The 46,944-nt window shown below is 71.0% G+C and carries 45 protein-coding genes; 15 read left to right on the forward strand and 30 right to left on the reverse strand.

The features are described from left to right. From ACWEIJ_RS21115 to eccD, 11 genes are all read right to left on the reverse strand, one after another. Positions 1-1,721: WXG100-like domain-containing protein (locus ACWEIJ_RS21115; protein ID WP_449838883.1), on the reverse strand; the 1,721-nt coding region annotated here is incomplete at its 3' end. Between the two features lie 36 nt (positions 1,722-1,757). After that, a complete protein-coding gene (locus ACWEIJ_RS21120; RefSeq protein ID WP_449838884.1) occupies positions 1,758-2,060 on the reverse strand; it encodes a hypothetical protein in 303 nt (100 codons plus the stop codon). Beyond that, positions 2,053-2,523, reverse strand: coding sequence for a hypothetical protein (locus tag ACWEIJ_RS21125; RefSeq protein WP_449838885.1), 471 nt, complete (start codon positions 2,521-2,523; stop codon positions 2,053-2,055). The genes ACWEIJ_RS21120 and ACWEIJ_RS21125 overlap by 8 nt, the downstream gene beginning before the upstream one ends. Next, positions 2,520-2,705, reverse strand: coding sequence for a hypothetical protein (locus ACWEIJ_RS21130; protein WP_449838886.1), 186 nt, complete (start codon positions 2,703-2,705; stop codon positions 2,520-2,522). The genes ACWEIJ_RS21125 and ACWEIJ_RS21130 overlap by 4 nt, the downstream gene beginning before the upstream one ends. Next, positions 2,702-4,213 carry a hypothetical protein gene (locus ACWEIJ_RS21135; protein WP_449838887.1) on the reverse strand — a complete coding sequence of 504 codons (1,512 nt, stop codon included), beginning with the start codon at positions 4,211-4,213 and terminating at the stop codon, positions 2,702-2,704. The genes ACWEIJ_RS21130 and ACWEIJ_RS21135 overlap by 4 nt, the downstream gene beginning before the upstream one ends. A gap of 3 nt (positions 4,214-4,216) precedes the next feature. Next, positions 4,217-7,384, reverse strand: coding sequence for a hypothetical protein (locus ACWEIJ_RS21140; protein ID WP_449838888.1), 3,168 nt, complete (start codon positions 7,382-7,384; stop codon positions 4,217-4,219). Between the two features lie 99 nt (positions 7,385-7,483). Further along, positions 7,484-7,783 carry a hypothetical protein gene (locus tag ACWEIJ_RS21145; RefSeq protein WP_355442810.1) on the reverse strand — a complete coding sequence of 100 codons (300 nt, stop codon included), beginning with the start codon at positions 7,781-7,783 and terminating at the stop codon, positions 7,484-7,486. Between the two features lie 70 nt (positions 7,784-7,853). Next, on the reverse strand, positions 7,854-8,147 hold the full coding sequence (locus ACWEIJ_RS21150; RefSeq protein WP_449838889.1) for a WXG100 family type VII secretion target: 294 nt from the start codon (positions 8,145-8,147) through the stop codon (positions 7,854-7,856). A 56-nt stretch (positions 8,148-8,203) separates the two neighbouring features. Beyond that, complete coding sequence (locus tag ACWEIJ_RS21155) at positions 8,204-8,482, reverse strand: WXG100 family type VII secretion target (protein WP_449838890.1); 279 nt, start codon at positions 8,480-8,482, stop codon at positions 8,204-8,206. Between the two features lie 133 nt (positions 8,483-8,615). Next, complete coding sequence (gene eccB, locus ACWEIJ_RS21160; RefSeq protein WP_449838891.1) at positions 8,616-10,049, reverse strand: type VII secretion protein EccB; 1,434 nt, start codon at positions 10,047-10,049, stop codon at positions 8,616-8,618. Then, on the reverse strand, positions 10,049-11,446 hold the full coding sequence (gene eccD, locus ACWEIJ_RS21165) for a type VII secretion integral membrane protein EccD (protein ID WP_449838892.1): 1,398 nt from the start codon (positions 11,444-11,446) through the stop codon (positions 10,049-10,051). The genes eccB and eccD overlap by 1 nt, the downstream gene beginning before the upstream one ends. Before the next feature lie 146 nt (positions 11,447-11,592). Between eccD and eccCa the strand changes: the two genes are divergently transcribed. After that, the gene (eccCa, locus tag ACWEIJ_RS21170) at positions 11,593-15,561 is read left to right on the forward strand and encodes a type VII secretion protein EccCa (protein WP_449838893.1); all 3,969 of its coding nucleotides are present in this window, start codon (positions 11,593-11,595) and stop codon (positions 15,559-15,561) included. Between the two features lie 46 nt (positions 15,562-15,607). Here the strand turns inward: eccCa and ACWEIJ_RS21175 are convergent, their stop codons facing one another. From ACWEIJ_RS21175 to ACWEIJ_RS21235, 13 genes are all read right to left on the reverse strand, one after another. After that, positions 15,608-16,960: an amino acid permease gene (locus ACWEIJ_RS21175; RefSeq protein ID WP_449838894.1), complete on the reverse strand. Its 1,353-nt coding sequence runs from the start codon at positions 16,958-16,960 to the stop codon at positions 15,608-15,610. A gap of 126 nt (positions 16,961-17,086) precedes the next feature. Beyond that, complete coding sequence (gene mycP / locus ACWEIJ_RS21180) at positions 17,087-18,274, reverse strand: type VII secretion-associated serine protease mycosin (protein WP_449838895.1); 1,188 nt, start codon at positions 18,272-18,274, stop codon at positions 17,087-17,089. After that, a complete protein-coding gene (locus ACWEIJ_RS21185; RefSeq protein WP_449838896.1) occupies positions 18,271-20,790 on the reverse strand; it encodes a hypothetical protein in 2,520 nt (839 codons plus the stop codon). The genes mycP and ACWEIJ_RS21185 overlap by 4 nt, the downstream gene beginning before the upstream one ends. A gap of 463 nt (positions 20,791-21,253) precedes the next feature. Continuing rightward, positions 21,254-22,168, reverse strand: coding sequence for a dihydrodipicolinate synthase family protein (locus tag ACWEIJ_RS21190; RefSeq protein ID WP_449838897.1), 915 nt, complete (start codon positions 22,166-22,168; stop codon positions 21,254-21,256). A 4-nt stretch (positions 22,169-22,172) separates the two neighbouring features. After that, positions 22,173-22,778, reverse strand: coding sequence for a LuxR C-terminal-related transcriptional regulator (locus ACWEIJ_RS21195; protein WP_449838898.1), 606 nt, complete (start codon positions 22,776-22,778; stop codon positions 22,173-22,175). Positions 22,779-22,924: 146 nt separating this feature from the next. Continuing rightward, positions 22,925-23,893, reverse strand: coding sequence for a 2-hydroxyacid dehydrogenase (locus ACWEIJ_RS21200; protein WP_449838899.1), 969 nt, complete (start codon positions 23,891-23,893; stop codon positions 22,925-22,927). Beyond that, positions 23,890-24,912 carry an L-idonate 5-dehydrogenase gene (locus ACWEIJ_RS21205; protein ID WP_449838900.1) on the reverse strand — a complete coding sequence of 341 codons (1,023 nt, stop codon included), beginning with the start codon at positions 24,910-24,912 and terminating at the stop codon, positions 23,890-23,892. Before ACWEIJ_RS21205 ends, ACWEIJ_RS21200 begins: the two co-directional genes overlap by 4 nt. A gap of 13 nt (positions 24,913-24,925) precedes the next feature. After that, positions 24,926-25,672, reverse strand: coding sequence for an SDR family oxidoreductase (locus tag ACWEIJ_RS21210; RefSeq protein ID WP_449838901.1), 747 nt, complete (start codon positions 25,670-25,672; stop codon positions 24,926-24,928). Beyond that, a complete protein-coding gene (locus ACWEIJ_RS21215) occupies positions 25,669-26,535 on the reverse strand; it encodes an NAD(P)-dependent oxidoreductase (protein WP_449838902.1) in 867 nt (288 codons plus the stop codon). The genes ACWEIJ_RS21210 and ACWEIJ_RS21215 overlap by 4 nt, the downstream gene beginning before the upstream one ends. Then, positions 26,532-27,677, reverse strand: coding sequence for a substrate-binding domain-containing protein (locus ACWEIJ_RS21220; protein WP_449838903.1), 1,146 nt, complete (start codon positions 27,675-27,677; stop codon positions 26,532-26,534). The genes ACWEIJ_RS21215 and ACWEIJ_RS21220 overlap by 4 nt, the downstream gene beginning before the upstream one ends. Beyond that, positions 27,674-28,726, reverse strand: coding sequence for an ABC transporter permease (locus ACWEIJ_RS21225; protein ID WP_449838904.1), 1,053 nt, complete (start codon positions 28,724-28,726; stop codon positions 27,674-27,676). Before ACWEIJ_RS21225 ends, ACWEIJ_RS21220 begins: the two co-directional genes overlap by 4 nt. Continuing rightward, positions 28,726-30,177: a sugar ABC transporter ATP-binding protein gene (locus ACWEIJ_RS21230; protein ID WP_449838905.1), complete on the reverse strand. Its 1,452-nt coding sequence runs from the start codon at positions 30,175-30,177 to the stop codon at positions 28,726-28,728. Before ACWEIJ_RS21230 ends, ACWEIJ_RS21225 begins: the two co-directional genes overlap by 1 nt. Further along, positions 30,177-31,094: an SMP-30/gluconolactonase/LRE family protein gene (locus tag ACWEIJ_RS21235; protein WP_449838906.1), complete on the reverse strand. Its 918-nt coding sequence runs from the start codon at positions 31,092-31,094 to the stop codon at positions 30,177-30,179. Before ACWEIJ_RS21235 ends, ACWEIJ_RS21230 begins: the two co-directional genes overlap by 1 nt. Before the next feature lie 226 nt (positions 31,095-31,320). Here ACWEIJ_RS21235 and ACWEIJ_RS21240 point away from each other — a divergent pair, with 226 nt between their 5' ends. Together ACWEIJ_RS21240 and ACWEIJ_RS21245 are read left to right on the forward strand one after the other, a co-directional pair. After that, complete coding sequence (locus ACWEIJ_RS21240) at positions 31,321-32,235, forward strand: hypothetical protein (protein ID WP_449838907.1); 915 nt, start codon at positions 31,321-31,323, stop codon at positions 32,233-32,235. Between the two features lie 160 nt (positions 32,236-32,395). Further along, the gene (locus ACWEIJ_RS21245) at positions 32,396-32,680 is read left to right on the forward strand and encodes a hypothetical protein (protein ID WP_449838908.1); all 285 of its coding nucleotides are present in this window, start codon (positions 32,396-32,398) and stop codon (positions 32,678-32,680) included. Between the two features lie 55 nt (positions 32,681-32,735). On the opposite strand, the gene ACWEIJ_RS21250 is transcribed toward ACWEIJ_RS21245, so the two are convergent. Continuing rightward, the gene (locus ACWEIJ_RS21250) at positions 32,736-33,173 is read right to left on the reverse strand and encodes a MarR family winged helix-turn-helix transcriptional regulator (RefSeq protein WP_449838909.1); all 438 of its coding nucleotides are present in this window, start codon (positions 33,171-33,173) and stop codon (positions 32,736-32,738) included. Positions 33,174-33,235: 62 nt separating this feature from the next. Here ACWEIJ_RS21250 and ACWEIJ_RS21255 point away from each other — a divergent pair, with 62 nt between their 5' ends. Beyond that, positions 33,236-33,604: a VOC family protein gene (locus tag ACWEIJ_RS21255; protein WP_449838910.1), complete on the forward strand. Its 369-nt coding sequence runs from the start codon at positions 33,236-33,238 to the stop codon at positions 33,602-33,604. 129 nt (positions 33,605-33,733) lie between these two features. Next, on the forward strand, positions 33,734-34,048 hold the full coding sequence (locus tag ACWEIJ_RS21260; protein ID WP_449838911.1) for a hypothetical protein: 315 nt from the start codon (positions 33,734-33,736) through the stop codon (positions 34,046-34,048). 311 nt (positions 34,049-34,359) lie between these two features. On the opposite strand, the gene ACWEIJ_RS21265 is transcribed toward ACWEIJ_RS21260, so the two are convergent. The 4 genes from ACWEIJ_RS21265 to ACWEIJ_RS21280 are packed head-to-tail and all read right to left on the reverse strand — an operon-like array spanning position 34,360 to position 37,956. Next, a complete protein-coding gene (locus tag ACWEIJ_RS21265) occupies positions 34,360-34,701 on the reverse strand; it encodes a hypothetical protein (RefSeq protein WP_449838912.1) in 342 nt (113 codons plus the stop codon). A 22-nt stretch (positions 34,702-34,723) separates the two neighbouring features. After that, positions 34,724-35,077, reverse strand: a complete 354-nt coding sequence (locus tag ACWEIJ_RS21270; RefSeq protein ID WP_449838913.1) for a hypothetical protein — start codon at positions 35,075-35,077, stop codon at positions 34,724-34,726. A gap of 26 nt (positions 35,078-35,103) precedes the next feature. Then, on the reverse strand, positions 35,104-36,945 hold the full coding sequence (gene asnB, locus ACWEIJ_RS21275; RefSeq protein WP_449838914.1) for an asparagine synthase (glutamine-hydrolyzing): 1,842 nt from the start codon (positions 36,943-36,945) through the stop codon (positions 35,104-35,106). 9 nt (positions 36,946-36,954) lie between these two features. Continuing rightward, positions 36,955-37,956 (reverse strand): methyltransferase, encoded by a 1,002-nt coding sequence (locus tag ACWEIJ_RS21280; protein WP_449838915.1) that lies wholly within the window; start codon positions 37,954-37,956, stop codon positions 36,955-36,957. 272 nt (positions 37,957-38,228) lie between these two features. Between ACWEIJ_RS21280 and ACWEIJ_RS21285 the strand changes: the two genes are divergently transcribed. The 5 genes from ACWEIJ_RS21285 to ACWEIJ_RS21305 are packed head-to-tail and all read left to right on the forward strand — an operon-like array spanning position 38,229 to position 42,142. Continuing rightward, on the forward strand, positions 38,229-38,753 hold the full coding sequence (locus ACWEIJ_RS21285) for a hypothetical protein (protein ID WP_449838916.1): 525 nt from the start codon (positions 38,229-38,231) through the stop codon (positions 38,751-38,753). Continuing rightward, positions 38,750-39,373: an isochorismatase family protein gene (locus ACWEIJ_RS21290; RefSeq protein WP_449838917.1), complete on the forward strand. Its 624-nt coding sequence runs from the start codon at positions 38,750-38,752 to the stop codon at positions 39,371-39,373. The genes ACWEIJ_RS21285 and ACWEIJ_RS21290 overlap by 4 nt, the downstream gene beginning before the upstream one ends. Continuing rightward, positions 39,370-41,232, forward strand: coding sequence for an anthranilate synthase family protein (locus tag ACWEIJ_RS21295; RefSeq protein WP_449838918.1), 1,863 nt, complete (start codon positions 39,370-39,372; stop codon positions 41,230-41,232). The genes ACWEIJ_RS21290 and ACWEIJ_RS21295 overlap by 4 nt, the downstream gene beginning before the upstream one ends. After that, positions 41,229-41,531 (forward strand): hypothetical protein, encoded by a 303-nt coding sequence (locus ACWEIJ_RS21300; protein ID WP_449838919.1) that lies wholly within the window; start codon positions 41,229-41,231, stop codon positions 41,529-41,531. The genes ACWEIJ_RS21295 and ACWEIJ_RS21300 overlap by 4 nt, the downstream gene beginning before the upstream one ends. Beyond that, positions 41,522-42,142, forward strand: coding sequence for a pyridoxal 5'-phosphate synthase (locus ACWEIJ_RS21305; protein ID WP_449838920.1), 621 nt, complete (start codon positions 41,522-41,524; stop codon positions 42,140-42,142). Before ACWEIJ_RS21300 ends, ACWEIJ_RS21305 begins: the two co-directional genes overlap by 10 nt. A 46-nt stretch (positions 42,143-42,188) precedes the next feature. Here the strand turns inward: ACWEIJ_RS21305 and ACWEIJ_RS21310 are convergent, their stop codons facing one another. Then, positions 42,189-43,025, reverse strand: a complete 837-nt coding sequence (locus ACWEIJ_RS21310; protein ID WP_449838921.1) for a PhzF family phenazine biosynthesis protein — start codon at positions 43,023-43,025, stop codon at positions 42,189-42,191. 113 nt (positions 43,026-43,138) lie between these two features. Here ACWEIJ_RS21310 and ACWEIJ_RS21315 point away from each other — a divergent pair, with 113 nt between their 5' ends. From ACWEIJ_RS21315 to ACWEIJ_RS21335, 5 genes are all read left to right on the forward strand, one after another. After that, the gene (locus tag ACWEIJ_RS21315) at positions 43,139-43,606 is read left to right on the forward strand and encodes a PhzA/PhzB family protein (protein ID WP_449838922.1); all 468 of its coding nucleotides are present in this window, start codon (positions 43,139-43,141) and stop codon (positions 43,604-43,606) included. Positions 43,607-43,707: 101 nt separating this feature from the next. Next, positions 43,708-44,322, forward strand: a complete 615-nt coding sequence (locus ACWEIJ_RS21320) for a pyridoxal 5'-phosphate synthase (protein WP_449838923.1) — start codon at positions 43,708-43,710, stop codon at positions 44,320-44,322. Between the two features lie 313 nt (positions 44,323-44,635). Then, positions 44,636-44,791 (forward strand): hypothetical protein, encoded by a 156-nt coding sequence (locus ACWEIJ_RS21325; protein WP_449838924.1) that lies wholly within the window; start codon positions 44,636-44,638, stop codon positions 44,789-44,791. 49 nt (positions 44,792-44,840) lie between these two features. Continuing rightward, on the forward strand, positions 44,841-45,419 hold the full coding sequence (locus ACWEIJ_RS21330; protein WP_449838925.1) for a carbonic anhydrase: 579 nt from the start codon (positions 44,841-44,843) through the stop codon (positions 45,417-45,419). A gap of 11 nt (positions 45,420-45,430) precedes the next feature. Next, the gene (locus tag ACWEIJ_RS21335; RefSeq protein WP_449838926.1) at positions 45,431-46,918 is read left to right on the forward strand and encodes a SulP family inorganic anion transporter; all 1,488 of its coding nucleotides are present in this window, start codon (positions 45,431-45,433) and stop codon (positions 46,916-46,918) included. Positions 46,919-46,944: the final 26 nt, after the last annotated feature.

Raw genomic sequence — 46,944 nt, forward strand, 5'->3', positions numbered from 1 at the left:
GGCCCGGTGCTCGTCGCCGGACCGGTGCTCGTCGTCGGCCCGGTGCTCGTCGCCGGACCGGTACCCGTGGTCGGCCCGGTACCCGTGGTCGGACCGGTACCCGTCGCCGGACCGGTACCCGTCGCCGGACCGGTACCCGTCGCCGGACCGGTACCCGTCGCCGGACCGGTACCCGTCGCCGGACCGGTACCCGTGGTCGGCGTCGTACCCGTCGTCGGCCCGGTACCCGTGGTCGGCGTGGTGCCCGTGGTCGGCCCGGTGCTCGTCGCCGGCCCGGTGCTCGTCGCCGGACCGGTGCTCGTCGCCGGACCGGTGCTCGTCGCCGGACCGGTGCTCGTCGCCGGACCGGTGCTCGTCGCCGGACCGGTACCCGTCGTCGGACCGGTACCCGTCGTCGGACCGGTACCCGTCGTCGGACCGGTACCCGTCGTCGGACCGGTACCCGTGGTCGGCGTCGTGCCCGTCGCCGGGGTCGTGCTCGTCGTCACCGGGCGGCCGCTTGCGTCGACGGGAACGGTGGCGTCTGGGCGGGCCGTGGACATGGCGGGGCCGCGAGCCGTGCCGGGAGTGCTGCTGGAGGGATCAGGCGCGCCGGTGACGCCACCGCTGGTTCCGGTGGTGGGACCGCCCGTGGTGACCGGGCTGCTCTGCGTCGGGACCGAGGTCGAGGTGGAGGGGGACGTGCTGGTGCTCGGCGTGTCGAAGGTGGTGCCGACTCGGGTGCCGTTGTCGAGGGCCGGCGACGAGGACGTGGTGCCGGTGTCGAGGCTGGGCAGGTCGAAGTTGGGGACGGTGACCGGCTTGACGACTGCGGGGTCGACGCTGGGGACCTTGGCGTGCTTGCTGCCGCCGCCTGGCTCCAGGGAGCCGAAGATGCCGTCCGTCGCGCTGCCGGAGCTGTGGGTGGCCTTGTTGGTGAGCGGGTTGCTCAGTGCCGCGAGCGGGATCTGGACGATGCTGTTGGCCAGCGGGGTCAGGCTCCGGATGCTGCGGGGCAGCATCCGGCCGAGGTCGCGGCCGAGTTTGCCGAAGATGCCGACGGCGCCTTCGCCCAGGCCGCCGAGGGCGCCGCCGATCACGCCGCCGATCACGCTGCCCTTCAGCGAGTTCAGGTCCCAGCCGTCGCGTTTGCCCGCGATGATCTGGCCGGCCTGGATGCCCCCGTCGAGGCCCACCATCAGCGCGGCGCCGAACGCCGCTCCCGTCAGCGTCCTGATGACGAGGGTCTTGGCGATGTTCATCAGGCCGTACTGCATCAGCCTGGTGATGAGCATGCGCAGCGCGAAGCCGATGCCCACGCGGGCTGCCGCGATCACCCCCGGGACGAAGATCGAACCGAACAGTGAAGCAATGAGAGAAGCAATCGTCGCGGCCAGGACTCCCAGCATCGAGACGATCATGATCTTGGTCTTCTGGATGTCCGCGGCCGCGTTCTTCAGCATCTTCGCGTAGGCCCGGGCCTGGTCCTCCAGCTGGCCGGCGCCCTCGCGGAACGTTCCGGAGAGCATCTTCTGGATCTCGTCGCTCGTGGCGCCCTCCATCACGGTGGAGAAGTCGCCCGAGATGGTCAGCAACTGCGCGCTGAGCGAGTCGAGCTCGCCCGCCAACACCTCCCACTGCCACGAGAGCTCCTCGAGATCACCCTCGCTGCCCTCCGGCCAGGGCATGCCAACCGTGAACTTCAGCAAGCTCTGAAGCGCGGGAGGCAGTTCGGTGGTCACGGGAGCTCTTCCTCAGATGGCTCGCGACGGAGTTCGTCAGGTACGGGCGGCGTTGTTCTCGTCGGTCTGGACGAGCTTGTCGACCGCCTTCGAGACGGCGTCCCCCGTGAGGCCGAGGTTGTTGGCGAGCGTGGTGACGTACTCGAGCGTCTTGCCGGCGTTGTCCACATAGGACTTGGCGAACGCCTCGCCGAACTCGTCGTTGCCCCAGCAGCCGTCGTAGCGGGCGGCCGCGGCCTTCATGGTCGAGGCCGCCTGGCCGAAGCTCAGGCCGAGCTCCTGGAGCCGCGCGATCACCGCGCGGGTGCCCTCGATGTCGATGGAGGTGCGGTTAGCCATTGCGCTTCTCTTCCTTCTCGCCCGCAGCCGGGCGGCCCAGGATGCCGTCGCTGTACTCCTCGCCCAGGAACGGCGAGACGACCTTTTCGAAGACCTCCTCGACGCTCAGGTTTCCGCTCGCGAGGTCGGTGAAGGTGACGCCCGGCAGGACCTCGTCCCCCATGGAGTCCGCCAGCTTCTGCATGCACAGGGCCTTGCCGGCCTTGATCGTCTGCACCAGGAGGTGGCTGAACTCGGCCGGCGCCATCGTGCGGTACTTGGTGCCCACGAAGTTGAAGCCGGTGATCTCGCCGCGGCCGTCGAAGTCGATCGTGAACGAGCGGTCCTTGGAGCGGACCGTCGTCGTGTTCTCCTCCATCTGACGGGTCAGCTCGGAGATCTTGCGCTGCTCGCGCTCCACCGACGCCATCGCGGCCTCGTTGGCCTCTTCCAGGGTCCGGTACTGGGAGAACCAGTCGGTCATCGCGTCTCGTCCTCTCCGTCGCCGGCCTGGGCGGCGTGTGCCGCGGCCTCCCGCTCGATCTCCTCCAGGAGCGACGCGAGCTCACGTCGCAGCTCGACCCAGCCTTCGACGGCGGCCTCGTTGCGCTGCTGGAGGTCCAGGTACTCGCCGAGCCATTCGGTCATCGGTGTCCAGTTCGTCATCGCGTCTCGCCCTTCCCGTTCTCCGAGTGACCGATGACGCCGGTCGGCGCACAGCCACCGCCGCCTGTTCCGTGACCCGGCCGCGCGGCCGCGCCCTGGGTGTTGCCGGCGGACCACGTGCCGGGATCGGCCCGCAGCCACGTGCTGTCCACACGCGACACGAGCGCACCGGCCGTCGAGCCCGCGCCGACGGCCGCAGGTGGCGGAACCGCGCCCGTCGAGGCCGTCGCTGCGGTGGAGTTCGTTCCCGCGTGCCCGTCGCCCAGCGGGGCGGCGGACCCGCCGACTGACGTAGACATCGCGGGGAACTCACCGGGGAGCGGCGGCCTGGACGTCAAATTAGGGTGCGCGGGAGGTGCGGCGGCGGGCGCTGGGGCCGCTGCGGCCGATATGACGGGGGAAACCCCCGCGGACTGGAGCGCCGCCGGGGCAGCGGACGCTGCCGCGGGCACCGCGACAGACCCCTGGGGGGCGGCCGGGACGGTCGCGGGCGTGGCCGTGGCCGTGGTGGTGGTGGTGGCGACGACGACGGTCACCGGCTGCCCGGAAACCGTCATCGGATGTGCGGCAGCGGCCGCCGGCGCGGGTTCCGCGGAGACCGTCGCCGGAGCTGCGGCCGCCGCAGTGACGAGCGGCGACGCCTGGAGGTTCGCGGGCAGCGCGCTTTCGCGACGCTGGACGGGCTTCTTGGTGCTGTCCGCCGCGGCGGGCGCGACGAGCGGTGTGGCGGCCTCCGCCGGCAGTGCCATCCCGGCGAACCCGCCGAACTTCGCGACCTGATCAGCCTTGACCGGCGCGGGCTGCGACGTGGCGAAGTGGGACAGCCTGCCGAACGGCTCCGCGGCGGCTGATCGCGGTACACCACCGTCCACAGGGGACACGGGTGCCGCCACGGCCACAGCCGAACTCCGGCTGACACCGGCGCTCTTGCCACGAACAGTGCTCACCGGCGTCATCACGTGCGGAGCGGCCACTCCTTCCGCCGGCGTGGCCGGAACCTGGATCGGCGCCCCGGTCGCACCACGCTCGGGCAGGTCCGAGAGAGGCTGTCCGAACTGGACGTACGAACTGGACAGATCGGTGAGGATCTGCCGGGCGTGTTCGTCCCGTGCGAGCAACGCGCTCTCGTCCGGGGCGGTGCCGTTGTGATTCTCGAGTCCGCGCAGACGTTGCTGGCTGTTCGCGACGGCGTCGCCCAGGTGCCGCAGCGCCGCCGGGTAGCTCGGCTCGCGCAGGCTGGCGGTCAGCGCGTCGACGTGCCGGAGCATCCGGTCCACCCACTCGAACTGCCGCGGGTCGCCGTTGTGCCACACCGACTCGAGCTCCGCCCGGTACCTGCGCAGCAGGTCGCCGAACAGTTCCAGCCGTTCCGCCGCCTGCTCGAACGCGGCGGCCTTGCGGTAGAAGGTGTGCGGGTCCGCTGCCGCCACCCGTGCGCGCACCTGGTCGAAGTTCAGGTTCCTGATCTCGCTCGCGATTGCGAGAGCGGGGTTCCGCGTCGCCGCCATTGCTCAGCTCCGTCCAAGGGTCGATGGACCTGCGGTGTTCTCGTCGTCTTCTTCCCAGTCCTTGCCGTCGCTGGTGAGCCAGACCGTGCGTTCCCGGTCCTTCTTCTCCTGCCCGGCACCCATCCCGGCGCCCGCGCCGCCCATCGGCGGCGGCATTCCCGCGCCCATGTCGAGGCCTGCGGGACCACGCGAGATGGTCGTGGGCACACCGACGACACCGCTGCGGGTGGGAACCTGGTAGCCCTTCTGCTGCGCGGCGGCGGTGATCTCCGCTGCCGTTCCCGCGACCTTGCCGTCGGCACCGAACCGCGGCGTACCGCCACCGACACCGGTGCCGAACCCGCCACCGGCAGCATCTCCTGACAGGAAGCTCGCCAGCGGCGACTTGCCGTCCGTCGAGAACCCGCTGCCCAGACCGGAGTCGCTGCCGATCTGACGAATCCGCTCGATCGCGTCGCTGGCGCTCTGGTTGGCCGCCTGCCTCGCCCGTTCCGCAGCGCCGGTGTCGAACTCACCGGTGCCCGCGCCGGTGCTGCCACCGGTACCGCCGCCCGTACCACCACCGGTGCCGCCGCCCGTACCGGCGCCGTGACCGGCGCCACCGAAGCTCACACCAGAGCCGACACCGCCACTACCAGCGCCATTGGCCAGACCATCGATCGTCGAGATCGCATCACGCGCGGCCCCCGCAGCCGCAGCCGCCTGCCTCGCCCGCTCCGCGGCCGCGGGATCAGTGCCACCACCAGCACCGCCGCCGCCGCCAGTGCCAGTGCCAGTGCCAGTGCCACCACCGGAGCCGCCACCAGTACCACCACCGGCACCGCCGCCAGCACCACCACCGGAGCCACCGCCACCGGCGCCAGAGGCCAGACTGTCGATCGTCGACGCCGCCTCATTCGCCGCGGCCGCAGCCGCCTGCCTCGCCCGCTCCGCAGCCGCACTACCACTGCCACCACCGGAGCCACCGCCGCCCGTGCCACCACCGGAGCCACCGCCAGTACCACCACCGGCACCGCCGCCAGCACCACCACCGGAGCCACCGCCACCGGCACCAGAGGCCAGACTGTCGATCGTCGACGCCGCCTCGTTCGCCGCAGCCGCAGCCGCCTGCCTCGCCCGCTCCGCAGCCGCACTACCACTGCCACCACCGGAGCCACCGCCGCCCGTGCCACCACCGGAGCCACCGCCAGTACCACCACCGCCGCCAGGCCCGTCCGACATCAGGCTCGTCCCCGCACCGCCACCGCCACCGCCACCGGCACCAGAGGCCAGACTGTCGATCGTCGACGCCGCCTCGTTCGCCGCAGCCGCGGCCGCCTGCCTCGCCCGCTCCGCAGCCGCACTACCACTGCCACTGCCACTGGGCCCGTTCGATGAAGTAGTCGGCCCCGTCTTGCCACCACCAGTGCCACCAGCGCCACCGCCGCCGCTTCCGCCGGCCGAGGGGTTCTGCAACTGGTTGATGGCGTCGTTGGCCATCCGGCTGGCATCCGCCAGAGCCTGCTGACGCGACGGGTCGGAGCCTCCTCCGCCACCGGACGGGTTGGAGAGCGCGTTGATCGCCTCGTTCGCCGCCCTCCGGGCATCGTCCAACGCGCGCTGTCGCGCAGGATCTGTCGACGACGGCGTCTTGCCGCCGCCCGTACCGCTGCCACCGGCTCCGGTGCCGCCTCCTCCGCCACCGGCGCCACTGCCTCCGAGGGAGTCGTTGATCGCCCGCCGCGCTTCCTCCAGCGCCTCGCGGCGCGCCTGCGCCTCCGGCGAGTTGCCCGTCGTCTGGTTCGTCAGCGCCTGGATGGCGTCGTTCGCGGCCTTCCTGGCGTCGTCCATTGCCTTCTGCCTGGCCGGATCGGTCCCCCGCTCGCGGGAGTTCGAACCGGAACCCGTGCCACCACCGCCGCCCGTGGCGCCGGCTGTGCCCATGCCACCACCGGCGCCCGCGCCGGAACCACTTCCGGCGCCGGCACCGGCCCCACCGTTCTGCAGCTGGGTGATCGCGTCGTTGGCGATCTGGTTCGCCCGCGTCAACGCCTCCTGGCGCGTCGGGTCACCGGTGCCGGACTGGCGTTCGAGATCGTTGATCGCGTCGGTGGCGGCCCGCCTCGCGTCCTCCATCGCCTGCCGCTGCACCGGATCCGTGACGGGCGATCCCGTGCCGGTGGTGCCGCTGCCTCCGTCTCCGAGCGCGCTGTCCAGCTCCCGCTGGGCCTGCCGCAACGCCTCGCGGCGCGCCTGCGCCTCCGGCGAGTCGCCCTTCGTCTCGTCGATCAGTTTCTGGATGGCGTCGTGAGCGGCCTTCTTGGCTTCCTCCATGGCCTTCTTCGTGGCCGGATCAGTCTCCCGCTCGCCGGAGTTCGCACCGGAACCCGAGCCACCGCCGCCCGCGGTGGCATCTGGGCCCTGACCACCGCTCTTCCCCGGTCCCTCCGTGGGAGGGCCGAAGAACGGCGGCATGCCGTTCGAGATGTCGACGACGCCGTCGCCATCGACGTCGACGGTGCTGCTGCCACCACCGGTACCCGTCCCGCCGGATCCGGCGCCGGGCGAGACGATGTTGCTCTGGAAGTCCGTGAGACTGTTACCGGTGCTCTGGTAGCTCGACGACAGGTCGAGCAGCGCCCTGCGCAGCTCCGGCAACAGGTTGTTCTGCTCGTCCCGCTGGATCACCGCCTGGAGATACGCACCGGCGTCGAACTCCTGCTCCAGCGTCGCCATCGCGTCGGCCAGCTTGACGACCTGCTTGCCGTACTCCTTGACCCGGTTGGCGAACTCGGCCTCGATCTCGGCCACGTGCGCCTGGAAGAAGACGAGGGCTTTCGAAGCGCCTCGCAGCGCGTTCGAGTAGAGCTCGATGGCTTCCTGGACGAGCTGGCTCCGCTTCATGACCACGTCGTCGGCGAAGCTCTGGAACTGGTCCCCGGTGAAGCCCGTGAACACCTCGCCCATCTGGTTCGTCTCGTCCCAGAAGGACCGGCGGAACTGGAACAGCCTGTCGCTCGCCACGTTGAACCCGACGGCCAGGGCGTCGAACGAGGCGGGCGCGCCGGGGTTGAGCGCGTCTCCCGCCATCGCCTTGAACTGGGCGAGCGACTGGACGCTGTCGGCTTCGAGCTCGCCGCCGACGGGCGGCGCCAAGTCGTCAGCCGGCGGCGTGTCTCCAGGACTTGTCACGTCGAACTGCCCTCACCAAGTCGAGTTCCCGCACTACGACCGTCCACAAACGAGCGACCGCCAGCACCGGGGGCGCTGACGGTCAACCACCACCAGGTGCTAGAGCCTGTCGGCGTTGCACTTGTCGGTGTTCTCGAGGTTCGAGCAGGCATTCTTCAGGCTCGCCTCGATGCCGTGCATGACGCTCCTCAGCTCTTCCGCGTGCAGCGACAGCTTCTTCTTGCGGTCTCCCAGCAGCTTCTCCAGCCACGTCGCCGTGGAGAAGTTGCCCGCGTGTGCGGGCAGGGAGAGAAGCGTCTGGAAAGGACCGAGGTCGTCCATCAGCACGCCCATGCGAGCGGCGATCGCCCGCACGGCTTCCGGATCGATGGTCGTCTTGGTGCCACCGTCGTGGGCCATGTCGTTCGCCTTTCGTCAAAGCGGGGCTGGTGGTGCCGGCCGGAGAGCGGACCGGCACCACCGGCGCACCTCAGAAGTTGAACGTGGACGCCGTCGAGCGGTCGCTGTCGTACATGCTGTTCGAGTTCTTGTTCAGGTTGACCGAGATCTGGTTGAGCACCTCGTTGCTCTCGGTCAGCTTCTTGGCGATCCGGTCGGCGCACGTGTTGTACTGCTTCGCGGTTTCACCGTCGAACGACTCCATCAGGCTCTGCACCTGCTGGGTCAGCGACTTGACGTTCGCCTCGATGTTCGCGTTGGCGGTCTGCATCTGGCGCACGCCGTCGGCAAGCGCCTGGTAGTCGTAAACGATCGCTCCGGTCACGGTTCACTCCTGAAGAATTTGTTACGAGCGGAAAGAAGAACGGCCTTGCAGGGAGGTCAGAACGAGCCGGCCTCGTCCGTGGACTGCAGCGTGTTGGCGGCACGGTTGAGAGTGGTGGCCATCTCCCTGAGCGTGGAGACGATCTCCTTGGTCTTGGAGTCCCACTCCTGGTGGACCGTGATCAGCTTCTGGATCATGGCGCCCGAGTTGATCGAGGTCAGCGTGTTGATGTTGCTGGCGAGCCGCGACTGCTCGCTCGTGATGCGCTCGGCTTCCTGCGTGTGCTTGTTCGCGATCTCGATGACCTGCGTGGGAGTAAGCCTGGTCTTTGCCATCGTGTGTCTCCTTGATCGTCCCTGCTGGAGAATGGCCACCCATTCGCAAGGGCGCCTGAACTGGATTAGATGCCCGTCGTACATCCGATATGTTCGGAAACCGTCCCCCTGGGCATCGGCGGGGGAAGATCCCTCATGAGCCCGTTCTGGCCAGTTCGGTCACCTGGCTCAGCACCGCGTGCTGAGGGTCGAGCGCGGGTCCGACGGGCAGCAGCGCGAGCAACGCCGACGGAACGGCGACGGGGTGCGCTCCACCCAGGTTGAGCGACGCGACGACAGAATCATCGGAAAGCGGATAGCGCACCCCGAGATCGGTCACGAGGAACCCGGTGCCCGGCAACGCGCCGGGAGCGGGCATCGTGCGCACCAGTGCCCCGGTGCCCGCCGGAATCACCACACGGTCCGCGGTGGTCCCCACGACGTGCTTTCCGGACGGCGGCACCGCTGACTTGTCCGCCGTGATCGGCACCAGTACGAGCTGGGGCGCACGGCCCTCGTCCGCGGCGAGGTCGAACCTGGCGCACGCCGACATGCCCACGCCCAGGTCCGCCAGTGCGGGAGGTTGCGGCGGAAGGTCGTCCTGGGCCGGAGAAAGCAGCTTCATGCCGGCGAGCGCGTCCGGTCCCGTGACGATCGGCACCACCCGCGTGTTCGGGTAGGCGTTGCGGATGTCGGGTGAGGCCAGCAGCATCGCCGCGATCGTCCGGCTGATCGGCATCAACCCGTCGGCGCGCAGGACGTAGTACTCCTCCGACGAGATCGCCGGGTTGCGCACCTGGAACACCTGTCCGATCAGGCTCGGACGGCCTCCCACGGCCTGTCCCGGTGTGCCGACTCGATCGATCGCAGGCGCCTTCAGGTCCACACCGGACGGGATGACGTTCAACCACGCGGGCGAGACCGGCAACACCCGTTCCTGGCTGTAGCCCAGGGCCTCCAGTGTCGCCGCGTCCACGATGCGATGCCGCACCCCCCGCCACACCAGCTGCACGACACCGTCCGGTGTGGACACGAGGAACGCGTGGTCGTCGGACACCGGCCGGCCGGGCTCCTGGTCGAGCCGCAACGTCACGGTCGGCGCGCTCACCACGGCCTGCTTGTCCGGCGGCCGCGCGCAGACCGTCCACTGCGCCTGGTTGACCCGGTCCGCGGTGGGAATTCCGTCCGGCGCACCGGGAATCCCGATCGGCGCACCGACCGGGACGCCGGTCAGCGAGTTCTGGCTGACGGAGACCTTCGACCCGGACTGCCCTGCGGCCAGCATCGCCGACGCCATGTTCAGCACCGGCCGGAGCTCACCGCCGAGGTACACGTACCGCGCGCCGGTCTCCTTGGCCAGCACGATGGTCCCGTCGGTGCGCCAGGAGTTGTTGCCGCTCGAGGAGAACAACCCGACGATGCCGAAGATCGCCATGATCACGCACGCGAGCAGCACCCCGAAGACGGTGCCGTTGTTGAACCGCCGGTTGGGGTGCTCCAGCACGTCGGGCCTGCCCTGCGCGAGCCCCGCGACCAACCGGCCGACCACGAAGAAGTAAGCCTGAACCTGATCTCTGCGTGACTGCATCAGCCGCTCAGCCCCCGGATCCGGGCGTACACGTCCAGCACCGCCAGCAGCAGCGGGATGACGGCGATCGCCGTCGCGTACTCGAAGATGTCCACCGCACGGCCCCAGTACGGGCGCAGGCGCTTACCCGGCAGGTGGTCGCTCAGCACCCCCAGCCCGATGCCGACGGCCACGAGCGGGGCGAGCACCGCCACCGCGCGGATGAACGGTTCCTCCGGCGTCCCAAGGCGCACCGCCAGTGCCACGGCGGTCAGGCCGGCCGGCACGAGCAGGGACCAGCGGGGCACCACCCCGGTGAGGTGGCGGGACCGCAGCAGCAACAGCAACGCGCACACCGCCGCCGTGATCATCGCCCACATCTGGCCGGGCCGCACGAGCACGAGCAGCAGCACCGTCTGGGTGATCCCGTAACCGAGGTAGAACGCCTTGAGGTAACCGAAGACGACGCTGCTGCGTTCGACCACGACCTGGTGCGGCACCGGGTCGATGTCCTCCTTCACCTCCGGTGCGTCGGTCGGCAGCATCGGCAGCTTCAGCCCGCCGAGCCGGAACGCGCCACCGGGTGCGAAGAGGATCGCGATGAAGTTCACGACGATGCCGATGCCCGCCGACTGGGCGGCCGTCAGGTCGCTCGACACCCAGATCACCGCCGGCACCAGCAGGGTGAGCAGCGCGGTCAGCGCGGTGGTGAAGATCAGGACGGCGTCGGCGACGGCGACCAGCGCCAGCACGAGCGCGACGACGCCGGTGGCGACCGCGGTCACGAGCCGCACCGGGACGCCTCCCAGCGGGGCGATCTGGACCGCGGCGAGCCATCCTCCGGCGACCGCCCACACCACACCGACGCAGGCCAGCGCGGTTCCGTCGACGACCTTGCCCTTGGCCCGGGCCAGCGCTCCGGCGACCGCGATCAGCACGACCCCGGTGACCAGTGGAACCAGCCACAACGTCTGCGGCTTCGCGCCCGCGAGCAGCGCCAGCAGGCCGCCGAGCAACGCGACCACCGCGCCGACCCGCAGCATCCACCTGGTGCGGTGCGGCGTCCACTGACCGGCGTCGGCCCGCACCCGCTCGGCCAGGCCGTCCACGAGGTCGTCGTAGTCGAGCGGTGGGAGCGCGTCCTCACGCGGTCTCAAGTAGACGGTGTCGCCGTCGAGCAGGTTCAGCTCGGCCGCGGACCTGTCCTCGTCCAAAGGGGACTCGCCCAGCCGTTGCGCGACCCAGCCCTCGTGGTCGACGCTCTGCTCGACCCACTCCTTCCCGAACTGGGCCAGCACGGACGGCAGCAGGTCGACCAGTTGCACGTCGCCCGGCAGGGCCACGTCCACCGCGTGATCGCCGAGAACGAACCGTAGCCGGGTCGGTACATTTGTGCGAGACTGCGTGCGTTCTTCCATATCGAGCCCCGGATTCTTCCTGGCGAACGACAACTCTCGAGTAGCGAAACCCTGGCGCGGAACCTAGTTCCCACACCTCCCGGTCAGCCGGTACGAGGCCCGCGTCACGCCACGTCGAGGGAAACCCTTCACCAAGGAGAGTCACGGTGGGCACCGAGGCATTCACCAGAAAGGCGCGTCGGCCCGGCCCGACGGCGCCCAGTGACGAGATCGAGCTGCAACCACCACCGGCTGTGCCGGAGAACACAGGTGGAGCGATCAGCTCGGTGCTGCTCTACGCGCCGATGGCGCTGAGTTCGCTGGCCATGGTCCTGATGTTCGTCCGGCCCGGCTCCGGCCCGCTGGCCTGGGTCGGCGCGGGACTCATGCTCGTGGCCGCGATCGGCATGCTGCTGGCGCAGCTGCTGCGGTCCGGGGTGGAGCACAAGCAGAAGCTGCACGGCGACCGGCGCGACTACGTGCGCTACCTCGGCCAGGTGCGGGAGAAGATGCGCGGGGCGCTCACCCAGCAGCGCAAGGCCGCCCTGTGGGTGCACCCGCACCCCCGTTCGTTGTGGTCGACGGCGATGGGCTATCGGCTGTGGGAACGCAGGCCCGCGCACGACGACTTCGGCGAGGTCCGGATCGGACTGGGCAAGCAGCGCAGCACGACGAAGCTGCTGCCGCCGGAGACCAAACCGCTGGAGGACCTCGAACCGCTGTCCGCGCACGCGTTGCGCCGGTTCATCCGCGCTTACTCCACTTTGGACAACGCGCCGATCGCCGTGTACCTGCGGGGGTTCGCGCGCCTGCAGTTCCAGGGCGGGCCGGAGCACGTGCGCGGACTGGTGCGCGCCATGCTCGGCCAGCTCGCCACGGCGCACGGCCCCGGTGACGCTCTGATCGCGTTGTGCGTGAGCGACGAGGCGCGAGAGCACTGGGACTGGGTGAAGTGGTTGCCGCACAACCAGGATCCCGCTTCCCGCGACGCCAGCGGCACGCGCCGCATGGTCACCGACAGCATCAGCGAGCTCGAACAGCTCCTCGGCGGCGTCGAGTTCACCGGCCGGCCCTCGTTCGAGCCGGACAGCCCGATCACGGCGAACGAACCGTTCGTGGTGATCGTCCTCGACGGCATCTCCCTGCCGTCCGACCACCGCATCGCCGAGGAGGGGTACCGCAACGTCGTCGTGCTCGACGTCGGCAGCACGCTCTCCTGGCAGGCACGGCCGCACACCCTGCACGTCGAGGTGACCGGCACCAGCCTCGGCACCGTCTCGTTCGACCGCCTCGGCAAGCCGTCGACCAGCCCGCTGTGCCGTCCCGACGCGCTCAGCCCGCAGGCGACCGCGGCGCTCGCGAGGCTGATCGCCCGCCACCGGATCGGCGAGGTGCAGGACAACGAGGAACCGCTGGCCGGCGACTACGAGCTGCCCACCCTGCTCGGCCTGGGCGACCTGCGGACGTTCGACCCGGTGCCGTACCGGCAGACCCGCGCGAGCGCGCGCAAGCGGCTGCGCGTGCCGATCGGCATGACGTCGACCGGCACGCCGATCGAGCTCGACATCAAGGAAGCGGCCGAGGACGGCATGGGACCGCACGGCCTGCTCATCGGCGCCACCGGTTCCGGCAAGAGCGAGCTGCTGCGCACCCTGGTGCTGGCCATGGCGGCCACGCACTCGTCGGAGGAGCTGAACATGGTCCTGGTCGACTTCAAGGGCGGCGCGGCGTTCCTCGGTTTCGACGAGCTGCCGCACACCTCCGCGGTCATCACGAACCTCGCGGACGAGCTGGAACTGGTCGACCGCATGCAGGACGCGCTGACCGGCGAGCTGAACCGGCGTCAGGAGCTCCTCCGCGCGGCGGGCAACTACGCCTCACGCCGCGACTACGAGGCCGCCCGCGCGCAGGGCGTGCCGCTGGAACCGTTGCCCGCCTTGTTCATCGTGGTCGACGAGTTCAGCGAGATGCTGGCCAGCAAGCCCGAGTTCGTGGACGTGTTCGCGATGATCGGCCGGCTGGGCCGCAGCCTCGGCGTGCACCTGCTGCTCGCGAGCCAGCGGCTCGACGAGGGCCGGATCCACAAGATCGAGAGCCACCTGTCGTACCGGATCAGCCTCCGCACGTTCTCGGCCATGGAGAGCCGCAGCGTGCTCGGCGTCCCGGACGCCTACGAGCTGCCCAACAACCCGGGCAACGGTTATCTGCGCCCGGACACGACGTCGTTGATCAGGTTCAAGGGCGCGTACTGCTCGGGCCCGTACCGGCCGCCGGTCAGCAAGCGGCTGCGGCGGTCCGAGGTCGAGCAGCAGCTCGTGGCGTTCGGCACCGAGTACGTCGCGCCGAAGGCGACACCGTCCGATGTGGAGCAGGAGACCGACGGCGTCGAGCAGAACTCCAAGACGATGCTGGAGGTGCTGATCTCGCGCCTGCGCGGCATCGGCCCGGTGGCGCACCAGGTGTGGCTGCCGCCGCTCAAGCAGGCGCCGACGCTCGACCAGCTGCTGCCGCCGCTCGTCGACCACCCGGAGCTCGGCCCGCGCCCCGTCGGCGAGTACGACGCCTCGACGCTGTCGGTCCCGGTCGGCCTGGTCGACCTGCCTGCCCAGCAGAAGCGCGAACTGCTCACCGCGCAGCTCTCCGGCGCCAAGGGCAACATCGGCATCGCCGGTGGACCGCAGAGCGGCAAGAGCACGCTGCTGCGCACGCTCATCAGCGCCCTCGCCCTGTCCCACACCGCGGAGGAGATCCAGTTCTACTGCCTGGACTTCGGTGGCACGCTCAGCCCGCTCTCGCGGTTGCCGCACGTGGGCAGCATCGCGGGCCGGCTCGACCGCGACCGCGTGACGCGGACGGTCATGGAGATGTACAACCTGCTCTCCCAGCGCGAGCAGCTGTTCGCGCAGAACAACATCGACTCGATGACCAGTTACCGCCGCGCCCGCACGCGGGGGCAGTTCGTCGACGTCGATCCGTACGGTGACGTGTTCCTGGTCATCGACGGCTGGTTCACGATCCGGCAGGACTACGAGGAGCTGGAACCTCGCTTCACCGAGCTCGCCGCGCGCGGACTCGGGTTCGGCATCCACCTGATCGTGGCCACGAGCCGGTGGTCGGACATGCGGCCCTGGCTGCGCGACGTGCTCGGCACCCGGTTCGAGCTGCGGCTGGGCGACCCGCTGGAGTCCGAGATCAACAGCAGGCTCGCGGCCACCGTGCCGGCCATCCCCGGCCGCGGCCTCACGACCGGCAAGATGCACTTCCTCACCGCACTGCCCCGCATCGACGGCACCAGCCGCACCGAGGACATCGCCGAGGCCACCGCGGAGATCGCGGAGGCCCTCGACCTGCCGACGGCACCGAGGGCGCCGAAGGTTCGGTTGCTGCCCAACCAGCTGACGGTCGCCGAGCTGCCGCCGCCCACCGCGGAGGCACCGCAGCTCGACCTGACGATGGCGCTCGGCATCGAGGACGGCGCGCTCGGGCCGCAGTGGCACGACTTCGACGCCAACCCGCACCTGATGATCTTCGGTGACGCCGAGACGGGCAAGACGAACCTGTTGCGGCACATCGCGAGCTCGGTGGCGCAGCACTACAGCCCGGCCGACGGCAGGGTGATGTTCGTGGACTTCCGCCGCGAGCTGCACGACGCCGTCCCGCAGGACAACCAGGTGAACTACACGGTCAGCACCGACGGTCTGGCGTCCTCGATCAAGCAGGTCGCCGAGCTGCTGCAGACCAGGGTGCCGGGCCCGGAGATCCCGCCGAGCAGGCTGCGCCAGCGCGACTGGTGGTCCGGTGGCCGGTTGTTCATCCTGATCGACGACTTCGAGCTGATGGAGTCCAGCGGCTTCAACGACCCGCTGGAGCCGCTGCTGCCGTTGTTGCAGCAAGGTGCGGACATCGGCCTGCACCTGATCGTCGCCAGGAGCACGACGAACGCGAGCCGCACGATGATGAACGCGCTGATCCGGCGGCTGTGGGAGCTGGGCACTCCGGTGGTGATGTTCTCCTGCCCCAGGGAGGAAGGCACGTTCATCGGCAACGTCAAGCCGAAGACGCTGATCCAGGGCCGGGCCCAGTACGTCAACCGGCGCCGGGTGGTGAACCTCGTGCAGACGCCGGTCGTCGAGTAGCAGGGGTGGTGGACTGGAGGCCTGGGGTTGCCAGGCCTCCGGTTCGTCACACCGTCACGCGGCGCCGAGTCCGCACGACGCCGACGGCCACCACGACCGCCGCGACGAGCAGGCTCAGGAGGAGCTGTGAACGCGCGTCCGCGTCGAACAGCATGCCCGCCAGCAGACCCACCATGCCGACGATCGCCGCCCACGTCAGGTAGGGGTAGCCCCACATGCGCAAGGTGAGGCGCTCAGGTGACTCCTGGGCCAGGCGCCGCCGCATCTTCAGCTGCGACACCGCGATGGTCAGCCAGACGAACACCGCCACGGCGCCGGAGGAGTTCACCAGGAACAGGAACACGGTGTCCGGCGAGAGGTAGTTCAGCGCCACCGTGATGAACCCGACGACGGTGGACGCCAGCACCGCGACCGTCGGCACGCCTCGCCGGGAGACCTTGCCGAACACGGCGGGGGCCTCGCCGCGGCGGGCGAGCGAGAACACCATGCGGGACGCGGTGAACAGGCCTGAGTTCAGGCACGACAGCACCGACGTGAGCACCACGACGTCCATGACCACCGCGGCCGCGGGCAGTCCGAGCGTGTCCAGCACGGCCACGTACGGGCTCTTGGCCACGTTGGCGTCGTTCCACGGCAGCAGCGTGACGACGACCGCGATGGACCCGATGTAGAAGACCAGGATGCGCCACACCACGGACCGCACCGCGGTGCGCACGGCCTGCACGGGGTTCTCCGACTCCCCCGCCGCGACGGTGGCGATCTCGGCGCCGAAGAACGAGAAGACCACGACGAGCATCGCGGCGAACACCGGGCCGCTGCCCTGCGGGAAGAACCCGCCGTGACCGACGAGGTTGGCCGTTCCCGGAGACGCGAAGCCCGGCAGCAGACCGCCGATGGCGAGCACGCCCACCACGAGGAACACGGTGATCGCGGCGACCTTGATGCCCGCGAACCAGAACTCGAACTCGCCGAACGACCGCACCGAGTAGAGGTTCGTCAGCGTCAGCAGGACCGTCAGCACGAGCGCCCACGTCCACTGTGGAACGGCCGGCACCCAGCGGTGCACGATCGCGGCGCCCGCGGTGGCCTCGATGCCGACCACCACGACCCAGAACCACCAGTACAGCCATCCGATCGCGAACCCGGCCCACGGCCCGATCGCGCGTTCGGCGTAGGCGGAGAAGCTGCCGGTGTCGGGGTTGGCCGCGGACATCTCCCCCAGCATCCGCATCACGAGCACGACGAGCAGGCCTGCGGCGGCGTACGAGACGAGCACACCGGGCCCCGCCTTGCCGATCGCCGCCCCGCTGCCGACGAACAGCCCGGCGCCGATGACCCCGGCGATGGCGATCATGCTGAGGTGGCGGTTGCGCAACGACGGTTGAAGGTCCTGCGGCATCGGCCCTCCTTCCACATCGAGAACGTTCGATCGGAACCCGATCAGTCTCGGGGTGGGAGGGGCACGGCAACAGTGGACAATCCGTCGAAGCCGGGCCGCGGCAGTGGCCAAATCCGACAGCTAGGCTCAGCTCTCGGTGTTCAGGCGGCGGGCGGGTGCCCAGCGGCGGCGCCGTCCCGCGGGCAGCACCAGCACGGCGAACCCCACGGCCACCACGACCAGCGCGGCACCGATCAGCCCGAGCGTGACCAGCAGCGTGCTCGCGCGGTCCTCCTGCGGTGCCACCGGGAAGCTCGCGGCCGCGGGCACCGGCGCCACCACGGCACCGGCCTCGCCCTCCTCCGGCAGCACCGCGGTCACGGCGGCCAGCGGGTTCACCGTGCCCCACCCGAACTCCGGGGACGGCAGGTTCGCCGGTGGGCGGTCGGCGGTGGCCTCCAGGCGGTGCAGCACCTGGGTCGCCGTGAGCTTCGGGCGGTAGGCGCGGACGAGCGCGGCGACGCCGGTCACGAACGGCGCGGCGTAGCTGGTGCCGCTGGCCTCCCACTGGCCGGGACCGCCGGGGCCGACGCTGCACACGTTCACGCCGGGAGCCGCCAGCCTGAGGTGCGGGCCGGCCAGCGAGAACGACGCGCGCTTGCCCTCCTGGTCCACCGCCCCGACCGCGAGCACCGACTTGTCGGTGGCGGGGTACGGCGTCGGGCCGCTGTCGTTGTCGTTGTTGCCGGAGGCCGACACGATCAGCACGTCCCGTTCGGCCGCGTAGGCGATCGCGGCGGAGAGCTCCGGGGTGGGACCGCCCGCACTGGCCGACAGGTTCAGCACGCGCACACCACCGTCCACAGCGGCACGGATGCCCTGCGCGAGCAACGCGGCCGTCGTGTCCTTCCCCTCGTTCGCGACGCGGATGGGCAGGATGGTGGCGTCTGGTGCCATGCCGGCGAACAACGTGTCGTCGGCGGGCGCGGCGGCGATGATGCCCGCCACGAACGTGCCGTGGCCGAAGCAGTCGTTGTTCGCGGGCTTCCCACCCGGATTGCGCACGTCCAGCCCCTGCTGCACGCGGCCGGCCAGCTGCGGGCTGCCCGCGTCGACACCGGTGTCCACGACACCGACCGTCACTCCCCCGCCTCGGGTGAGCGGCCAGACCCGCTGCGGCGCGAGCTGTCGCTGCGCCCACGGCACGTCGGTGATCTTGCCGGGCGGTGCGCCGAGGCATTGCTGGCCGGGACGCAGCACGCCCGGCTGGGCGTTGGCGGGCAACGGCGTCGCGACGAGCACGAGCGCGGCGGCCAGCAGCACCTTGCGGATCACGGCGTGACCTCCGGCATCGGCGTGGTCAGCCGCGCCACGTGGTCCTCGTCGTCCACCAGCCGCACGTTCGCGGTCCGGCGGGTGTGCCAGGCCTGGTCGAGCTTGGTCAACGCCTGCTCGTCGCGCGCGTCCGCCACGCCGGGGTCCTCACCGGGCAGCAGCTCGCGCACCAGCAGTGCCTGCCGCGGCCGCGGCACCTCACCGTCCTGTTCGGACTCGTCGACGCGCAGGCCGAGCACCTTGAGCCGGCAGCCGCCGTGGAACACCGTCTCCTCGAACGCCCGGCCCATGAACAGCTCCGAGGTGCGCCGCGCGGTGGCGGGCCAGATCAGCACGTCGAGGTCAGCGCCGGGGGTCGTGACGTCGAGCTGGGCGCTCGCGCTGAGGAAACCGGGCTCGATCAGCACCGTGCCCACCGGATGCGGCTGCCTGCCGTGCAGCTTCTCCTGGCGCAGCACGACCTTGCGGTGCGTGGGCAGGCGGCGCAGGCCGGAGGTCAGGCACGCCAGGTAGCCGTCGAACGGCTCCGGTGCGCCCTCGGCCAGCCCCTGGTTCAGCGCCACGGCGCCCGCCGCGCCGGTGCCGAGCAGCAGGCAGACCGCGACGTAGTCCGCCTTGGCCTCGGGGCGCAGCATCGGCCACGCCGAGAGACCGACGTTCACCGCGGCCAGCGCTTCGGTGTAGCGGGTGCCGGCGCTCACCGCGAGCCGTGACTGTTCGGTGGCGGTGCTGGAGCGGTCGGCGAACTCGACGACGGTGGCCCGGCGCGCGGCCCGCGGTTCCGGCGCGGGTTCGGCGAGGGCGGGTTCTGGCGCGGGTTCCGGGGACGGCTCGGGCAGGGCCGGGCCGGAGACCGTGACGACGGGGACGGGCGCCGCGGGCCGCTCGGGCGGGTCGATGACGGGCGGTGGGGGCGCGACGCGGTCGATCGCGGGCGGTGGGGGCGCGACGCGGTCGATCACGGGCGGTGCCTCCGCGGGCGGTGCAGCCGCGGGCGGTGCCGCCGCAGGTGGTGCCGCGGCCGCCTGAGCGGTGGGGCGCGGTTCGTCCACGACCTTCTCGGCGGCACCCGGAGCGACGATCGTCTCCGGCCGTTGGGCGACGACGGGTTCCCTGGCGGGTCCGGCCGCCTGGATCGAAGGGGCGTTCGGCACCCGGACCGGGGAAACCGGCGCCACCGCCTCCTCGGCCACAGGTGCGGGCGGAGCCGTCACCTTCTCGGCCGAGGGCCGCGCGTCGACGCCGTGCACGAAGCGAGGCGGCGGGGCGGCGCTCTCCTGAGCCCGCAACGACCACGCGCGCGCCTCCAGCGCGGCGATCGCGGCCGGGTCGAACGTCCCGAGTGGACGGATGCGGGAGGCGCGCCGGTGCGCCGGGCCGAACTGGTCGATCAGCAGCCGGGCCGCGTCGAGCTCGCGCTCGGTGACCTCGCGGCCGTGCGCGCCGAGCGCGAGCGTCCACCACTTCGGGTCGAACCGGGTGCCGACGGCCGACTGCTCGCCGTCCAGCAGCACGTGCACGCCACCCGGCACCATCTCCGCGATCACGTCCAAAGAGGACAGCAGCCGGTAGCGGTTCGAGCCGTCGAGCTGCCAGCCGACCGGTGCCGGGGCGACGTCGATCACCTGCGGCGGCTCACCGTCGGGCGACTGGCGCAGCATGGTGGCGAGCGGGGTGAGCGGTTCGGTCACCGAGGCGTCCGGCACCACGGTGCGGAGGCCGCCGTCCTTGCCCAGCACCTGCAGTCCGGTGGTGATCGTGATGGTGCGGCCGAGCAGGCGGGCGAGGGTGCGCGACCACTCCGGTGCCGTCACCGGGAGTGCCGCGGGGACCACGAGCAGGTCGGCCTGGGCCTGGGCGGAGAGCCGGTTGATGATCTCCGCCACGGCGGCGGGTGTCACGGCGCCCACGACGAGCTTGGGGATGCGCGGGTTCAGCGGGACCTGGAACGCGGGATCGGCGAGGCCCACCGGACCGGAACCCTCCGGCCGGATCGAGAGTCCCGCCGGGATGCACTCGGCGACCGCACCCTGCGCCACGACGGGGCTGTGCGGCAGCTCGTACTCCCACGCCGGCATGGGGAACCGGGAGCTCATCACCACGGCACCGCTGCAGCCGGGGCCGAAGCGCCGCCAGCCGGTGCCGCCCGCCGTGCGGTTCACGTACAACCCGATGCCGCGGCCCGCGGTCAGCGGACCGTCCGGGGCGAAGACGTCGACGCCGCAGTCGTCGGCGACGCCCTTGAGCCACGGGCCGCACGTGCCCTGCGCGTGCCCCAGGTCGGACACGCCGAGCCAGGCGGCCTCCAGCGCGGCGCCCTCGGCGGACGAGCGCATCGTCGTGAGGCGGTCCTTGATCGCGTCGTACAACGCCGGGTGACGGTGCGCGCCGGACGAGGCGAGGAAGAGCACGGCGCCGGGCACCGCCGGAATGGTCGAGAGCACGGCGGTCTCCCGCGGTGTCTCGTCGCCGCGGCGGAGCAGCACGTGCGGGCCGCACTGCTCGGTGAGCAGCACGCCTCCTGCGGGCGATGGTGAGTGCGCTGACCGTGCACTGGTCGCGGGTGCTGACACGATGCGACCTCCTGTTCGTACTTCCCCGATGTGGTGAATCGATATCACCGGAACGTGCGTCGTGGGACGGCTCCGGCGCCCCCGGCCCGACTGGCGGGGATATCCCTCACTCGGGCGGCGAATCGGTGGTGAAAGCCGAACGCCCGCCGGCCGGGAGTCCATGTCCGGTCGACGGGCGTTCGGGGGGAGAAGGCGGCACGGTCCGCCGGGAATCGGGGAATGGTGACGGGCCGTGCACACCTGCCGTCCTGCGCAGGACGCAACCGCAATGATCACGGAAATCGTGATCCCCCTGCAGGACACGATTTCCGCCACACCGTCAGCGCGGCTGAAACCAGCCTAGACACCGCCGGGCGGCGTGATCAATGCCGATTTCCCGCAGTATTTTCCTCATTTGACGCGGAGGTCATCCCGGTGTCAGCCATTTCACGGCCGATCGCACGTCGTGCCGCACCTGGGACAGCACTTTCCCAGCGAGCCCGTGCCGGGGCGGCCGGTACGGGCCGCCGTACAGGCCGCAGTAGTCCATCGCGAACTTGATCATCTGCACCGCCGCCGGGCGTTCGAACCACCGCAGCGGGCCGTCCAGCGCGCACCGCAGCGCCTCCGCCTCCACCAGCAGGCCCGACGCGAGCAGGTCGGCCAGCTGGACCGCCTGTTCCGGGAAGACGTTGGGCAGCGCCCCGATCCACCCGCACGCGCCGGAGAGCAGGCTGTCCACCACGATCGCGTCCCCGCCGGTGATCATCGCGGTGCCCGGTGCGAGCGCGAGCGTCTTCCAGATCTTCGTGACGTCACCGGAGAAGTCGCAGACGCCGACAACGTTGTCAAACGCCGACAGTTCGGCCAGGGTCGCCGGGCTGAGATCGACCCGGCAGCCGGCGGGGTTGTTGCAGACCAGCACCGGCAGCCCGGCCGCCGTCACCGCCTCGTAGTGCAGCATCGTCTCCGCGTGGCTGGGCTCGTAGGACAACGGCGGCATGCACAGCACCGCGTCCACGCCGTCCTCGGCCGCCTGCCCGATCCGGTCGACGACCTGATGGGCGCCGACGTCGTGAACGGCGGCGACGACCGTGGCGCGCTTGCCGATCGCGCGCACCGCGGCCCTCGTCACCTCGCGTTGTTCTGCGTACGTGAGCGAGCCGGACTCACCGAGGGCGAAGGAGTTCACCAGCACCCCGCTGCACCCGTTGCGGACCAGCCAGGTGCAGTGGCGCTCGAAGCGGTCGAGGTCGACGCGCAGGCCCGCGGGCGCCCGCTTGTCCATCACGTACGGCACCACGGCCGCGGCGACGACACCGCCGAAGTTCTGGCCGCGCAAGCACTCACCCGGCCTTGGTCAGCACCGGCGGCGTGTGCCCGCCTCGCGCCGCCACCACGCGCGGCGGCCACACGCTGGGGTCGAGCACGCCCCACGCGTACGCCTTCGACACCGCCGACACCTGGCTGGTGGCACCGAACTCCTCCAGCACCGCGGCGACGCGGTTGCGGGCGGTCTGCGCGCCGATGTCCAGGTCGGCGGCGATCTGGTCGACCGTCCGCCCCTCGGCGACGCGTTCCAGGATGCGCGCGTTCGACGCGCTCAGCGTGAACCCGGCGTGCGGCTGGGCGGACGGGTGCACCGACGCCACGAGCACGCCCTGAGCGGCCCGCACGACCACGCCGAGCATCCGGCGCGCCCGGCCGCGGCGCACGCTGACGTGCTCGCGGAAGGCCCCGTCGCCCCGGCTCTGCAGCGAGAGGCACAGCCCGAGCAGCACCATCTCGTGGTCGGGCCCGAACAGTCCGGTGAAATCCGCGCCGGCCATGTCCTCGGGCCGGCAGTCGAACTGCTTCGCGAACCCGAAGCTCACCTCGCGCAGCTGAAAAGCGCTGTCGAGGAACGCGATGTTGCGGCCGTGCATTCCGGCCATCAGGTCCCTGCCTGTCATTCGTCCATCACCACCACGCGTTTCAGCGAACGAGAAGTCCGCGATGATCCGTGTCCAAACCATTCGACCACGCGTCCACATCGTGGACAATGCGCGTCACCGGGAAGCATTTCCGGATTTCGCGCAACCGATTTCGGAAAAAGTGATCAGTACGCCGCGGGCGTGCCCGGCAGCGGGGTCAGCGCCGCGTCGCCGCCGAGCACCGCGAGCAGGTTGCGGGCCGCGTGCTCGACCATCGCCGCCCTCGTCCGCTCCGTCGCCGACCCGACGTGCGGCAACACCACCAGGTTCGGCTCCGCGAAGAGCGGATCCGCCGGATCGGACCGGGGTTCGTCGTTCATCACGTCGAGCCCCGCCGAGTGCAACGCGCCCGTGCGCAACGCGGTGAGCAGCGCGGACTCGTCCACCATCGCTCCCCTGGCCGTGTTGACCAGTGTCGCGGTCGGCTTCATCAGCGCGAGCTCCCGCGCCCCGATCAGGCCGGTCGTCTCCGGTGTGAGCGGTACGTGCAACGACACGATGTCGCTGGTGCGCAACAACTCTTCGAGGCCGACCGCGCGCGAGTACGCGTCGCTCGGTCGCGTGCGGGCGTGGTGCTGGACCGACATCCCGAACCCGGCGGCCCGGCGCGCGACGGCCCGCGCGATCTGGCCGTACCCGACGAGCCCCAGCGTGGCGCCGTGCACGTCGAGCCCGAGGTAACCGTCCATTTGGAACGAACGCCAGTCGCCCCGCCGCACCGAGTCGACGGCGGCACCCAGCCTGCGCCTGGCCATGAGCATCAGCGACAGCGCGATGTCCGCGGTGCTCTCGGCCAGCACATCGGGCGTGTGCGTCACGACCACACTGCGCGCACGGGCGGCGTCCTGGTCCACGGCATCGAACCCGGCGGACGCCAGCGCGATCGCCTTCAGGCCGTCCCCGGCCGCGTCCAGCAGCGCCGCGTCCACCCGGTCGTTGCCGAGCAGCAGCGCGCCGTCGCACCCGCGCACGAGCTCGCGCAGGTCGTCCGGTCCGGGCGCGGTGTCGTCGTGCCACTGGACGACCTGGTACCGCGACGCGAGCAGCTCGACGCCGCGACCGGGCAGCCGCGGCCGTGACACGAAGACCCTCATCGCTCCCCCTTCCCGAAGTCCAGCAACACCTTGCACGAACGCGCGGGGTTAGCCGCCAGCTCGAACGCCTCACCGAACCGCTCGACCGGCAGCGTCGCCGTGATCACCGGTTCGGTGCCCTCCAACGCGTCCAGCACACCGGTCATCTCGTGGTCGAAGCGGAACGAGCCGACGACGTCCAGCTCCCGCGTGATGATCTTGTTCAGCACGACCGGTGTCCCGCCGGGCGGCAGCAGCCCGAGCCCGACCACGCGCCCGCCGCGCGCCACCGCGTCCAGGCACGTGTCGAACCCGGCGCCACTGCCGGACGACTCGATGGCGATGTCCGCGTTGAGATCCTTGACGGTCTCGTGCTCGGGCGTGCCGAGCCGGATCGTCGTGGTCGCGCCGACCCGGCCCGCGACCGCGAGCGGTGCGTCGTAGACGTCGGTGACCACCACCTCGGCCGCACCCGCGGCGCGCGCGGCGGCGACCACCAGGCACCCGATCGGACCGGCCCCGGTCACCAGGACGCGCTTGCCGGCGACGTCCCCGGCGCGGCGCACGGCGTGCCACGCCACGGACGCGGGCTCGGCCAGCGCCGCCCGACGCAGGCCGACCGCGGTGGGCAGCACCTGGGTCTCCGGCACGACGAGCACGCCGGCGAACCCGCCCTGCACGTGCGGGAAGTGCGCGGCGCTGCCCAGGTACGCGGTGTGCGCGCAGATGTTGCGGCGGTCCGCGCGGCATTGGGGGCAGAGTCCGCACGGGGTGGCGGGATGGACGGCCACCTCGGTGCCGGGCTCGACCGTTGTCACGCCCAGTCCGGCCGCGCGCACCACCCCGGAGACCTCGTGGCCCAGCACCAGCGGTTCGCGGAGGCGGAAGTCGCCGACCGCGCCGTGCCGCCAGTAGTGCAGGTCGGAGCCGCAGATGCCGCCGTAGCGGATGGAGACGGCGACTTCGCCTGGGCCTGGGGTGGGCATGGGGAGTTCTTCGAGTCGCAGGTCGTTGGCGCCGTGGGCGACGACAGCGGGCATCGTTGCCACCAAGTCAGATCACCGCCGTCAGTCCGCCGTCAACGGCCACAACCTGGCCGTTGACGAAGTCGGAAGCGGGCGCGCACAACCAGACGAGCGTGCCGACCAGGTCGTCGACCCGCGCCCACCGCCCCGCCGGCGTGCGGCCGCGAATCCACGCGTCGAACTCAGGGTTGTCCACCAACGGCTGGGTCAGCTCCGTCACCACGTAGCCCGGCGCCAGCCCGTTCACGGTGACCCCGCGCGAAGCCCACTCCGCGCACATGCCCTTGGTCAGCATGGCCAGGCCGCCCTTGGACGCGGCGTACGCGGCGATGCCGGGCCGCGCGAGCCAGCTCTGCACCGAGCAGACGTTGACGATCTTGCCGTGGCCGCGTTGCACCATGCCCGCGGCGAACGCGCGGCCGACGAGGAAGGCGCTGGTCAGGTTCGTGTCGACGACTCGGCGGAAGTTCTCGGCCGAGACGTCGAGCATCGGCTCGCGGTGCTGCACGCCGGTGTTGTTGACGAGGATGTCGATGCGCCCCAGGCTGTTCGCCGCCTCCTCGACCGCGCCGGCGTCGGTGACGTCGAACTGGGCCACCTCCGCGGGCCGGCCGGGGAACTGGGCCGCCGCCTCGTCCAGCGCCTGCCGGGAGCGGCCGTTCAGCACGACCTCGGCGCCCGCCTGAGCGAGGCCGCGGGCCAGCGCGAAGCCGATGCCGCGGCTCGAACCCGTCACCAGCGCGCGGCGGCCGGTGAGGTCGAACAGGCCTGTCATGCCGTCTCCCGGTAGTAGTGCATCAACGCGGCGTTGTCCGCGTCGCCGTGGCCCGCGGCGACCGCCCAGCGGTGCAGTTCCGACACCGCCGAGGTGATCGGCAGCGGGATGTCGACCGAGCGGGCGTAGTCGCGGGCGGATTCCAGGTCCTTCACCATGTTGCGCAGGCGGCCGGTCGGGGTGAGGTCGAGCTCGGCGAACTTCGTGAAGAACTCGCGCAGCACCGCGGAGTCCGCTCGTCCGCCGACGAGCGCGCCGAGCACGTCCTCCGGTTGCAGTCCGGCGGCGCGCACGAGTGCGGCCGACTCGGCCAGTGCGGCGAACGTGCAGCCGACGAGGACCTGGTTGACCAGCTTCACGAGCTGGCCCGAGCCGCTGGGGCCGAGGTGGGCGATGCCGGTGGCGAGCGCCTTCAGCACCGGCGTGGCGGCTTCCACGTCAGCGGGCTCGCCGCCGACCATCAGCGAAAGGGTGCCGTTGAGCGCGCCCGGTGCACCACCGGACAGCGGCGCGTCCACCCACCTGGCACCGAGTTCGCGCGCACGGGCGGCGTACTCGCGGGTGCGGCCGGGGTCGGTGCTCGACATGTCGATCACCACCACCCCGTGCGAACGACCGGTCAGCAGACCGCGTGGCCCGAAGACCGCGTGCTCCACGATCTGCGGCGTGTTCAGCGAGAGGATCACCAGGCCGGCCTCGGCCACCTCGGCGGCATCCGCGGCACCCAGAGCACCTTCCGCCACCAGCTCGTTGACCGCCTCGGCGCGGATGTCGTGCACCCGCACCGCGTGCCCGGTCGCGAGTAAGCGGCGGGTGATCGCAGATCCCATCACGCCGAGCCCGACGACACCGACTTCAGTCACGACTTTCCCCAAACTTTCCGGTAGATCTCGCGGTAGCCGGACTGCGGGTCGAAGACCGCCCCCGACGGCACCGAACGCTTGGTGATCAGCGCGGGCTTGGCCACGAACCCCGACGGATCCCTGCCCGCGACCGCGCGGTTGAGCTCGTCGACGAGCTGCCAGCCGTGCAGCAGCATCGGCTCGGCCACGGTCGCCGCCTGGTAGTCGCCGGTGCGGATGCGCTGGAACTCCGCGGCGTCACCGTCACCGGCGGCGATCGAGAACGGTGGCCCCGCGCCCGGTCGTCCCGCGTCGCGCAGCGCGGACTTGGCCGCGCCGAAGTAGTTGCCGTTCACGCCGAGCAGGTAGCCGAGGCGGTCGCCGTTGCGCTGCAACAACGACGACACCAGACTCGGCATGCGCGCGTCGGCGTCGGCGATCGGAGAGTCCTCATAGGACAGAACAGCGCAACCCGAGCACAGTTCGACGTACGCGCGCATGGCCTGCGCCTTGCGGACGGCGATCTCGTACTGGGAGTCCGTCAGCACCACCACTCCCGCCCGGCCGCCGGACTCGGCGACCGCGTAGGCCGCCGCCAGCCAGGCGACTTCGAGCGGGTCGGTCGTGACGTTGGTGAACACCCCGGCGTGCGGGATGCGGCCCGGTTCGGGGCCGGCGTGCCAGCCGACGACAGGCACGCCCGCCTGCTTGATCGTGGCCGCCTGCTCGGTGGCGTCGAACCCGCCGAGCACGATTCCGGCCGGCCGCAGGGCGATCGCCTGGTTCAACGCGTCCGCGCGGCCCTGGGCGCTGCCCTTGCCGTCGAAGAGCACGACCTGCCAGCCGATCGCGGCCGCCGCCTCGGTCACGCCCTGGCTGACCGTGTTCACCCCGCCGTTGGTGAGGTCGGCGGCGACGAACGCGATGGTGCCGCCTTCGCGCACCGCGGGTGACGGGTTGGACGGCGGGGTGAACCCGTTGCGCCCGTTCAGGTTCTCGTCGACGCGAGCACGGGCGTCCGCGAGCACGTCGGTGATGCCGGGCGGGGTGAGCTGACGGGCCGGTGCGCTCGCACCGGAACGCCTGCCTTCGAGCTCGGCCACGGTCGGGCTGGCACAGGCGGTGGCGGCGAGCACCGCCACGAGCACGGCGATGATCCTCACTTCACGGCCTCCGGCGCGAGCTGGTGCTTTTCCGCGCGGGCCAGGCGTTTGCGGCTCGCGACACTCGCGATCGTGATGGCCGCGACCAGGGTCAGCCCGTTGAACAACGGCTCCAGGTAGAAGCGGCCGGGCAGCAGCTGCTGCAACCCGGAGATGCCGATCGTGGTGACCACGACGCCCAGCAACGTGCCCCAGGCGTTGACCCGGCCGGGCCGGATGGTGGTCGAGCCGAGGAACGCGGCGGCGAGCGCCGGCAGCAGGAAGTCCGGACCGATGTTGGCCTGCGCCACCCCGCCCTGCCGGGCCGCCAGCAGGATTCCGGCGACGGCGCACAGCACACCGGATGCCACCATCGACCCGACGACGTACCGGCGGCGCCGGATGCCGGTGAGCTCGGCGGCGCGCGGGTTCGCGCCCACCGCGTACAGGTACCGGCCGACCGGGAGGCGTTCCAGGACGACCCACAGCGCCAGCACGAGCAGCACGGCGATCACGAACGGGCCGGGGACGGGGCCGAGCGACCACGTCGCGATCGCGTCGAAGTACGCGGCCCGCGCGCCCTCGGCGTCGACGACCTGCTTGCCGCCGGTGTACCAGTAGGTGATCGAGAAGACCACCTGCCCGGTCGCGAGGGTCGCCACGAAGGCGTCGACCTGGGCCAGTTCCACCAGCAGCGCGTTGACCAGGCCGACCACCGCACCGCCCGCGAGCACCAGCACGATCACGAGCCGGTAGTCGAAACCCTTGAGCTGCAACGACAGCGCGAGCACCTGCCAGAGCCCGAGCGCGAACCCGGCGGAGAGGTCGATCTTGCCCGCGATCATCGGGACGGTCACCGCGAGCGCGAGGACGAGCGGCACCGCGTTGCCCGCCGCGAGCAGCCGGAAGTTCAGGCCGGTGGCGAACGTGTCCGGTGCCAGCGCGGTGAACAGCAGGAACAACGCCACGGCGACCAGCACCATGCCGTACACGGTGACCAGCCGGTGCCCGGCGGAGGCGCCCCTGCGCGGCTCCAGCGCGGTCGACCGCACCGAGGTGTGCGTCGGCATCAGACTCCCTTGTCCGTCAACCCCGAGACGGCCGCGACCAGTGCGCGCACCGTCAGCTCGTCCCCTGCGAGCGACCGCGTCACGCGGCCCCGTTCGAACACCAGCGCGCGATGGCACACCGCGGCGACCTCTTCGAGATCGGTCGAGACCACGAGCGTGCCCATGCCGCGCTGGCCCGCGTTGCGCAGCAACGCGTAGATGTCCGCCTTGGCGCCGATGTCGACGCCCATGGTCGGTTCCTCCAGCACCGTCACGGCCCTGCCGACCGAGAACCAGCGCGCCAGCACCACCTTCTGCTGGTTGCCGCCGGACAACGTGTCGATCGGCGCTTCCGGGTCGGGCGGGCGCACGCCGTACTCCCGCACCAGCGCGGCAGCCCTCGACCGTTCGCCGCCGGTGCCGGAGACGGAGAACAGCCGTCGTCCCCACACCTCCGGGTTGAGGAAGAGGTTCTCCCGCACCGACATCCCGCTCGCGACGCCGTCGGTCTCCCGGTTGGAGGTGGTGAAGCCCACCCCCGCCGCCACGGCCGCCGCGGTGTCGCGCGGCCGGAACTCCTCGCCGTCCAGGAACATCCGGCCGGAGGTCGGCCGCTTCTCGCCCGCCACGGCACGGCCGATCTCGTCCTGTCCGGCCCCGCGCAGCCCGACGAGACCGACGACCTCGCCCGCCCGCACGGTCAGCTCGACCGGGCCGACGTCACCGACGCACAGCTCGCGCAGGTCGAGCCGCACGGCGTGGCCGAGCGCACCGGGGGCGGCGAACTCCGTGTCCCTGCCGACGATGAGCCGCACCAGTTCGTCCGGCGGGATGTCGGTCGTGGCCGCGTTGGCGACCACACCGCCGTCGCGCATGACCACGACCGAGTCGGCGATCTCGTAGACCTCGTCGAGGCGGTGCGACACGTAGATCATGCCGACGCCCTTGTCCCGCAGGCCGCGCAGCACGCTGAAGAGGCGTTCGACGTCGGCCTGGGGCAGGCTGGCCGTGGGCTCGTCCAGCACGAGCAGCCGCGGGTCGTTCACGAGGGCGCGCGCGATCGCGAGCAGTGACCGTTCGGTGCGGGGCAGGTCGAACACCCGCGCGTCCGGGTCGATGCCGGCGCCGACGAGCTCCAGGGTCCGCTCCGCCTGCTCGCGCACCGCACGCCAGGAGATGAAACCGTTGCGGCGAGGGAACCCCGTGGCCATCGCGATGTTCTCCGCGACGGTCATCCACTCGACGAGCCCGAGGTCCTGGTGCACGAACGCGATGTCGCCGTCGGCGACCACCTCGCCGGAGTCCCTGCGGTGTACCCCGGCGAGCACCTTGATCACCGTGGACTTGCCGGCGCCGTTCTCGCCGAGCAACGCGACGATCTCGCCCCGGTTCACCTCGAACGAGACGTCGTCCACCGCTCTGTTGCCGTGAAACGACTTCACCAGGTGCCGGACGCTCAGCACAGCGGTCATCAGACCGCTCCCCCGGTCCTGGTCCGGACGCGGTAGAGGCTCGTGGTGGCGGCGATGAACAGCTCGTCGCCGTCCGGCCCGCCGAAGCACACGTTGCCGACCTTCTCGGGCACCGGGATCTTGCCCAGACGGGTGCCGTCCGGCGCGTAGACCTGGACCGAGTCGCCGCTGGAGGTCCAGACGTTGCCGTGCTCGTCGACCCGGAAGCCGTCCGCCACACCGGGTTCGATCTCCGCGAACACCCGGCCGTCGCGGCACTCCCAGTCGCTGCTGACGTCGTAGACGCGGATGCAGTGCTGCCCACCGCCGTCGGTGCGCAGCGCGGAGGACGTGTCGGAGACGTAGAGGCGCCGTTCGTCCGGCGAGAACGCCAGGCCGTTCGGCTCCTCCATGTCCACGACCAGCGCGGTCAGCTCGCCGGTGCCGGGAACGAACCTGAAGACGTAGTGGGCGCCGTACTCCCGCTCGCCGGGATGTCCCTCGTGCGGCTGGATGATCCCGTACGGCGGATCGGTGAACCAGATCGCGTCGTCGGACGCGACGACGACGTCGTTGGGAGAGTTGAGCCTGGCCGACCCGAAGTGGTCGACCAGGACGGTCGTCGTGCCGTCCGGTTCGGTGCGCTCGACCGCGCGCCTGCCGTGCGAACAGGCCACGACCCGTCCCTGGCGGTCGAGGGTGCGGCCGTTGGTGAACTCGACGTCCGTGCGGTCCACCGTGACCTCACCGGTCGCCGCCGACCAGCGCAGGATCCGGTTGCCGGGGATGTCGGACCAGATCACGGCGTTCTCGGCGGGCAGCCACAGCGGCCCCTCGCTCCACGTCGCACCGCCGCCGAGCCGTTCCAGCCCGTGCCGCGGATCGATCAACTCGGTGAACCTGGGATCCTCGATGAGGACCTCCAGTGCCTCCCGCACCGGCACATCACCACCTTTCGTTCAATCCATGGAACCCCGTTCAGCATTTCGAACGCAATGCGCGAATTTCGCACTTTGTTCGTAGTTCTGCGCAGGGACTCCGGCCACCTCCGGAAGCTAACGCAGCGTGACGCCCGCCGCGTGGGCACGACGGGGTGATTCCGACTCTTTCGGGAATCCTTGGCGACCGCCGGGTGGCCGGCTCGTGACGTGTCAGGCTGGCCGCGTGATCACCCCAGCAACGCGGCTGGTCGACGAGCAGACGCAGGTGCTGCGCGACGCGTTGACCACCGCCCTCCGTTCGATCATCACCGATCTGCCCCACCTGGCGGCCAAGGTCACGACGCAGGCGACGCGCTCCCGGGCCACGATCTCCGAACGGGTCTTCGCCGCGATCGTCGTGGCGGCCAGAGGTGAGAACCCCAAGAAGGCGTTGCCGTTGTGCGTCGCCTCCGCGCTGTGGTGGAACTCGGCCGAGTCGGACGCCACCGGCGTGCAGTGCGGCGCCATGCTCGCGATGCGGCACCTGCACCCGGTCCGGGCGCCCGACAGCTGCAAGCTCGGGTGGTTCGACGAGATCGCCCGCTCGACGATCTCGGCGATCGAGACCAGGCTGGCCCCGGTCAGCGACACCAGCCGCAAGGCGGTGCTGGCGCGCAATCTCGGGTTCGCCGGGGCCGCCTACGCCAGGGACGCGGCCATGGCGACCTACCTCACCGACGGCCAGGCCATCGACGAGTGGCGCAGGTTCGGCGCGCTCTACGGCGCACTGCGGCAACTGCACGCCGACCACGCCCGGTCCACCGTGGACCTCGACGGTCACCCGCGGCTCGTCGTGCCGCCGCTGCTGCTCGCCCACGCCTTCCGGCAGGGCAACGCCGGCATGGTGCAGGAGCTCACCCACCTGCTGAGGTCCGTGCCCGCCGGTGATGCCGGCTGCCACGCCGTGCTGCGCGACCTCCTGCGTTCACCGCGGACCGTGTCGGCCTACGCGCGGGACCTGCGCCGGTTGCACGGCAAGGCCTGCGACCTGCTCGACGGGCTCAGCTGCGCGGCCGAGCCACGCGCGGCACTGCGGTCTCTGCTGGACTCGACGCTCGCGCTGCCGATGCCCGGCAGTCGCGAGCTCATCGGAGTGTGACGCACCGCACGCTGCCCGTAAAGGGTTTCCCTCCGCACAACGCGGAATGCGCCGGGCCTCCTTGCCGGACCTGGAGTGCACAAAGGATGGTGGTCGCACATCCGACACGTGCTCAATGGAGGTGGCTGTGCGCGCGAAATTCGGCAGGACTGTCCAAGCGATGGGAGTCGCGCTGGTGCTCGCCTCGGGCGCGGGAATCGTTCTCGGGACCGTCCCCGCAAGCGCCGCCGAGTACAAGTTCAAGGCCTTCGTGCTCAGGTACCACGGCGACAAGTTCCCTTCGCGGGCTGACGCGATCAACGAGACGCGACCGCAAGCCGACCAGTGGTGCGTGCGTGAATACGGGTTCCGGGCCCGCGGGGTCGAGCCGGGCTCGTTGTTCGGCGTCCGCAACGACAACGGGACCAATGACTGGAAGCAGTCGTGGTACTGCTACCCGAACTGACAGCGTGAGACCCGAGTCGGCACCAGCACCTCGATGTGCTGGTGCCGATTCGCGTTCAGGCCCGCAGCGAGCGGATCATGCCCTGCAGGAGCCGGAACGCCTCCGACCGCTCGGCCTCCGTCATCCCGGCCGTCATCCTGACCTCGACGGACCGGACCGCCGCGGACGCCTTCTCCAGGCTCCGCCGTCCGCGCGGCGTGAGCCGCACGGGAAGAACCTTCCCCACAGGCGCCTCCGCGGGCCTGGTCACGTAGCCGTCCCGCTCCAGGGCCTGCAGCAGCACGTTCATCGACTGCCGCGTCACGAACGCGCCCCGCGCGAGTTCGGAGTTCGACAGCCCGGGCCGCTGAGCCAGCAGTTCGAGGCAGGCGTAGTGCGTCACGCTCATCCCCAGCGGCCGCAGCACCTCCTCCATCGCCGCGCGCAGGACGCTCGACGCCTCCTTCAGCAGATAGCCCAGTGACGTCGGCAGGTCGACCCCATCTTGACTCATGTCAGCATTCTGACATAGCGTGGCGCGTGTCAGAAGACTGACACGACTCGAGGAGTATCGCAATGCCCGCCACCGGTCCCGACTTCATCTCACTCCAGGCACGTGACCTGGACGCCTCACAGGCGTTCTACGAGCAGTACCTCGGCCTCGTCCGGTCGCCGGCCGGACCTCCGCACGCCGTCGTCTTCGAGACGAAGCCGATCGCGTTCGCGCTCCGCGAGGTCATTCCCGGCACCGATCTCTCCTCCGCGTCCCGGCCGGGCATCGGTGCCGCGATCTGGCTGCACGCCACGGACGTCCAGTCCATTCACGACGCTCTCGCCGCCGACGGCCACACCATCGTCTCCGCGCCGATCGACGGTCCCTTCGGCCGGACGTTCACGTTCGCCGACCCCGACGGCTACCAGATCACCCTCCACGACCGCGCCTGACACCGACCGCGTTCCGCCGATCCCGGAACCGTTCCTCAGAACGCGGAAAGCACCGTGCGAGCGTTGCCGAAGTCACTCCGGCTGAACGATGGTGAGCGCAAATTCCCAAGGCCCTCATCGGAGGTAGCTGTGCACACCAACTTCGGCAGGACGGCGCGCGCGACCGCGGTCGCACTCGTGCTGGCTGCAGGCGCCGGAGTCGCGCTCGGGGCGGCGCCCGCAAGCGCCGACTCCGTTCGGTTCGACGTCGAGCTGAGCTCCCGGTCCCCGCAGCGGCCCGACTGGAACTCCGCCGCGGCGGAATCGAAGCCCAGGGCCGACAAGCGGTGCGTCGCGCTGTACGGGTTCCGGGCTCGCGACACCCAGCCGGTGGACCTCGCGGGCTTTCCCCGTGGTGACGGGAGCTGGGCCTGGTTCATGAAGTGGCAGTGCAACAGCAACTGACAGCGCTGCCCACGAAATTCGGCGCCGGCACGGAACCCGTGCCGGCGCCGAACTCGTATCCGGTCAGGAAATCCGGACCCGGCGACATCCCTGAGCGTCCGGATCACCCCACCGGGTACTCGCGGCGACGCGTGTGCCACTCTGACAGACCGTCCCGCCGTACGCCTGCACGGCAGGCGCGCTCGTGCGGTCGACGGTCGCCTCCGGGTGCCCGCCCTGGCCGGTGAGGCAACGTCCGTTCACCTGGATGCTCCGCACGGCCGACATCGCGGCGACCACGCCCCCGAGCGACGCCTTCCTGGGATTCACCGTCACGAGACCCAGATCCAGCGGTAGCGGTTCGCGTCCTCACCGCCGATGTTGACCCGCGCGCGGTTCTCCGTGTTGCCCTCGCACCTCGCGCCGCCGTAGGTCTGCACGAACGGCGTTTCGTCATGACCGATGATGACGTTCGGGTGCTGACCCGATGGGCCGATCAGGCATCGCCCGTTCACGCGGATGCTCTTCACCTGCGACGTCTGGTACGACACGGCCACACACGACGAGAACGGCTGGGCCTGGCAGGTCGCGGCCGAGGCCGGCCCCGCGGTCAGCGCCGGCGTTCCCGCGGACATCACGATCGCCGCGCCCGCGAACCAAATCCTGCGATCCATCTTCTGCACGCCTTCCTCGAACTTAGGAGATCGTCACCCAGCGGTAGCCGTCGGCTTCCTCGGAGCCCCAGCGAACAGAGGCCACGTTGTGGGTGTTGCTCTCGCACCGGGTGCCGCCGTAGGTCTGGACGTCCGGGAAGACGTCGACCACGTCGTCGACGTAGACCGTCGAGTGCCTGCCGGACCGGCCGATCAGGCATCGGCCGTCCACGCGGATGCTCTGCACGTGCGACGTCCGGTACTGGACGCCCACGCAGGACTTGTACTCCGGTGCGTTGCAGGTGGCGGCGGCCGAGGCCGAACCCGAGGTCAGCACCACGGTGCCCGCGGACACCACGGCCGCGGCGACCAGGCTCGCAGCCCACTTGCGATTCATCTTCAGCAACCTTTCGTTCTGCACGGTCAGCCGAGCTCGACCGACGGCCGGTAGAGCTCGAACCAGTGGTAGAGGTCCAGCACCCGGTCGACGCCCCGCCGCACGGAGGCGGGCGTGGCCGCCGGGTCCATCGCGATCGCCGAACGCAGCCACGCGTGGTCGATCAGCGCGGCGACGGGGTGCTGCCGGTCGGCCAGCACCTCACGGGCCTGCCGCTGCAGCTCGACGTTGTACGACGGGTCCTGAGTGGACGGATAGGAGGCCTTGAGCCGATGGCGGACCGACCTCGGCAGCACGTGCGGCACCGCGTGCCGCAGCAGGCTCTTCTCCCTGCCGTCGAAGGACTTCATCCGCCACGGCGCGCGGTAGACGTACTCGACGAGGCGGTGGTCGCAGAACGGCACGCGGACCTCCAGGCCTGCCGCCATCGAGATCCTGTCCTTGCGGTCCAGCATCATCCGCACGAACCGGGTGAGGTGCAGGTGCGAGATCGTGCGCATGCGGCGTTCGACCGCGCTGTCACCGGGCAGATGCTCGACCTGGGCGACCGCGGTGGCGTACTGGTCGGCCGTGTAGGCCGTGATGTCGAGTCGCGAGCGCACGTCGGGCGACATCACGGCGGCCCGGTCACCGCTCATCGCGCTGGGGTACACCAGCCACGGGAAGCCCGCGGTGCGCACGACCTCCTGGTCGTGGAACCAGCGGTAACCGCCGAAGACCTCGTCGGCCGCCTCGCCGGACAGCGCCACCGTCGACTCGCGGCGGATGGCCTGGAACAGCAACAACAACGAGGTGTCCATCTCGCCGAACCCGATGGGCAGGTCGCGCGCCCGGATCACCTCACGGCGCAGCGCCGGGTCGGTCAACGGAGACGCGTCGAGCGTGACGAACTCGTGGTGTGCGCCGACGGCGGCCACCACGTCACGGATGTACGGCGTGTCCGGGGTGGTGCGGGCCTCGTCGGCGTGGAACGTCTCCTCCCGGCCCGCGAAGTCCACGGAGAACGTCCGCACCTTCTCGCCGGCCTCGGCCAGGTGCGCGGCGGCGAGGCCGGTGACCGCGCTGGAGTCCAGGCCGCCGGAGAGCAGCACGCAGAGCGGGACGTCCGCCACGAGCTGGCGGGCGACGGTGTCGGTCAGCAGTGACTGCACGGTGGCGACCGTGCCGTCCAGCTCGTCGGGGTGGGCGCCGGTCTCCAGCCGCCAGTACACCCGTTCCCGCACACCGGCCCGGTCGACGGTCAGCACGGTGCCCGGTTCGACCTCGCGCATTCCCTTCCACAGCGCCCATTTCGGCGTCATGGTGAACGCGACGAGCTCGCGCAGGCCGTCGAGGTCGACGACCCGCGGCACCGCGGGGTTGGCCAGGATCGCCTTCGGCTCCGAGCCGAACACGATCCCGTCCGGGGTCGGGTAGCAGTACAGCGGCTTCACGCCGAGCCGGTCGCGGACCAGCACCAGCTTCTCGTCGCGGGAGTCCCAGACCGCGAACGCGAACATCCCGTTCAGCCGCTCGGCGACCCCGTCGCCCCACTCCAGGTAGCCGCGCAGCACGACCTCGGTGTCGCTCGACGTCAGGAACCGGTGGCCGCGGCGGCGCAGCTCCTCGCGCAGTTCGCGGAAGTTGTACGCCTCACCGCTGTAGACGATGGCGACCTCGCCGGCGGGCGTGGCCGCGGTCATGGGCTGTTTGCCGCCCGCGAGGTCGATGATCGAGAGCCGCCGGTGCCCCAGCGCCACGTGCCGGCGGATCCAGGTGCCCGACTCGTCCGGGCCGCGCCGGTCCATGGTCGCGGTCATCGCGGCCACGACGCCGGCACTGGTCCGCAGGTCGGCGTCGAACGCCACCCAGCCGGTGATCCCGCACATCGCGCCCGCCTAGCGCGCCGCGACGATGGCGGTGGTCTCGGCGGGCAGCTCGGCGACGCGTTCCACCGCGAACCCGGCCCGCTCCAGCAGAGTGGTGTAGTCGGCGAGGCTGCGGTGCCGGCCGCCGTTGGTCATCAGCAGGTGCAGGTCCCACATCGAGGGCAGGACCGTCGGGTGGTCGTCGACGACCACGCGGTCGAGGATCACCAGCCTGGCGTCCGGTCCCGACATCGCCTTGGCGCAGTTCGAGAACACCCGCACGACGGCCTCGTCGCTCCACCCGGCGAGCACGCGGCACAGGAAGTACACGTCACCGCCGGCCGGCACCTCCTCGACCATGTCGCCGCCGACCAGCTCGACCCGGTCGAGCCCGACGCTCGCGGCGAGGTTCTCCCTGGCGACCTCGATGACGTGCGGACGGTCCAGCACCTTCGCGCGGGCGTCCGGAACGGCGCCGAGAATGGCGGCGGTGAGCTGGCCGGGCCCGGCGCCGACGTCGACGAACGTCCTGCCGGACAGGTCGATCGCGTCCGGCACGAAGTCGAAGAAGAGGTTGCCCGCCTTCATCGCCAGCTGGAAGCGTTCGGACAGCTCGGGGTTCTGCCCGAGGTGCTGGTAGAGCGGTTCACCGAAGGCGAGCTCGAAACCCGCGGTGACGGTCGTGATCGACTCCTTGGCGAACGCCCACGCCGTGTAGAACTCCTCGCCGTAGAGCAGGCACATGTCCCGCAGCGAGTTCGGCGTGTCCTTCAACAGCGCGCTCACGGCCGTGTTGCGGTAGCCCGTCGTGCCGTCGCCCTCGAACACGCGCAACGCGACCAGCAGGCGCATCAACCGGTGAATTCCGTCCACTTCGGATCCGGTGGCGGCGGCCAGTTCCTCGTCCGTGGCGCAACCGGAGTCGACCAGGGTCGGGATGTCCAGCTTGGCCGCGGTGTAGACGCACTGAGCGCGCCACCCGCCGGTGATCAGCTCGACCACTTCCTGGGCGGCTTTCAGGTCATTCTTCACGTCCATTCCCCTTCCTGGGCGAACCCGAGTCTGACCCACCGTCCATCCCGCGCACTCGGGCACCGGAACAATCCCCGCACTATTCGGACGTCTCAGTTCGTGAACTGGTTTCTTGAGGACAAACCTCATCACCGCGCGGATTGCCTGCCGGACGGCAACTTTCGAAGCTTGAGCCACTCTTGATGCCCGTCGAAGGCGGAACCGTGCACGAATCGGACCCAACAGCAGCAGCTGAACGCCTGGTGCGGCAATGTCCACAGTGGTCGGACCGGATGATCAGCTCGATCACCGGACTGCCGGCCAGGGCCGTGGCCGGCGTGCGCGGCAGGATCGGCGGCGACGCCGGCGCCAGGATCGGGCGCGACGGTCGCGTCCGGCCGACGAACAGCGCCGAGCGACGCCGACGCGCCCGCGAACTGATGGCCGAACACCCGCACCTGTCGCTGCGCCAGGTCGCCAAGGCGGTCGGCATCTCCCCGGAGACCGCCCGTGCCGTGCGCGCCGAGCTGCGGGGCGGTTCACCCCGCCCGCAGGCCCCGGCACGCCGGAGCGGGGTCGCGGACCTGCTGCGGTGGCTGCGCGACGACCCGTCGATGCGGCTGAGCCACAACGGCCGGGTGCTGTTGCGGCTGCTGTTCCTCGACCTCCGCACCAGGGCCGCGTGGGCGGAGATCGCCCGCGACGTGCCCGCGCACTGCCGGCCCGGCCTCGCCGAGCTCGCCAGGCAGAGCGCCGCCGCGTGGCAGGTGCTCGCGGATCGGCTCGATCAAGAACTCCACTCGGAAGGTGCCGCATGACCGGAATCCCCGCCATTCCCGCGTACCCGTTGCCCGGCAGGGACGACCTGCCCGAGCCCGTGGCGGGGTGGAAGATCGACCCGGCCCGCGCGGTGCTGCTGATTCACGACATGCAGCGCTACTTCCTGCGCCCGTTCGCGGCGGACACGGCACGGCAGCTGACGGCCAATGTCGCGGCGATGCGCGACCGGTGCCGCGCCGAGGGCGTGCCCGTCGCCTACACCGCCCAGCCCGGTGCCATGTCGGTCGCCGACCGGGGGCTGCTGAAGGACTTCTGGGGTCCCGGGATGCGCGTCGACCCGGTCGACCGCGAGGTGGTCGAGCCGCTCACGCCGCAGCCGGGCGACTGGTTGTTCACGAAGTGGCGCTACAGCGCCTTCTTCCGCTCCGACCTGCTCGACCGGATGCGGGCGGCCGGACGGGACCAGCTCGTGGTCTGCGGGGTGTACGCGCACATCGGCGTGCTGATGAGCGCCGTCGAGGCGTTCAGCAACGACATCGAGACGTTCCTGGTCGCCGACGCCGTCGCCGACTTCTCGGCCGAGAAGCACCGGATGGCGCTGCAGTACGCGGCCTCCTGCTGCGCGGTCGTCCTGACATCCGAGGAGGTGCTGCGGTGAGCGACGGCCTGGACCGGGTGCTGGCGCGCCCAGAGCTCCCGTTCGCGATCCTGCACCGGCCGCACACGACCGGCCGGGCGCAGCTGGAGGTCCTCACCGGTGAGGTGTCGGTGGTCGCTTCGCTGGCCGACATCGACGTCGGGGACCCGGGCCTGGCCGGACCGCGGACGCTCGCGCTGATCCCCCACCGCCAGGTCGCCGAACGCGGCCTCGAGTGCGTGGACGACGGCGCGCCGCTGATCGTGCTGCGGGTGCGCGACCACGAGGTGCTGCCGAAGGCGGACGTGCTCGAACGGCTGCCCGACGTGCCGATCTCCTTGTCCGGCACGCGTTTCGACGTCGACGACAGCGCCTACGCCGAACTGGTGCGCCGCGTCGTGGCCGACGGGATCGGTGCCGGCGAGGGCGCGAACTTCGTGATCCGGCGGTCGTTCCTGGCCGAGATCGAGGACTACGGTCCCGAGCAGGCCTTCACGTTCTTCCGCCGGCTGTGCGAGCAGGAGGCCGGTGCCTACTGGACCTTCCTGGTGCACACCGGTGACCGCACGTTCGTCGGCGCCACCCCGGAACGCCACGTGAGCCTCGACGACGGACTCGTGACGATGAACCCGATCAGCGGCACGTACCGGTACCCGCCGGCCGGGCCGACGCTGTCGGGCGTGCTCGACTTCCTCGCCGACCACAAGGAGACCGACGAGCTCTACATGGTCCTCGACGAGGAGCTCAAGATGATGTCGCGCATCTGCGACCGCGTGCGGGTGGTCGGCCCCAGGCTCAAGGAGATGGCCCGGCTCGCGCACACCGAGTACTTCATCGAGGGTCACACCGGCGGTGACGTGCGGGACGTGCTGCGCGAGACCCTTTTCGCCCCCACGGTGACGGGCAGTCCCGTGGAGAACGCCTGCCGCGTCATCGCCCGCCACGAGCGGGCCGGTCGTGGCTACTACGGTGGTGTCGCGGCGCTCATCGGCCGCGACGCCACCGGCAGGCAGACGATGGACTCGGCCATCCTCATCCGGACCGCCGAGATCGACCCGTCCGGCGGTCTCCAGATCGGCGTCGGCGCCACGCTGGTGCGCCACTCCGACCCGGTCTCGGAGGTGGCGGAGACCCGCGTCAAGCTCGCCACACTGCTCGGCGCGCTGACCGAACGCCACCGGAGCTGGCAGGAGCACCCCGAGGTGCGGGCGGCGTTGCACCGCCGCAACACCCGGCTCGGCGCCTACTGGTTCGCCGGCCCCGCCCCGCGGGCCTACGACGCGCTCGTCGGCAGACGCGCGCTGGTGGTCGATGCCGAGGACACGTTCACGTCGATGATCGCGCAGCAGCTGCGGGCGCTGGGCCTGGACGTGACGGTGCGCCGGTTCGACGAGGACTACTCGATCTCGGACCACGACGTCGTCGTGCTCGGGCCGGGACCGGGTGATCCGCGCGAGACCGACCACCCCAAGATCGCGCACCTGCGCGGCGCCGTGCGGTCGTTGCTGCGGCGGAAAACGCCGTTCCTCGCGGTGTGCCTGAGCCACCAGGTGCTGTGCCGGGTGCTCGGGTTCGAACTGGTCCGGCGCGACCTGCCGAGCCAGGGCGAGCAACGGCGGATCCCGCTGTTCGGCCGCCAGGAGGTGGTCGGTTTCTACAACACCTTCGCCGCGCGCAGCGGCCACGACCACCTCGACCACGCCACCGGTCCGGTCGAGATCAGCCGGGACGCGGACACGGGCGAGGTGCACGCGTTGCGCGGCAACGGTTTCGCGTCGGTGCAGTTCCACCCGGAGTCCGTGCTGACCGCCGACGGCCCGGCCATCCTGGGCAGGTTGCTCGCGACGGTGCTGCGGGTGTCGGAGGTGCGGGTGCCGTGAAAGCCGTGATCGCGTGGTGGGACCTGGAAGGCGACCGCGACGTCGCCGCACTGCGGGACTCCCTGTGGCAGGAAGGCGTCCAGGCGTGGGCCGCGGTGGCCGGCCTGGTCGCGAAGTTCTGGATCTCCGACGGCTCCCGGTGGGGTGCCGTGATGGTCTTCGAGTCCGATGCGGCCGCACGGCAGGCGCTGCCGCCCAACCGCGCGGCGGAGCTGATCGGCGTCCCGGCACCGATGCGGCTCACCTTCGACGTCGAGGCTTTCGTGACCGGTACCCGAGGAGCGACACCGTGGCTGTGAACGTCCAGTACAAGAGCATCGGCCCCGAGTTCACCCGCCCGCCCGCCGATCCCGTGGCACTGCTGCGGGACTGGTTCGCCCAAGCCGTCGCGCACGGGGTCCGCGAACCCGGTGCGACCGCGCTCGCCACCGTCGCCGCCGACGGCACGCCGTCGTCCCGGATGATCCAGATCAGCCGGATCACCGACCGCGGCCTGCTCTTCGCCACGCACGCGGGCAGCCGCAAGGGCAGGGAGATCGGCCAGACCGGCCGGTGCTCAGGCGTGCTGTACTGGCGGGAGACCAATCAGCAGGTCACGTTCGGCGGGCGGGCCGAACCCGCGGACGAGGCCGTCGCCGAGGAACTCTGGGCACCTCGCCCGGTGTCGTCCAACGCCATGTCGATCGCGACCAGGCAGAGCCATCCCCTGGTGCGGGAAGAGGAACTGCTGGAGCAGGCCGTGCTGCTGGCCACCGCGGGCGGGCCGCTGGTGCGGCCGTCGACCTGGCTCGCCTACGAGCTGGTGCTCACCGAGGTGGAGTTCTGGCAGAGCAGCCCGGACGCGCTGTACCGGCGCCTGCACTACCGCCACACCGGCGCCGGCTGGACCGCCCAACGCCTCCAGCCCTAGCTTCGAGTGGTTGTGGCGGCTCAGGCAGCCACAACCACTCGAAGTCTCACACGTGGAAGACGCCTCGCGCGACCACCACGGCCGAGCCGGCGGCCTCCACCTCGTCGATCACCTCGCGGGTGCCGCGCGCGACCGCGTACATCGTGGAAGGCCGCCCCATCTCGACGCCCTGCCGGATCTCGATCTCCTCGCCGGGCCGCAGCAGGCCGTGCCGGATCAGGTGCACGGCCAGCGGACCGGCCGCCGAGCCGGTGGCCGCGTCCTCCGCCACCCCGTAGGCCGGCGAGAACATCCGCGTCCGCCAATGCGTTCCGGAGCCGGCGAAGCAGTTGACCGCCACGTCCAGATGGCCGGCCAACGCGCGCTGGTCGGGTACCACCGCGGACAGCGCGGCGACGTCGGGCAGGCCGACGTACACGTGCCGCGGCCCGTTGCGGTACACCTCGATCGGCAGCGTCGACTCCGAAAGTCCCAGCGCGGCAAGCAGATCATCGGTCTGGGCGTACGGTTCCCACGTCGGGTTCGGCTGTCGCATCCGCGCCGAGACGACCCGGCCGTCGACGCGGTGGAGCCGGAACGGGATCGTGCCCATGTGCGTTTCCATCCGCAGCAGGTCACCGGACACCGTGTCGCCCAGCGCGATCGCCGTGCCGAGGGTGGGGTGACCGGCGAACGGCAGCTCGTTGACCGGCGTGAAGATCCGCACCCGCACGTCGCCGTCGTCCTGCGGCGGCAGCACGAAGGTCGTCTCGGAGAGGTTGGTCTCGCGGGCGATCTCCTGCATCCGCGAGGCCGGCAGGTCGGCGGCGTCCAGGAAGACCGCGACCGGGTTGCCCCGCAGCGGGGTGTCGGTGAAGACGTCGACCACCACGTAATCGTGCATGTGCCGCACCATATTCGCGGCCGCGGCGGCGGCGGAACCGGTTGTCCAACTGCACACCGTCCCAGTTGGACGCTCGCTTGACGCGGAAACGGCCGTGCGGCGACGGTGGCCGCATGACGTTCACGGACGCGGCAGCACAGCGGCGGCACAACCGGGCGGTGGTCGAGGACTACCTCAGCCGGTACGGCGAGAACAGGCTCACCAGGTACCTGCTGTTCACCGAGGACGGCAGCGCCGGGCTCTACACCGCCGACACGCCGGACCCGATCGTGTCGCAGGGGCACGAGAAGCTCAAGGCGCACGGCGAGTGGTCGTTGCAGATGTTCCCCGACTGGAAGTGGTTCAACGTCGAGGTCTTCGAGACCCAGGACCCCGACCGGTTCTGGGCCGAGTGCGACGGCGAGGGCGAGATCCGCTACCCCGGTTACGAGCCGGGGATCTACCGCAACCACTTCCTGCACTCGTTCGACTTCCGCGACGGGCGCATCGTCCGCCAGCGCGAGTTCATGAACCCGTTCAACCAGCTGCGGTCGCTCGGCATCGAGGTGCCCACCATCAACCGCGGCGGCATCCCCACCTGATCCTCCGCTTCTTTCGGACGTTCCTCCTCGTCGCACGCATTGCGCACCGGTGTTGATCTTTCGACCATGTGACGCGAGCGTTCGACCAGAGGAGCACCGGCATGACCGTGAACGTCCGGCACATCTACATCGGGCCGGAGTTCACGGTTCCGCCGCCCGGCCCGATCCCGCTGCTGCGCGACTGGTTCGCACTGGCCGTCGCGCGGGACGTCGACGAGCCGCACGCGATCGCGCTGAGCACCGTCGCGGAGAACGGCCGCCCGTCGAGCCGCACCGTGCACGTGCACCGGATCACCCACCGCGGGCTCGTGATCGCCACCCACGCGACCAGCCGCAAGGGCCGCGAGATCGGCCAGACGCGGCAGTGGTCCGGCGTCACGTACTGGCGGGAGACGAACCAGCAGATCACCTTCGGCGGCCACGTCGAACCGGCCGACGCGGGGCTCGCGGACGTGCTGTGGCGGCAACGGCCCGCGGCGGCGAGGGCGATGTCGGCGACCAGTGCGCAGAGCGAGCCGCTGACCGACCAGAAGTCGTTGCTCATCCGCGCCCGCGGCAGGCAGCGGATGCCGCTGCCCCGGCCGCGCTCCTGGGTCGCGCACCACCTCGTGATCACCGAGGCGGAGTTCTGGCAGAGCAGCCCGGACGGACTGCACCGGCGGCTGCGCTACGACCTCACCGACCGCGGCTGGACGTCCGTGCGACTGCAACCCTGACCTCCCTGCGAAAAACGCGGAACTTCCTCGGGAGAACGCGTGGTCCGATCAAGTGATCTTGCCCCTGGCGCGGTGATCACGAACACCGATACGATCGGGCCCGTAGCCGTCGAAAGGGAGTTCGTGCGCGGAATCGTCATCGCGACAGTGCTCGCCCTGGCGTTTCTCGTGGCCCCGGTGGAGGCCGCGGTCGCCGCTGCCTCGTCGTCCGCTCCGGCGACCAGTTCCCACAACCGGATCCCGCTGCCGGACGACAAGAAGGAAGAACCTCCAGCGCAAGAAGAGCGAGGCGAGCACCAAGCTCGCCCGCGGCGTGCTGTACCGCGCGCGCTTCGTCGTCCGCCGCGTCAACGGTCCAGTGTGGACACACGTGGTGCACGAGCCGGTCGTCGAGCTCGACGTGCCCGAGCGCACCGAACACCTCACCAGACTGCTGAGACCTCCCGCTCTGCAGGTGTTCCGGAACTGATCGGCGCTGATCGCCGAGAAACTCCGAACAACCGCACAGTGAGGAATCCATGAAGTTCCAACTCCTGGTCGAGCGCGCCCGTGAGCACTCGGCCCGCCGGCCCGTGTCCGCGGGAGCCCGGCTTGCCGCCGGTCAGCAGCCCACCGCGTTGTTCGTGACGTGCGCGGACTCCAGGGTCGTGCCCAGCCAGATCACCGGCGCCGAGGCGGGCAGCCTCTTCGAGCTGCGCACGGCGGGCAACGTCGTGCCGCCGTACGTCCTCGACTCGCCGTCGAGCGAGATGGCCACGATCGAGTTCGCCGTCGTGCAGCTCGGGGTGTCCGAGGTGGTCGTGTGCGGTCACTCGCACTGCGGTGCGGTCAGCGGGCTGCACGGCGCCGACATCGGTCACCTGCCCACGATGCGGCGGTGGCTCACCGCGCACGGCCGCACGGAAACGCCCGCGCGCAAGCCCGATCCGGCCCTGCGCGAGGAAGGCCAGCGGCACGTGCTGAAGCAGCTGAGCACGTTGCTGGAGTACCCGTTCGTCCGCGACCGGGTCGACCAGGGCGAGCTGCGGGTGCACGGCTGGTTCTACGACATCGAGACGGGCGTGGTGCACACCGCGCCCGAGTTCCGGCCGCTGTGAGGGGGAGCACCGTGATCGCACTCGCCAACCGTCCCAGCGACCAGGGCAGCGGCGGCTCCCGCCGTCCGGTCACCTTCGGCAAGGACCTGGCGGCCTCGGTCGTCGTCTTCCTCGTCGCCCTGCCGCTGTGCGTCGGCGTCGCCGTCGCCTCCGGCGTGCCCGCCGAGCTCGGCATCGTCACCGGTGTGATCGGCGGCATCGTCGTCGGCCTGTTGCCCGGCAGCACCATGCAGGTCAGCGGACCGGCGGCCGGGCTCACCGTCCTGGTCGCGGACACCGTCGCCCAGCACGGCATCGGCGCGCTCGGCGTCATCGTGCTCGGCGCCGGCCTGGTCCAGTTACTGCTCGGCGTGCTGCGCTGCGGCACGTGGTTCCGCGCGATCTCCCCGGCGGTCGTGCAGGGCATGCTCGCGGGCATCGGGCTCGTGCTGATGCTCGGCCAGCTCTACCCGCTGATGGGCGGCACCCAGCCGCGCACCACGTGGGACAAGGTCGCCGGGCTGCCCGCGCTGGCCGCGAACGCCGTGACCACCACCGCCGGCCTCAGCGCCCTCGGCGTCGGCCTGCTGACGGTCGTCATCACCGTGCTGTGGCAGCGCATGCCTCCTCGGGTGCGCGCGGTGCCCGGCGTGCTCGTCGGTGTCGTGGTCGCGAGCGCGGTCGCCGTCGTGGCGGGACTCGACGTGCCGCGGATCACCGTGGGGAACCTGGCCGCGGAGCTGCGGTTGCCGGACCTGTCGGTGCTCAACACCGGTGTGCTCGGCGCGGCGCTGGTCTTCGCGCTGGTGTCGTCCGCGGAGAGCCTGTTCAGCGCGGCGGCCGTGGACCGGATGCACACGGGTCCGCGCACGCACTACAACCGCGAGCTGGTGGCGCAGGGCGTGGGCAACACGCTGTGCGGTCTCGTCGGCGCCCTGCCGATGACCGCCGTCATCGTCCGCAGCGCCGCCAACGTGCAGGCCGGTGCCCGCACGAAGGCCTCACGGGTGCTGCACGGCGTGTGGCTGCTGCTGTTCGTCGTGCTGTTCCCCGGCGTGCTGGGGCTCATCCCGGTCGCGGTGCTCGCCGGGCTGCTGGTCCACTCCGGGTGGAAGCTGCTGGCGCTCAAGAACGTGGCGGGCACGCTGCGCGTCGACCGGGCCGAGGGCGCGGTGCTGATCCTGACCGCCGGTCTCATCGTCGGCACGGACCTGCTGACCGGCACGCTCGTCGGTCTGGGCGCCGCCGTCGCCAAGACCGCGTGGGACGTCTCGCGGCTCAGCGTCACGGTCAGCCCGCTCGGCGAGGACGACGAGCTGGTGGTGCTGCGGGGCAACGCCACGTTCCTGCGGCTGCCCCGGCTGCTCGCCGCGCTGGAGCGGATCCCGCTGACCAAGCACGTCCAGCTCGACCTCACCGGCCTGCGGCACCTCGACCAGGCGTGCCGCGAGGCGATCGGCCAGTGGGCCGACCGGCACCGGGCCGCCGGGCTCGACGTCGACGTGGTGACGTCGGACTGATCGCGGGGGGCGCCGGCTCAGGCCGG

The sequence above is a fragment of the Lentzea sp. NPDC004789 genome, from assembly GCF_053601075.1.

Bases quoted from the DNA above. Each gene is read 5' to 3' on its own strand.
- ACWEIJ_RS21145 (WP_355442810.1), bottom strand. From the start codon at position 7,783: ATGGCCCACGACGGTGGCACCAAGACGACCATCGATCCGGAAGCCGTG.
- ACWEIJ_RS21225 (WP_449838904.1), bottom strand. From the start codon at position 28,726: ATGCCGACGCACACCTCGGTGCGGTCGACCGCGCTGGAGCCGCGCAGG.
- ACWEIJ_RS21265 (WP_449838912.1), bottom strand. From the start codon at position 34,701: ATGGATCGCAGGATTTGGTTCGCGGGCGCGGCGATCGTGATGTCCGCG.
- ACWEIJ_RS21330 (WP_449838925.1), top strand. From the start codon at position 44,841: ATGAAGTTCCAACTCCTGGTCGAGCGCGCCCGTGAGCACTCGGCCCGC.
- ACWEIJ_RS21270 (WP_449838913.1), bottom strand. From the start codon at position 35,077: ATGAATCGCAAGTGGGCTGCGAGCCTGGTCGCCGCGGCCGTGGTGTCC.
- ACWEIJ_RS21315 (WP_449838922.1), top strand. From the start codon at position 43,139: ATGACGTTCACGGACGCGGCAGCACAGCGGCGGCACAACCGGGCGGTG.
- ACWEIJ_RS21210 (WP_449838901.1), bottom strand. From the start codon at position 25,672: ATGACAGGCCTGTTCGACCTCACCGGCCGCCGCGCGCTGGTGACGGGT.
- ACWEIJ_RS21130 (WP_449838886.1), bottom strand. From the start codon at position 2,705: ATGACGAACTGGACACCGATGACCGAATGGCTCGGCGAGTACCTGGAC.
- ACWEIJ_RS21250 (WP_449838909.1), bottom strand. From the start codon at position 33,173: ATGAGTCAAGATGGGGTCGACCTGCCGACGTCACTGGGCTATCTGCTG.
- ACWEIJ_RS21310 (WP_449838921.1), bottom strand. From the start codon at position 43,025: ATGCACGATTACGTGGTGGTCGACGTCTTCACCGACACCCCGCTGCGG.
- ACWEIJ_RS21205 (WP_449838900.1), bottom strand. From the start codon at position 24,912: ATGCCCGCTGTCGTCGCCCACGGCGCCAACGACCTGCGACTCGAAGAA.
- ACWEIJ_RS21320 (WP_449838923.1), top strand. From the start codon at position 43,708: ATGACCGTGAACGTCCGGCACATCTACATCGGGCCGGAGTTCACGGTT.
- eccD (WP_449838892.1), bottom strand. From the start codon at position 11,446: ATGGAAGAACGCACGCAGTCTCGCACAAATGTACCGACCCGGCTACGG.
- ACWEIJ_RS21285 (WP_449838916.1), top strand. From the start codon at position 38,229: ATGATCAGCTCGATCACCGGACTGCCGGCCAGGGCCGTGGCCGGCGTG.
- ACWEIJ_RS21175 (WP_449838894.1), bottom strand. From the start codon at position 16,960: ATGCCGCAGGACCTTCAACCGTCGTTGCGCAACCGCCACCTCAGCATG.
- ACWEIJ_RS21135 (WP_449838887.1), bottom strand. From the start codon at position 4,213: ATGGCGGCGACGCGGAACCCCGCTCTCGCAATCGCGAGCGAGATCAGG.
- ACWEIJ_RS21255 (WP_449838910.1), top strand. From the start codon at position 33,236: ATGCCCGCCACCGGTCCCGACTTCATCTCACTCCAGGCACGTGACCTG.
- ACWEIJ_RS21155 (WP_449838890.1), bottom strand. From the start codon at position 8,482: ATGGCAAAGACCAGGCTTACTCCCACGCAGGTCATCGAGATCGCGAAC.
- ACWEIJ_RS21125 (WP_449838885.1), bottom strand. From the start codon at position 2,523: ATGACCGACTGGTTCTCCCAGTACCGGACCCTGGAAGAGGCCAACGAG.
- asnB (WP_449838914.1), bottom strand. From the start codon at position 36,945: ATGTGCGGGATCACCGGCTGGGTGGCGTTCGACGCCGACCTGCGGACC.
- ACWEIJ_RS21230 (WP_449838905.1), bottom strand. From the start codon at position 30,177: ATGACCGCTGTGCTGAGCGTCCGGCACCTGGTGAAGTCGTTTCACGGC.
- ACWEIJ_RS21245 (WP_449838908.1), top strand. From the start codon at position 32,396: ATGGGAGTCGCGCTGGTGCTCGCCTCGGGCGCGGGAATCGTTCTCGGG.
- eccB (WP_449838891.1), bottom strand. From the start codon at position 10,049: ATGCAGTCACGCAGAGATCAGGTTCAGGCTTACTTCTTCGTGGTCGGC.
- ACWEIJ_RS21290 (WP_449838917.1), top strand. From the start codon at position 38,750: ATGACCGGAATCCCCGCCATTCCCGCGTACCCGTTGCCCGGCAGGGAC.
- ACWEIJ_RS21195 (WP_449838898.1), bottom strand. From the start codon at position 22,778: ATGACAGGCAGGGACCTGATGGCCGGAATGCACGGCCGCAACATCGCG.
- ACWEIJ_RS21120 (WP_449838884.1), bottom strand. From the start codon at position 2,060: ATGGCTAACCGCACCTCCATCGACATCGAGGGCACCCGCGCGGTGATC.
- ACWEIJ_RS21200 (WP_449838899.1), bottom strand. From the start codon at position 23,893: ATGAGGGTCTTCGTGTCACGGCCGCGGCTGCCCGGTCGCGGCGTCGAG.